The sequence below is a fragment of the Exiguobacterium artemiae genome (assembly GCF_033342815.1).
Taxonomy (GTDB): Bacteria; Bacillota; Bacilli; order Exiguobacteriales; family Exiguobacteriaceae; genus Exiguobacterium_A; species Exiguobacterium_A artemiae_A.
In genome coordinates this window covers 1-57,671 of record NZ_JAWPEN010000014.1, presented here as the reverse complement: position 1 = coordinate 57,671, position 57,671 = coordinate 1, and the positions used below count along the sequence as shown (strand labels likewise).

Genomic DNA, 57,671 nt, shown 5'->3' with positions numbered 1-57,671 from the left:
TACTATGATTACAATCTCCATGTTCTTGATTCAGTTCCATTGGATATTTGTTTTAATTATCTTTCTCTCTTTTATCCCAATTCTAATAATGCAATCTAGATTTGGAGCTGACAGATATTTTTTGATGAAATTTCAAACTCCTTTAGCTAGAGAACAACACTATTTGTTTGATATTTTTACTGATCGTCATCATAACAAAGAAATTCGTCTCACAAATTCACAATCTTATCTTATTGATAAATGGAAAAGTATATTCAGTAAAAATCGTATGGAAATATTGAATCAAGAAGCCAGTCAGCAAAAAAAATCTGTAGCACTGGACTCACTTAGTGGTTTGTCTTATCTATTGTCAGCTTTTTATCTGATATGGATGATTGTACATAAAACGGTTCGAGTAGGTGATTTTGTTTCGATTGTTGAGTCTATACAAAGATTGCAAAATTCTTTTTTACAATGTGCGAATATTTATTCGTCACTAAAGGAAAAGTCTTTTTATCTGAATGATTTAAATACATTGATGACGATAGAAGAAGAGGATCCTTCAACAAGAACGTATACTTTTCCGAGCGCAGTGGCAAAAAGTGGAACTTGCTCGATCTATGATAAAAAAATCACAGGTCATTATTTTTGATGAACCTACATCAGCGTTAGACCCTGAATCTGAGATTAAAATATTCAAGAAGTTCAAAGAACTATCTGAAGACAAAGTTTCAATCTTTGTGTCTCATCGTATGTATTCCTGCCATCTTGCCGATAAGATTGCTGTAATGAAGGAAGGGAAGATTGTCGAGTACGGTGATTTCACAGAATTATTAAATCTAAAAGGAGAATTTTATTCGATGTATCAAAATCAAGCAGAGATGTATATTTCAACGGAAGAAGTAGGTGTTTAATTTGAATACAATCATTATAGTTACCCTTGTCTTTTTTGGATTTATGTTCATATCATCATCACTGAGTAAGATGATGAACTTTTCGCATCATGTAAAAACCATACATGCATATCAAGTCCTTCCCGATAATCTTGTCGGTAAGTTCGCGAAAATAGATGTAGCGTTGGAAATAATTATAGGCGTCGGATTGCTGACATTACATTTTAGTTCATTATTTCTGATTATGTCAGCTTGCCTATTAACAGTGTATACGATTGCTATCGGTATCAATTTGTTTAGAGGTAGAATTGACATCGACTGTGGGTGCGGAGGAATAGTGGGTGAAAATAAAATCTCCTACAAGCTGATTGCGAGAAATATTATACTAGTTATTTTAATGGCTTTGAGTTTGATATACGTTCAAAATTCTAGTGTTTCTTTTAGCGAGGTATATGTCATTAGTCTTCTGATGGTTATTCAAATTTTCTACGTCATGAAATCAATCTCAAAAATAAAGTCGTTTAAACAACATTATGAATCACTTGGAGGTAATTATGAGTAATCTATTTATCATCATCGCTTTTTTAATTTTATGGACTATCGTAATCGTACAAGGCTTTATCCTGTATACTTTCACAAAAGAAGTTGATGAATTTTCAAAAAAATCATTAGTATAAACCCTAATGAAAGTGAGGAATAAATGTCTATGATTTTATTACTGCTAATATTAATTTCGCTCAGTATTTTGGTTAATGGTTTTAATTTGTTCAAATTATTCAAAAAATTGAATTTTTTTATAAGCATTATTCAACAAAATTCATTAGCATCTTATGATCTTGAAATTCAATTGGGAGCAACAGCTCCTGATTTTAACTTGAAGGATCAATTCGGTAAAGTCATATCTATTAAAGAAAACAACAAAATCAATTTCATTTTCATTTCTCCTACTTGTCCCACATGTAAAAAATTGATTAAACAGTTACATAAGCTCAAGGACGACGTTTTAAAAGAAATCGTATTCGTATCGCAAGGAGAAATTGATGAGGAATATATAAATGAGCTGACACTAAAAAAATATCTTATGTGAATTCCATGAAGGTCGTAGATGACTTCAATATAAGAGGTGTGCCAAAACTTGTTAGGATTGGTGAGAAAAATGTGATTCATACAGTAGAAACACTCACATCAATTAATGATTTAACTAAAAATTTTAAGGCTGCCTAATGAATCGAATTAGTGTTTGTCAAAAGGATGTGGATGAGAATCATGAAAAAGAAAATGATTACATCAATTCTTCTAACTTTTTCACTATTCTACTTACTTAGTATTGGTTCACAAAGTTTATATAGTAACTGGATAAATAACAAAAAAGGAAATGATACCAATAACTTTTTCCTAAGAATCATTAGGCCCATTGATGAAAGAGAAATATCTCTGAACATACCTAAGAATAAAGACTCTAAGGAAGAAGTAACATCTAAAAAAATTGAAATTAGTTATTTGCTTGATGGATATGGACATGGTAAGAGTGATGCGACATTGATGGGGGTTATAAATTCTCTTATTTATGTAGTACAAAACTCTTTGATTTGGATAGCTGCTGTTGTCACGATATTTATCTTCATTCGCTGGACTAAGAAAAAAGAAAAAAATAAGAAGATGATTGCTTCCTATAAAAAGAACGACGATATAAGATTAAATCCAATCAAAAATGGTAAATTCGATTCCTCACAGCAGATGACGAACGAATTAAATGTTTCGAGTAATATTCGAAATTTGATTATAGATTTTAATGATCAACTTCCGAAAAGACTTCGTAGAAAATCTACTGAAACACTCAATCAATGGAGTGACAGATTGAACTTGCATATCGATTTCGATATATACAGGGAAGTAAGATACGGTGAAAAAGAGGAGGTGGCCATTGAGTCGGAAGAGATAGAACGACTTGAGGCTGGATTGTACGTATATTTACAAGAAAATAAGGGGGCACAAGAATGAAAATTACTAAATTGAAACAGCAGCTTAATTCTATCTATCTCGGTAAGCCTGATGTCATAGATTTATGTTTGACGGCATTGATTGCAGAAGGGCATATCCTGCTTGAAGATGTTCCTGGTACTGGGAAGACGATGCTTGCAAAAGCCCTCGCGCATAGCTTCGATAGTACATTCTCTCGTATTCAGTTCACAGCAGATCTCCTTCCGTCTGATGTCATTGGTTCTGACTTCTTTAACTTAAAAACACAGGATTTCGAGAATAAACGTGGTCCATTGTTCGCGAACGTGGTCTTAATCGATGAAATCAATCGAGCAGTGCCACGTACTCAATCAGCATTGCTTGAAGCGATGGAGGAGCGTCAGGTCTCAATCGGTGGTACTACTTATCAGATGCCGACACCATTCTTTGTTATCGCCACACAAAACCCAATCGAATCTGCCGGCACGTTCCCTCTGCCGGATGCCCAACTCGATCGATTCATGGTCTCTATTGAAGTGGGATATCCAGATTTCGAAAACGAGCGCCAGCTACTTTCAGAAATTTTAGCCAATGTTCGCCGGACGGCAGTCGGTATCGTAACAGGTAGCGATTTGATTTCCTGGCAAGAAGGTGCGCGCCTTGTTCACGCGTCACAAGACGTGCTCGATTATCTTCTTCACATCGTCCATGCGACTCGGAATCATGAACTTATTGAGGTTGGCGTTAGCCCACGTGGCGCAATTGCCCTGCTGCGCGCTTCCCAAAGCTATGCTTTCTTGAATCAAAGGGATTTCATTATTCCCGAAGATATTAAATATCTGGCGAAGCACGTCCTGTCTCATCGTCTGACACTAACACTCGAAGGTGGAATCAAGACGACGAAATTCGCTATATTGAATCATATTTTGGACGATGTGCCGGTTCCGGTCGAAATGGGGTAATCGACTATGCAGATTGAACGTTCCGTTCCATTTTGGCTTGAGCGCCGTCTGTTTCCTCTTTATGTCACTTTGACGTTCATTTTTTTGTTCATTCCCCGTTTGTCGTTACTCGGCTTCTTCTTCGCTTCACTTGCGACAATTCATTTCGTCGTCGGCAGGACTGAAAAGCAGCTTCGTAAAGATGTTGCTATCAAATGGAGACATTATGAAATCCTGATGTTCAATAAGGAACAGACATCTCTTCAACTAGAGGTTTTTGGTATCGATTCCTTGACACGGCTTGGACTAGAGGCAACACTTCGATTACATACGGATGGTAGTGTCATCTTTCCAGAAATGGATCCACTTCATCCAGCAACGTTCCACGCAACAATTGATTCGGATGAAGCACTAGAAATTCCTATACAGACCATCCGACGTGGCCCGGCAAAGTTCGATGAAATAATCATAACAGTCCGCTTACCGTGGCGAATGGGAGTTTATTTATTCACTTTTGATACGTATCCTGCATTCACCGTACTACCATCATTAACTGCACAAGCAATGCCTCTCTTACTGCAGCGTCTAAGACTTGGAGAACGTCCGGATCGATATTCTCCATTAAAAAATAAGCTCGTACAACTTGGGGCCAAGCCGTATACGGCTGAGCCTTCGAAGGAGATTGATTGGTATGCGACGGCAAAGACCGGACGTTTACAGACAAAAGTGTTCGATACGAGTAATCAGGATACCTTCACAATTGCTTTAAATTTATCTGGGCCGAGCGGGTATGGTCTGCATCAACAATATGAGATTTTCATCGAACAGACGGCATTCTTGATTAGTGAACTGCTCAAGGAAGGTTGCAAAATCGAACTATTTTTGAACAGGCTTGATACACTGAATAAGATGACTCAACTTGCGATGAAAGAAGGTCAGCCGCAATTGAAGCATGTACTGATGCTACTCTCTACTCTCTCTACACGAGATGTCTATGTCGCTACACAACAATTTGATCGCTATGTCACTCGTCAAAAGTACGTGAACAGTCAATTGATAAAAATCGAATGCAATAAAATCGCTTTATTATCATGAATAATTGTTCCTTTGCAGAAAAGTAGAAATCCTCCATCAAAATAGACCGTTTTGCTGTTTCAACTGTCTATTTTGAAGGGGGATTTTCTATATCTACTTTCAGGTTCTTAATTAATAAAAAAATACATAGTAATCAAAAACACGGATAAAGAATAAACGCAAACACATTGAGGGGGATATAAATAAAATAATAAGTACAATGTCAGTAAAATGTCAGTAAAATGTATCAGCAGTATGAGATATCTCTTAGATTTATTTTGAAAACAGTCGTTTGCAAAACCAGTAATTATGACGGAATTACGTGTATTTTCTTAAATGGATTTATCGGAAATAGAGATGCTATCTTTAAAGAAAAGAGAAAAAATAAAAAAAACGGTGGAAATTAGAAGAGGAATTCAAAATTAAAGTAGTTCTAAATTACTATATAAAAAATAGATAGGTGTATTCTTTCAAGGTGATTTTATAGCTCGTTATCTTTTCAAATGACAAGGATAATCTCACTTCATTTCGCCGTTATTCGTTCAACTATCTACTCTCTTTCTTTTCTCATTTTTTCTGGCTTATGCATTTAATATTCTTATTTTCCTTAATGTAATAATTTCGACATATGAAAGAATCGATTTAGCATCGTAGTCGTGATACATCAATTCTCCATTAATTCGCCCGTTAGATCAAGGTTGCTTTCAAACAATAGAATAATCAAGTACATTGATAAAAACATAGTTTTATGAACAAAAGCTTAAGAAAAGAAAGTAGTAAATTAATAAGATTTATCATTATACTAATTCGTTTCGGACAATCAAATATTCTTCGATTCACTAAATCTGAGAATAATATTTTTGGTTTAACATAGTAATATTTATGAAACATATGTACTATTTATGGGGAAATAAATTGTAAATGGATTGTATTTACATTAAAATATTTACATATAGTTTTTAAAATATTCCAAAAATTCAATGTATTTTACTTATATATTAATTAGTTAAAATATGTTTAATTTTGGTGATTCGGAGGTCAGTTATTTATGAATATTAATGTAAGCAGATTGAATCATAGTTTTTTCACGGGTAAGGTCGAAACCCCAATCCTTTTTGATGTTTCCTGTAAGTTTGATGAACGAGAAGTGACGGCAATCGTTGGACCATCAGGTTCTGGAAAGTCAACCTTGTTAAGTCTCATAGGCTCACTTGATAGTCCGACAAAAGGGAAGATTTTTTTTGACTCCGATGATATCACGATAATGGATAATAAAAACCTTTCGCTATTTCGGTTCAATACGATTGGTTTTGTGTTTCAACAATTCCACTTACTTCATTCCTTGACAGTTCGTGAGAACATTCTTGTCGCTCTTCTGAACAAAAAGATTACCTTCAATAAAAGTGAACGAGTAGATGAAATCATGAACTTAATAGGTTTATACGACAAGAAAAATTCTTTACCATCACAACTATCAGGAGGACAACAACAGCGAGTTGCAATCGCGCGCGCTCTAATTAATCATCCGAGATGGATTTTGGCCGATGAACCAACTGGAAACCTGGACTCGGAGAACGGGGAGCTTATCTTTAATCTTTTACTGAACTTACACGAACAAGAAGGGTGTGGCGTTATATTCGTAACGCACGACATTGCCTTAGCAGAACGAGCAGATCGAATAATCTTCATGCAGGATGGGAAGATAATAGAAGATCGGAGGAACGAAGCGATATGTTGAAATTCATATTTAAAAATTGGAAGCGGAAAAAAGGAAAATTCATCTTAACCATCATTGGTGCTCTCGTTATTAGCGCGGGACTTAGTCTGATGTTCAATTTGACTGATTCGAGTCAAGGAACAATCGAACAGACGCTTCAAAAAAAATGGACGTCAGCCTATGATATTGTAGTACGTCCTAAAGGAAGCGTCATGTCGACCGAGGATAATAATTTACTAGAACCTAACTATTTAAATGGTATAAACGGTGGAATTTCATTTGAACAGTACGAAAAGATAAAAAAAATTGAGGGAGTCAACACAGCTGCACCTATAGCTATAATGGGTTACGCTAACATCGGTATTTCAATACCGGACCAAATCAAAATCCCGAAAGCACCTGGAGTTTATCGTCTAAGTAATTCACATTATGGAAATAGCGGGTTCTCCAAAGAAATCATCTCTTCATCAAGTATCTATCTATCAAATATGGATGACGTTCCTCTTCCAGAAAACGTTAGGATTGCAGATGCACGAAATTCAGATTGGTCAAATATCCAACCATTTACATATAGTCTCATCGTAGGAATAGATCCCGAGGCTGAAGCAAAGCTAGTAGGACTTGATAACAGCATTTTACCTCAAAAAAATTTAAGATTCTTTAATTCACAGGACATCGCTAAAAAGAACAGTGAATCTTCGAATGAATTCAATATTCCTGTCATGATTAACCCTAAGTCTTTCAATCAAGGATACAGTGAATTCAAACTGGAGAGAGTCGAACTTCCACTCTCCTCAGACAAAGAAAAGGAACTTACATATCAACGACTGTCTAAATCGACTAAAAAGCAACCGTTGGACGAAGAAAAGCGGAAGACAGTCCAAGACATCAAAGTCTCTTCTTCTCAAGTCGAAAGTGCGTTCTTTGATTCACTTACCGGAAAAAAATCAAAACAGTTAAAAGGAGCAATTGCGAATTCATATGCACAACTTGTGGCTCAGACAGGAACATTATCTTATAGCTCACAAAAAAGTCCATTTCCTTCGAGATGGAATGATGCCTATGAAGTTCAATCTGCACCAGTCGTCTTCAAAAATTCAGTTCTGCCATCATCTATCGTACCAAAGTCCGGTTTCCGAGAAATTACCTCTTATGAAATCAAAGCGAACGCTAAGGATGAATCTTCCTTCAAAGCAATGAATCCCATTTTGAAGTTTAACGTCGTCGGCTTATATAATCCAAATGAAATTAACGTCTCAAAGGACCCATTGAGCGAACTGCCGATGGAAACATACCGTCCATCTTCTGCTAACCTCGTTTTAGATGCTGAAGGAAAACCAATCAATCCAGTACGTCCTATCGTTACGACGGGTAATCCGGTCGGATTTTTGACTAACTCACCTAACGTCCTGACGACGTTAGAGAGTGTACGTACGGTGCTAGGGAATCAATCAATTTCTTCTATTCGTTTGAAAGTAGAAGGGGTCTCTTCTGTCAGTGAAGATTCCGAAAAACGATTACAACAAATTAAAACTGAAATAGAAACCGATACTGGCTTAGTTGCGACTGTCACTAAGGGTTCGTCACCTCAGCCCGTCGTAACGAAGGTCGTCGATAACGCTAAGACTCTTGGTTGGATTGAACAGCCTTGGATACATATTGGTGCTGCGATGACGATTTTCCGCGAGACGAGTGTAGGTTTCTCCGGGGTCATCTTCGCGATGCTTGCTGTCGCCATCGTATATGTCCTCGCGACGAGCTACGTCTCGATGCTAGCGAGACGTAAGGAATTCGCCGTTCTACTTGCCCTCGGTTGGCGAACTAAGGATTTATATAAGATTGTTATAATTGAAGCGGCAACTCTTGCTGGGTTCGTATCTGTTGTTGCATTGATTGTCGAAGGTATCTTTTCTTCCGTACGAAATGAGGCGATGAATGGTTGGAGCTTGATCTGGATTACTTTATTTAGTCTATCCATCTATTTTGCAGGGGCTTTATGGTCAGCATGGACTATACGCCGAATTTCCCCATACGAAGCAATTAAGACAGGCGAATATGCGAAGGGGGCCAAGTTAAACCTGAAACTAAGATCTACTCTGACACTTGCATTAAAGGAACTGTTCGGTAAATGGAAACGTAACAGCTTGTCTGTCCTGTCAATTGCTCTTCCGACCGCCTTGCTAACGTTCTTCTTATTCGTGACATTCCAACTGCAAGGAGTATTATACACGTCTTGGCTTGGTAAGTTCGTTGCCCTGCAGGTCGGACCGATGCATTATGTGACAATGGGGATTGCAATCACTATCGCTATCTTGACTACAGGTGAGATTATGTGGCAGAACGTCACGGATCGAAGGGCGTCGCTTGCCGTATTGAAAGCTGTCGGATGGTCGAATAATTCTATACAGAGGCTTATCGTTTTAGAGGGAGTTTTTGTCGGTCTGATTGCTGGTCTTGTAAGCTTGTCTATCTCATATACGTTGATTTATTTCTTATATGATTTAGTTCCATGGAATCGACCTTCACTGGTTATTATTTCGATACTCATGCCCATATTCTTCGGTTCGTTATCCGCTTTCATGCCAGCACGACTTGCAGCACGAGTGAATCCATATAAAGAGCTCAAGGAAGCATCATAAGTGAAATTTAAAACTATAACGAAGATAGCTCTTCTCACTGTTTGAACTGAACCCTAGAGTTTGAACAGTTAAATAAAAGCACCCTTAACTAAGGTTTTAAGCTGCTATGAGATGGCTTCGGTATTGAACCGGAGTCATCTTTTGTAGTTTCCATTGTCTTCGTTCGCTATTGTAATAATCAATATAAGCATCGACCATCGCACAGACCTCATCGAGGTCAGATGCTAATTTATAATCGACATAATCTTTCAAGTGCCCAAAGAACGATTCCATCGGGGCATTATCCAGGCAGTTTCCTCTACGAGACATGGATTGAAGCATTCCCATCTCACGGATGCGTGTTTGATAAGCAGGATGCGTATAATGGAATCCTTGATCGGAATGTATCATGGCTTCCGGGTGTATATTCCCTTGAAGTCGTTCTGCGAGTTTATTTGTTGTATGAAGGACAAGTTCCATATGGAGGCTTGTAGATAGATGATGTGCCATAATTTCACGTGTAGCGACATCTTTCACACAAGAGAGATACACAGTTTGACCAGATCCAATACACAGATAAGTGATGTCTGTGACGAATACCTTACCAGGCTCTTCTTGATCGAACCGACGGTTCAAGTGGTTCGGTACAGTCCTATGTTCATATGTCGCTTTAGCGATTTTACGATAAGCGTTCTGCCTACGGATTTTCGTCACGATTCCAAATTTCCTCATGAGACGCAAAATACGTTTATGATTCATCGGTCCCCCCATAAGATCAAGCATCTCCATGTAAAGACCACGATAGCCGATTTTTCCCTTATGACGATCATGAACACGTTTCAGAAGTAGGTAGTCCGAATAGTCGCGTTCTTCCCGAAGGGAAACACTATCCGTACGTGCGAGCCAGGCGTAATAACCACTGCGGCTCACTTCAGCGAGCGTACATAGATCCGTCACGAACCGCCTAGATGATTGTTTCCGTAAGACAATATTGATTGCCTGATAGCGCTCAGATGCGGTTAGTTTCGGTACTTCGCCTCTCTTTCGAGAGCATCGAGCTTTTTTAGTAATTCGTTCTCCGCTGTGAGGTACTTTATTCGTGCTTCAGCTTTCGCAAGGCGTCGTTCGACGGAATCGTCTTTTTTCGGTCGACCTCCAAGATTTGATTTTCCACGTCTCTCATTCAAGAGTCCTTCTTCTCCATAAATGCGATAGGTCTTCCTCCACCGTTTCAATGCTTCGTTCGTTGTTCGCTTACCAATCATGTCCAGGTCAAAGCCGCTTTCCTCAAAGATTTGAATCGGTCGCTTACCAGCTAAATTCTCACGTACAGCGTGAATCTTAAATTCTCCTTTGTATTGAATCGTACGATCTGATACCAAGGCTACGTGAAGATTCGCTTCAAGTTGTCTGATTTGATCTGGATTGAAGGTGCGTCTGTTCATGAATAGTTCTCCCGTCTAAATTGAATAGGCACAGTATATCGATTTCTTTAAACACAAAAAACCCCGAATGGGGTCTTTTATCAAGTGTCCACCATTCAGGGTTCAGTTCAATATATGAGCAATAGATGCCTTATTTATAGATGTCACGACGATGACCGATCTCAAGAATCAAGATGACAACTTTTTCGTCCTGGATGTCAGCAATCAGACGATAGTCGCCAATGCGATAGCGCCATTCACCCGAGCGATTCGAGACCAGTCCTTTTCCATGACGACGCGGATCATCCGTCCCGACCAGATTCTTTTTGATCCAGGACATGATGATCCGCGCTTGTTGGGGATCCATCTTCTTGAGAGATTTTTGAGCTCCGCGCTCAAACTCTACTATATATACCGTCATTCTAGATTAAGTTCCTTCATCATATCATCGAAAGAGATTGCTTCTGATTTTTTACGGTGTGCTGCCATCGAATCATGATAGAGTTGTAAATCGATTTCGTCTTCGATGCGGTCGAGGACGGCATCTCGAACAAGTGTAGAAATCGTGATATTCTTCGCTTTCGCATATTCCTTAATGAGGCGTGTATCCTCATCATCTAAACGTACAGAAATCGTACTCATGATTATCATCCCCTTTGTAATACATTGTATTACAAAGTAGGTTTTTAGTATAGATACGAGCTCTATACATTTAGATTCAGAGTAAAGTACTTTACAATAGTAAGAAATGGATAAAGATAAAGAAAGTAGGGGATTATAATGTACAAGGCTCTATTGATAGCAGTCAATGAACAACGAAGTCGTGAAATCAACGCTCTTCCCAATACTTTAAATGACGTGACAGAAATCAAGCGATTATTAACGGAAGAGCCAGCTGTTTTTCAACAGTCCGATGTCCTAACCTTAAGCGGTAACCTAGCTACTAAATCCATGATAGATCATGCACTGAAGGGCTTTTTTAGTGATGCTTCATCAGAGGATGTCTTATTTTTGTATTGGGCAGGGCATGGAGGATTCGATCAAAGTAATGCTTATTTTATTCCATATGATGCCGACGAGGCTACCATTAGTAATACAAGTATCAATATGTCTGACGTAAAAAAATATATTGACGAAACCCCTGCTCAAACTGTCTTGAGTTTCTTTGATACATGTCACAGCGGTGCATTATTGAGAGGCACTTCAAACACTTCAATCGATGCTTTGATGAATCGAGGACTAGATATTAAAGGTTCCGGAAAATTTGTCGTTGCAGCATGTACCGAAGACCAATCTGCCTGGGATAGAGGCGGACATGGAGCGTTTACGGATTACTTGATTCGTGGTCTTGAAGGGGAAGCTATAAATCCCAAAGGAGAAGTGGACATTTACACGCTCTATTCCTATGTCAGCCAAGCAGTCTCTAGCGAGTTCTCAAATCAGCATCCTGTTTTAAAAGGTACGCTCTCTGGGGCACCAATTATTATTAAATACACGAAGGCACGAGAACATGAGCAACAGCAACAGCTCGTATCGCAGTCAAGCGAAGCACAGCGTAAAGTGGACGAATCGGGTGACTGGTTTTTAATAGGGGATTTACACGCGCGACACCATTCTTATCGTTACAATAGCGCTACTAAGACATACTCTTTAATACTAAAGGCTACTTCTAACGCAAGAAACATTGAAATGACACTAAAACAAATGTTGAGAACAGTACGACCATTCGCTATTGAGGATAGTGCTGAATATGTTCAAGTAGAAGATGTGGATGTAGAAGTGATTGATGGAGAGAAAACAATCAATCTTACGTTAGTATCTAGTCAGAATCGAAGTAACCATATGTTCAATGAGATGACGATCAACGGCATTACTCCCGATGAAATAGCAAAACTAAGAATTGAACGTTTTATTTTCAATCAAGACATTCCAAGTCATGTTAATACGACCTACTCGGGAGGAATGATTTATGGAGCGTCATCTGACTATTCAGTATCAGATTGCTTGATTCCAGAATTACTTGAACAACAAGTCGAACCAGAATGCATCAGACTTTACGTCATTGCTGTTCTCGTATTTAAATCCATCTTGTCTGAAGTGAACGAAGTCAGTTTAATTATCCAAGATAACACCATCGTCCGCATCACGATTAATGGGAATCGTCCACGCATATATTCTAACGAAGCTCCATCAAACATCATGGTAGATCACCCAGTTACTTTTCCTATGTCGATGATGGACAACTATCGTTCTACTTGATTAAGAATGAAAAGTTTTCACCACAACAAAATGAACACAAAAGATAGACCATGAATAATTTTCTATACGACCTCAACTGCCTGATTCGGCACTCTACCTGGCTCAGGTATTTGAAGACGTACTTTATGTTTTATATAGGTGTGTTGGTTTCTATGTCTTTACATCGCACCCTTTGAAATAAAAGATGCTCCATAAAAAAATGAAAACAAAAGACGATGCAAAAATAAATTGTTGGATGGATTAAGAAGACGAGAAAGGAGTTCCCAAATTGTTGATGGCATATCAAATGACACTTGAGGACTTCATGGCGCTACAAAAGGACTCGATTCAGCATTCAAAATATCATATTAAAAGACAGAGACGCTCTATTGTGGTGATGGATATGATGGTATTTTGTTACGGGTTTGTATTCACTAGTTATTGGTTGCCGCAAATCATGTCTGTCGTTTTATTTTTGTTTATCGCAGTCGTTGGAGGTTCATTGCACGCTCTATTGTTGTTCCCGTTCATAAAGAAAGTGTATCTTACGATCACACTGTGGCAATTGCGCTACTTTTTGAAAAACGACGAGCGATTTCCAAGAAACGTGATTCTAAATATTGATGAAAAAGGTATCAAAATCAACTCCATTCAGGATCAAGTAACTAATCAACTTCAAATAGAGTGGAAGTCGATTGATAAAATAAGTGAAGATGATGATCATTACTTTCTATATTTTGAAGAAAATGAAGCGATTATCATTCCAAAACAAATCCATGATTTGAATAAAACAGAGCAAATTAAATTACGTCATCTCCTACAAACATATTTAAAAAACATAATATAATTTTAAAAGGAGTATGTTGATGAACATCACAAATCTATAATCTAACTCGACAAGTATTGTGTTAGATATACTAGACTACCTAAATTAAGGATTCATCTAACATGATTAAATAGTAGAAAGGAGCAATGTAATTGATTATAAAGTATCAATTAACGTTCGAGGATTTAATGTCCTTACAGAAAGATCTGATTGAAAACACAAAGTATCATAAAAAAAGACGCAAATTTTTGTTGATCTACACGGAGATTTTAGCATTCTTCTACGGGTTTACATCGATCTTGTATTTTTTACCTAGAACGATTCCCTTTGCAATTTTCTGCTCCATTGCTGTAGCAGTAGGGATTTTGTTCGCTATTCTACTGAGGCCTCTTTTGAAAAAAATGTATCTGCCAATCGCTATGAGACAAGGCAGGTACTTCTTGAAAAAAAATAGTAGTTGGCCGAGAAATGTGACGTTGAATCTTCATGAAGCGGGTATTCATTGGAATTCTGACGATGGGAAATTGAATCGAACACTTAAACTTGCTTGGGAATCGATTGAAAAAGTAAATGAAGATGAAAATCATATCTATCTGTATTATCAAAAATCTGAAGCATTAATTATCCCAAAGAACATATCTGTATTAAGTTTGACAGAGCAAAATGAGTTCAAACAGCTGATACAAAACCACTTGAATATTTCATTTTAAATTATGATTTAAGCAAAAAAGAATGTGGGACAGAAGAAGTAGCACAAGATTCACCTAAGAAGACGGCAAATCTGACCGAAAAAGTCGAGATAATGGAAACGAAAAAGAAGATGTTTATTTCAAGGATGATACTTTGAAAATTGATATGGCGACAGTCAAGATCCTTTCGACAGAAGTGCTTGAGCCAAGTAAAGAATACTTCCGCGAGAAGCCACAACTCGTCTTCACATACGAGACGACAAATGATAGTAAGGAACCATTGAATGGAATGACCACTTGGATTGCCTGTTTCGAAGCGACACAAGAAGGAACCGATACGATCAATAAGTTAGAGGTAGGCATGACACCACAAGAAGAGAAGTATGCCTCTTATTTAGAACATCAGCTTGATGACATCAAACCAGGTGGTACCGCGAAGGGAGTCATGGCTTACGATATCGATGATCCAAAAGCGGTCGTCACATTGAAAGCAACTCAAGGAATAGCGGGAAAAGAGCTTGGTGAAAAAAAGATTGAATTGAAATAAGCAGATGAATAAAGGGAATCCCATTGAATGAAGGAAGGTTGATGAATATGGAACAAACACTCACAGAGGCGCAAGCACTTATTCTAGAAATGGAAGACAATTTTAAACCGTATATGATCGTAGGTGTTAAACAACGATTGGATATGGAAGAGATAGTATCCACATTTGAATGTATCTTCAAACACGGAAGTTGGATCGCTCTGAGCATCGGATTATTTCCAAGTTCAGCTTTGAACAGTTTATTTTACAGCAGAAATATTTCAAGTAAGCAAAAACAGCAACATCGCTTCTTTTTTTAAAGCGATATTGCTGTTTTATTTTTTATCCCTTTAAGAGAGTAGCTGCTTTCTTTTCAGCTGTTTCTTCATCCGACCAGTCCATCTCAGATAGCATGCTGGCTTGAACTTTTTCGATCTGCTCGATTGTATAGCCAAGTTGCTCCATGGCAATTACGGCGTAAGCAACTGCTTGGTTGTTATTCATAATTATTCCTCCATTCGTTGGTGTTTTGTGATGTTTTTAATATATCGCGTTGTCTTGTGTCTCTTATTAGTGATAGCTTATTTCTTCCTAATAAATGTCTCGCCTAAGTAAAGTAACGAACTGAAAACGTAAGGATCTACTCATTTTTTACAAAATAACTTAGCACAAAAATTATGCTGAGTAGTGAAATGAGGGTTAGGGTGACTGCGATTATTTTATTCTTGAATTCTAAATGTTTTTGAATCCTTTTTGGAAGAAGCGCATTTATTATCAAAAGTGGAGAATATACCAAAAAAACAATGTTTACGTTCCGAGAAGTAAAACTATCAAATATAAGTAACAGAAGGATTGCTAAAGGGAAAAGTGGAAATACAATCATCTGAAGCCTCCTTTCAATATATTAAAGGATATTTGAACTTAAAGTTTGAAATATTGCTTAGAAAATGGTCATTAGTCTAGAAACTACTAGGAAAATATTTAATCATACAGGGTATACCTGCTGTGATAAAAAAAGAAAAAAATTCCGAGAAGATGCTAATTGTCTCATTTTATAATAAGTCTTAAAAAATTTTAATAAATCTAAAAAAATACATTGAAATTTATTCATTAAAAAATTACCGGATACGAAAATCTTTTTCCGTTACATTGAGATTTCGACCAACAAGTTGCTTTACCTTCTCTAAATCTCGATCTTCTGTTGCTATTACTTCATTGTACCACGCTTTCTCAAGGACTTGCTCTGTCTCTTTGCTGACAATCTCTGTCTTCAGGATATGATGTAACGGGCTACTGGCTTCCTCAAGCCCTCGGAAGTGTCGACTGAGTGGTTCTTCTCCAGGAATGACTAACGCATAGGCATTCGTCTTATGTTCGTCGAAGTCGCGGTCGTTGGTTTTCGCAAACGGTTCGAAGAAGTCTGTCGCGCCATGGACGAGCATCATTGGCTCATCGAACGTCAAGAAATCTTGTTGCGTGTCCTGCTTGGCGATATTCGTCAGGTAAGCTCCGACATCCTCCGGTCTGTGCTGCACGATCCGCTCAAGGCGTTCGGCTAATAGCATTCTCTGATCCGTAATGTGTGCCACGTTCTCGATATGTTCGATCATCTTGAGAGGCGATGCTTCCCGTTCCAGGACTTGCTCCTGCTCGAGCGAAGTATAGATTTATCTAATGAGGTAGTCTCATGTAACAGATTTTCTCTATCACTTAAGTATCTCTTTATATCTAGCAGAAGAGATACGCTAACGAAAATTTGTAAGTCGAAAAAACAAAAGTGAGTCGTAACAGCCTAGAGGACCATTTAAGTTTTAAATTCCTTTTCTTATTTAACTATGTCGATTCTGCCTTATGACATTTATTTAATTTTAATTAATACATAAAAATATTGAAAAAGATTTCGGTGTCGAAATGTATACAAACTTCTTGTTTATAGTATTTGCGTAAACCAATTCATTTAAAGCACATTGATAAAAAGATGAGTTTATAGACTTTAGAAATTATAGCTAAACAAGTGAAAAAGTCATTTGTGAAAGGTTAATTAATAATGTATACATAACGGTCGTTTAAAAGATATTGATATTTAGTGAAAAAAATACTTAGGCAAAAATCGTATAATTTATAGTCTAAGTGTTTTTGAATCTTATATTTTTAAAGCTAGTTGCTCTGACATTAGTTCCGCTTGTTCAAGGATGGTATCAATTGCTTGTTTACTGATTTCTGGTGGATAGCCATACTTCTTCAACAGGCGTTTAACAATAACCCTCATCTTAGCACGCGCGGAGTCACGCAAATTCCAATCAATACTCATATTCTCTTTAATGGATTTTGTGAGTTCGTGGGCAATGATTTTTAGCGTATCATCACCAAGAACTTGTTCCGCCGTTTCGTGCGAAGCCAAGGCATCATAAAAAGCAATTTCTTCTTTAATCATCCCTTGTTGCTCGCCTCTTTTGAAAGCCTCATCCATTTCTTTCGCTAATTCAATCAATTCCTCAATGACCTTGGAAGTTTCAATAGTACGCTTATTATATTTATTCAGGGCATTTGATAACATATCTGAGAATTTTCGCGCTTTGATCAAGTTACTGCGCTGAACACTTTTCACCTTACCATTTAGTAAACGATTCAATAACTCAACTGCCAAGTTCTTTTCTGGCAATGCGCGAACATCTTCTAAAAACTGATCTGATAGAATCGAAATATCTGGATTCTCTAGACCGAGTGCTTTATAGATATCAACGACTTCTTCGGAAATAACCGATTTTGAAATTAACTGATTAATTTGTGCGTCCATTTGTGTAGCTGTTTTTTTCTTGCTGCCATCACCAATGGTTTTTACTATACTTGCTTTGACGGCCTTGAAGAAGCCGATTTCATCATTCAACTCTTCAGCCTCTTGCATTGTTGCACATAAAGCATAGGCTTTTGATAGCTCTGTCACTGTATCTAAAAATCTCTTCTTTTCTTCTTCACCTAAACCGATTACATAATCCATCGTAGTCACAATCGCTTTAATACGTTGCGATGACTTTTCGGACATAAAGCTTGAATAATCATGTCCATACAAGATTTCCAAAATGAGTTGATGTTTCTCTAACATGACATCAACTGCAAGTGATGTATCGACACCGGCCGTTTCACGGTCGCTGTCTGTATACTGTTTCAAGGCCTCTTTTAGGTTATCGGCCACACCAATGTAGTCGACGACTAAGCCCCCCGGTTTGTCTTTAAACACACGGTTTACTCGAGCGATCGCTTGCATTAAATTATGACCTTTCATTGGTTTATCAATATACATTGTATTCATGGAGGGAACATCAAAGCCTGTTAACCACATATCACGTACTATAACAATTTTCAGAGGGTCCATATTGTCTTTCATGCGACGAGCTAAAAATTCACGACGTTTTTTTGTGCCAATGAATGATTGCCATTCGGCAGGATCACTTGAAGAACCGGTCATAACAATTTTAATGGCACCTTTTTCATCTTCATCTGAATGCCATTCTGGTCGAATTTTAATAATCTCTTTGTATAAATCGATTGCGATACGACGGGACATGACAACAACCATAGATTTACCAAACATCGCTTTTTCCCGTTCTTCATAATGGTGTACTACATCTTGTGCCATTTTCTCAACACGTGAACCAGATCCAGCGATTGCTTCTAAACGTGACCACTTTGATTTTAACTTTTCTTTTACTGAGTATTCTTGTTCTTCAGTAATTTCCTCGTAGTCATCATCAATTGCCAATCCCTCTGGTAACTCTAAAGGAATAACTCTCGATTCATAGAAAATTTTAACTGTGGCTCCATCCTCGACTGCTTGTGACATATCATAAACATCGATGTACTCACCAAATACAGCCGGTGTGTTTCTATCTGTCGATTCCACAGGTGTTCCTGTGAAGCCAATGAATGAAGCATTCGGTAAAGCGTCACGAACATACTTGGCATAACCATATTTCACTTCACCTTCACGGTCTTTCTGTTGTGAAAGTGCTGCACCAAAACCGTACTGAGATCGGTGGGCTTCGTCAGCCATAACTATCACATTTTTACGGTCTGTCAAGCATGGCATTTCTCCTGTTGCTTCGTCAGGAGAAAATTTCTGTAACGTTGTAAAGATGATGCCGCCAGATTCAACATTTAATAACTCACGCAATGAATTACTCGACTGAGCTTGACTAGGGGACTGGCGTAGAATTTCCTTAGATAAAGAAAATGTTTTATATAACTGATCATCCAAGTCATTTCGGTCTGTCAAGATCACTATTGTAGGATTATTCATCGTTTTAATAAGCTTTCCAGCATAAAAGACCATCGATAAACTTTTTCCGGATCCTTGTGTATGCCAGACGACGCCAATTTTACGATCACCGGTATCTTGAGTTGCGTCATGGGCTTTTTCAACAGCTTTGTTTACAGCATGATATTGATGATATGCTGCTAAGATTTTATAAGTGTTCTCTCCATCAGATTGGAAGAGTATAAAGTTTCGAATGATGTCTAAGAGTCGATGGGGTGCTAACATCCCATTTAACATGACTTCGAGTTGCGGTTCTGCGGAACTTGCTAACGAAGTTCCATCGACAGTGCGCCATTTCATAAAGCGCTCTTCCTGCGACGTGATAGAACCTACGCGAGCATTGATACCGTCGCTTGCAATTAAAAACGCATTATAGCGGAACAGGGTAGGTATTGCTTGTTTGTAAGTCTGTATTTGATTATAGGCATCTGAAATATCAACATCTTCGTTAGTTGCATTTTTTAATTCGATAACAACTATAGGTAGACCATTCACAAATATAATTACATCAGGACGTTTATTCGCTTGTCCTTCAAACACGGTAAATTGATTGACAGCCACAAAATCATTATTTTGTGGCTGTTGAAAATCGAATACCTGAACAGAAACCGTAGGATTGTAACCATTTTCACCTTGCACTTGAATCTCGATGCCATTCGTTGCGAGATGATGGAACTGTTTATTATTCAGTATTAAGTCTTGGGAGACATTGGCTATAATTTTTTGAACAGCTGCATCAATCACTTCTACATTAAGTGTTGGATTAATTTTTTCGAGTGCTCCATATAAGCGATCGAGTAACAAAACATCTTGAAAGCTATTGCGTTCAGAGAAATCTCCATCTGGTGCGAGATCGGGACCTTCCATAATCTTATAACCGAGTTCTTCAAGCCATTCAAGAGTCGCAACTTCTAATTCTGATTCATTGTATTTGAACAACGGTTAGACCTCCAACTCATCTGAAATTTTAATTTCACCTGATAATAATTTCGGTAGGAAAGAGTCACGAATTTGTTGTAATTTAATATTTTCTTTTTCTAATAAACTCATTTGGTCGTAGAAATTTGAAACTGTATTTTCAAATTTGGATATTAAGCTTTCATTCGAGTAAGCATAATTCAGGTTTTTGAGATCATTTAAATTAATTGCACTAAATACTGCTCCATTAGCTCCTAAAATAATCTTTTTAACTAGATTTTCTACAACGTGGTACAAATAAAACTGCTTGTTTTCTTTATGTTTTAATGCAAAACATGATTGATTCATTGCCATCGCTTTATTAGCTAATGCTAATTTGCCTACTGTACCCCGAGCTGTAATAAATAAAGTGTTTTTAGGGTAAAGTTTACTATTGCATTTTTCCAATCCTAATTCAGTAATCGTCTTTTCGGTGACTGTTGTATAAAGGTTACTCTTTGCATCTTTTGGTGTGAAAAATGGAATTGATCCGTTCCAATATTCTTGTATTGTTGTTTTAGGAGTACCACCACTTAGAAAATCTACATACTCGTGTAAAAATTCCACTTTCCACCCTTTAGGAATCTTACCTAATTCACTTTCAACCATTTCACCACCGCTTGTTTTATAAGGTTGTCCCTCTTCGTTAGGAAATTCGAAATCAATAAACCACCGTTTGAAAAGAGTTTGAGCAATGCGTTCGAGTTTAGAAATAATTTTCTTATTTAAAAGTATCTTGTCGTCAATATCAATCAAAATTTTTGTTATATTTTTTTGTTGAGACAATGGCGGAACAAGTATTTTTATTTTTTTTAGCAAAGGAATTCGTATATTACTAACAACAGATCCGGTTCCTTCATTCATCATAATTTGATGGCGTAATTCTTTTGTTTGCAAAGAATAGTATAGAAATTCTGGTGAAATGATATCCGGAAAAGCTTTTAATTGTAATATTCTTTGTCCTAGAAAAAATTTATATTTCTCATTTTCTCTTAAAAGTGCTACTTCTCCCATCGGGGCTTCTCTAGTTAAAATCACATCCCCAGATTCTAAATAACCTCGAACACTCCACTGATCATAAATTTCTTTAGAAACAGATTTAGTACTATCAATATTTCTTAGCTGACCATTACGAATATTAACTGTACGCAACATTCTGTATTCACTAGGATAATCTAGAGTTGGAGCGGTTTTATGTTGACAGTCTGTAATTGAACAAACTTCATCAATTGTAAATAAAATCGAATTATATTTCATGACCAAGGGCTCCTAATGATTTACGAATTTGTTCTTCTAAGTCTTTCGATTTCGCAAAGTACTCTGCCAGTTCACTTGTTAAGTTTTCCATTTTCTCTTCGAATAATTCACCGTCATCTTCTTGTTCTGTCATCCCTACATAACGTCCAGGCGTTAAAATATAGTAGTGATCGCGGATTTCTTCAATAGTGGCTTCTTTACAAAAACCTAATTCATCTTTATATTCCTGATTATTTGTTCCGCGCCATGCATGGAATGTTTCAGCAATTTTATTTATATCTTCTATACTGAATTCTTTATGTGTACGATCTGCCATAAATCCGAGGTGACGTGCATCAACAAAGAGAATTTTATTCTCTCGTTCACGCTTACCTGTTTTTATTTTATTTTTCGAAATAAACCAAAGACATACAGGGATTTGCGTTGAGTAAAATAGCTGACCTGGTAGTGTAACAACACATTCAACTAAATCATTCTCGATTAAGTTTTTTCGAATTTCTCCTTCACCACGTGCATTAGATGACATGGATCCATTCGCCAAAACAAAGCCTGCTGTTCCTGCGGGAGCTAATTTCGAAATCATATGTTGTACCCAAGCAAAGTTGGCATTGTTTTGTGGCGGGATGCCATATTTCCAACGCATATCGTCCTGTAATTTATCTCCACCCCAGTCTTTAATATTGAATGGTGGATTTGCAAGAATAAAATCAGCTTTGAGCCCTTTGTGTACATCGTTCAAGAATGTATCAGCGTGATGAGGACCGATATTTCCATCAATTCCTCGAATCGCTAAGTTCATCTTGCACAGTTTCCAGGTCGTAGGATTGGATTCTTGGCCGTAGACAGATAAGTTATCAATCCGTCCTTGATGTTCTTTGACGAACTTTGACGATTGCACGAACATCCCACCAGAACCGCATGCTGGATCATAGACACGTCCTTGATAAGGTTCTAACATCTCAACTAATAATGCGACAATTGATGATGGCGTGTAGAACTCACCACCGTTCTTTCCTTCAGCACTAGCAAAGTTACTCAAAAAATATTCATAGACACGTCCGATAACATCTTTTTCGCGACTATCTTCGTCACCGACTTTGAAAGAGAATAAATCAATTGTCTCACCTAGACGTGTTTTATCCAGTTCTGGTCGAGCAAACGATTTTGGTAATACACCAACTAAAGACGGATTTTCTTTTTCGATTGCTAACATCGCCGCATCGATAAGTTGTCCGATTTCAGGTTTTTTAGCATTATCTTTGATAAATGACCAGCGTGCCTCTTGCGGTACAAAGAAGATATTATCTGCTACATATTCGTCACGGTCTTCCTCGTCTGCCCATTCATCCTCTTTTAATTCTGCATGCTTCTCTTCGAAAGCATCGGACACATACTTTAAAAATAGTAATCCGAGGACGACATTTTTATACTCACCTGAATCCATAGATCCGCGTAGTTTATCTGCCATTTTCCACAGTTTTTCTTCAAATCCTAAGTTTGCTGTTGCCATTTCTGTTCCTCCTAAAAACTTTACTTATAAATGTCCCGACGATGTCCGATCTCAAGAATCAAGATCACGACTTTTTCGTCCTGGATGTCAGCAATCAGACGATAATCACCGATGCGATACCGCCATTCACCCGATCTGTTCGAGACGAGTCCCTTACCATGACGACGCGGATCATCCGTCCCGATCAGATTCTTCTTGATCCAGGACATGATGATCCGCGCTTGTTGGGGATCCATCTTCTTGAGAGACTTTTGAGCTCCGCGCTCAAATTCCACCGTATATGCTGTCATTCTAAATCAAGTTCCTTCATCATATCGTCGAAAGATATCGCTTCTGATTTTTTACGGTGTGCTGCCATCGAATCATGATAGAGTTGTAAATCGATTTCGTCTTCGATGCGGTCGAGGACGGCATCGCGAACGAGTGTAGAAATCGTGATGTTCTTTGCCTTCGCATATTCCTTGATGAGTCGTGTATCTTGATCATCTAGACGTACGGAAATGGTACTCATGATTATCAGCTCCTTTGTAATACATTGTAATACATATTGAGCTTTTAGTACATAGAATTGAGGATAATTCAGAATGAACATTCTCTGCGAGATAGAGCTGGGCTGCTGAAAATCACGGATGAGTATGATTAGATGTCAAAAGTGAATTAGATCATGTTCAAATTGGAATGAACATAGTCATTCGTCCTTATTTTGACCATGTTTAAGTACTCAATGACCATAATTTTTTCTTCACTCCGTTAGAGTGACACTTAATATTTGCTTGAACAGAACGATTTCGATATCGAGATTTCGTTTGACGAGGTGGACTTCCTCCTGCACATAGTCGAGCTTCTCAACGAAGGCATCGAAACGATGCGTCAACGGACCATTCATTGCTGTCACCGTGACGATGTCTCCGCTGAAGATGGCGTCGTTCAACGCGTTCTCGATCGTCCCATCGATCGGTCCCTCCGTATCCTCGAACTTGAGATGATGTACCTCCTGGTAATAGCGTTTCAGCAATCCTTTATGTTCGGGCATCAGGAACGGGATCCACTTCTTATTGCCTCGGTCTTCATAACTCATTAAAATCACTCCTTCTTATAACGGGAACTCTTGTTCTTATTATGTTCCTCGTTTCTCTTGTTTTCAATCCGATTTTTCGACGTCTCATCAATGCCTCCGTTTCTTGGGGACGAAAAAAAGGCACGACGAGTATCTCGTCACTGCCCTAATATGTTTTGCCTATTCGATTGGATGGAGGATTCATTCTCCGACCATGCCGTCATGGTCGTTGTCTCGCATATATTGGTACAACCAGTGCTTCTCCATGATTGGCATCGCAAAGCCTGCGTCCTTCGCCTCCTGGATCGTCACTTGACCATTGCCGTCGGTATCGATGCGCGAGACATCCTCGGTCGCTGTCGTATCAGTAGAGGACGTCGCTGACGATTCTGTTTTCTTCTCCTTTTTCTTCGTCAGACCGAGTGCCGCATTCGTCTCGTCCGGATTACCGTTCTTGAACCGGTCGACGACAGTGTTTCCACGGACCGTATAGGTATACTGATACGCGGATGGAATCATCGTCGATGTATCCGGATAGGTGATCTGCGCCTCGAAGTTCGTCGCGCCACCCGCCTTGCGGATGACGTCCTCCATGTACGCCTGATCCCCATAACGATTCAGTGTACTGTCCTGCGGAGTGATGTTGTAGGCGTTCGAGACGCCACCGAGCGAATCGGCGATGATATGTCCTTCATCGAGATTCGCGCGTTCGACGCCAGGCACCTTCGCCTCGTCCGAGTAGTAGCGTCCGTCACGCGAGACGTCTTCCGTCGCATCATTCTGAAGCACGATCTTCTTCGCGATGACGCGGATCAGCTGTCCATGCTCATTCGTGAACGCCCAGTATCTCCGGTCACCGAAGCCGATGTCGACGACGACGTTCGCCTGCCGACTACCGGACAGGTCTCCGCCATCGACCGTAATCTTTTTATATCCTGTGAAAGAATCCTGCAGAGTCGTCGTTTTTGATTCCGTTGATGCATTCGTCTCCTTTAGTTGCTTGGTTGTACGAGTATCAGCCTCTTTTTCTGGATGTTGATCGGAGTTCTTCTTCGCTTCGGTCTTTTGTGTAGTCGTGTCGTCTTGTTGCGCTACTTGTTCTGTTTGATCTGATGGAGGTGAGGTCGTCTCCATATCTGTACATCCTGCCATCAATAAGACGGCAAGGGGAATCGCTATGTAAGAAATCTTCATGAGTGTACTCCTTTTTCATTCAGTCTATCGTTGCGTCCTTCATTATAACGCTACTTACCAGTTCTTGCTGTCTTAATTGAAATCGGTGGTGCGGTAAATGATCTTTTCAAAGGCATGGAACAGAGCGGTACCGCTCTGTCTGATGGAAAGGGACTGCAAGCCGTCCTGTTTCCGTACTCTAGCTCGCTCCTCGTCGGCGCAAGGGCCATCAAAAAAAGCCGCTGCCGTTCCCGTCAACAGGACGGCACCGTGTCGGACTGCATCCCACTCGCGAAAGGAGCTTTTCCATGAAACTGACTACACTCGTTGAAATCACTCGTATCCGCCAAGAGGTCCGAGAACCGGACGTCGCGCTCGAGACGACGCACATCACGTCCCCCGAGGACGCGTTCTGTATCGCCAAGCGCTTCATCCAGGACGATGACCGTGAGGTGTTCCTCGTCATCCTACTCAATACGAAGAACCGCGTCATTGCCGTCCATCGGGCACACGTCGGTAGCATCAACTCGAGCGTTGTCCATCCCCGAGAAATCTTCAAGTCCGCCATCCTCAACAATGCGACGTCACTCATCGTCAGTCATCAGCACCCGAGCGGTGACCCGCATCCGTCACGTGAAGATATCGAGGTGACCGAACGGCTCGTCGAGGTCGGACGCATCGTCGGTATCCAGCTTCTTGACCACATCATCGTCGGTGCCGGAGAAGAATACGTCAGCTTGAAGGCACAAGGTGTTCTTTAAAGGGGATAATAGAGCGTAGACGGACGGGACACCTCCGTCCTGTCTGCGTGTAAGGGCATGGATGAAAAACGACGACGTTTTTCTTTTGAGAGAGCGCAAGCGAGTAAGGGATGGATTCGTCCCGAATCCAAGGGCAATGAGAAACCCGCAGTGGACGGATCCACTGCGGGTGTTGGTTTAAAATAAAGTTTGATCAAAATGAAGCGACAAAGGCTTATCTTACGTTAAATTTAAAGAACCCGTTTTGAAAAAAGTGAACTGAGCCCTAGAGTTTGGACAGTTGATAAAAGACCCCATTCGGGGTTTTTTGTGTTTAAAGAAATCGATATACTGTACCTATTCAATTTAGACGGGAGAACTATTCATGAACAGACGCACCTTCAATCCAGATCAAATCAGACAACTTGAAGCGAATCTTCACGTAGCCTCGGTATCAGATCGTACGATTCAATACAAAGGAGAATTTAAGATTCACGCTGTACGTGAGAATTTAGCTGGTAAGCGACCGATTCAAATCTTTGAGGAAAGCGGCTTTGACCTGGACATGATTGGTAAGCGAACAACGAACGAAGCGTTGAAACGATGGAGGAAGACCTATCGCATTTATGGAGAAGAAGGACTCTTGAATGAGAGACGTGGAAAATCAAATCTTGGAGGTCGACCGAAAAAAGACGATTCCGTCGAACGACGCCTTGCGAAAGCTGAAGCACGAATAAAGTACCTCACAGCGGAGAACGAATTACTAAAAAAGCTCGACGCTCTCGAAAGAGAGGCGAAGCATCGAAACTAACCGCATCTGAGCGCTATCAGGCAATCAATATTGTCTTACGGAAACAATCATCTGGGCGGTTCGTGACGGATCTATGTACGCTCGCTGAAGTGAGCCGCAGTGGTTATTACGCCTGGCTCGCACGTACGGATAGTGTTTCCCTTCGGGAAGAACGCGACTATGCGGACTACCTACTTCTGAAAAGTGTTCATGATCGTCACAAGGGAAAAATCGGCTATCGTGGTCTTTACATGGAGATGCTTGATCTTATTGGGGGACCGATGAATCATAAACGTATTTTGCGTCTCATGAGGAAGTTTGGAATCGTGACGAAAATCCGTAGGCAGAACGCTTATCGTAAAATCGCTAAAGCGACATATGAACATAAGACTGTACCGAACCACTTGAACCGTCGGTTCGATCAAGGAGAGCCTGGTAAGGTATTCGTTACAGACATCACTTATCTGCGTATTGGATCTGGGCAAACTGTGTATCTCTCTTGTGTGAAAGATGTCGCTACACGTGAAATTATGGCACATCATTTATCTACAAGCCTCCATATGGAACTTGTCCTTCATACAACGAATAAACTCGCAGAACGACTTCAAGGGAATATACACCCGGAAGCCATGATACATTCCGATCAAGGATTCCATTATACGCATCCTGCTTATCAAACACGCATCCGTGAGATGGGAATGCTTCAATCCATGTCTCGTAGAGGAAACTGCCTGGATAATGCCCCGATGGAATCGTTCTTTGGGCACTTGAAAGATTATGTCGATTATAAATTAGCATCTGACCTCGATGAGGTCTGTGCGATGGTCGATGCTTATATTGATTATTACAATAGCGAACGAAGACAATGGAAACTACAAAAGATGACTCCGGTTCAATACCGAAGCCATCTCATAGCAGCTTAAAACGTTAAGGGTGCTTTTATTAAACTGTCCAAACTCTAGGGCTCAGTTCAAAGTTTGATCAAAACGGGTTCTTTCTTTATAAAGTATTACACTATTTTTATAAAAAAGTTTGATAATTCTCTACTGTATTCTTCAAAACAGTACCCAATTACGAAAGATCTTATTTTGATAATAACCCCATTATTTCTCCTTCATCATTAATCAACCCCTTAATTTTAACTGTTGATCTTCAATGAAATATATACAATCTGCTACACAATCAATAAACCTGCGATCATGTGATGCGAAGATAATAGTGCCTTTATATGCTGTAATAAATCTTTCTAACGCTTCAATAGCATAGATATCTAAAAAATTGGTTGGTTCATCTAACAATAAAATATTATACTCTCCTAAAAATAATTGACATAATTGTAGACGAATCGCTTCACCACCACTTAATGATTTTACACTTTTTAATATATCTGTGCCGACAAACAACATGGAATGTAGAACGCTTCGTAAAAATCTCTCATCGTATTCAGAACGATTTTTCAGAAATTCCAATACCGTTTCATCCCTTGTATATTGATAGCTCATTTGACGAAAGTATCCAATTTTTGCTTTTGGTGAAATTGTTAAACCGGGCGCATTGATAGCAATATGGTGGAGTAAAGTACTTTTGCCAGCACCATTTTTACCCGAAATTGCAATTTTTTTACCAAGCGGCATTTGAAAACTTACTTCATTTAATAATACTTTGTTATCCACTTGAAGAGTAAATCGGTCTGCCATTATCGGAAATTTATTATGCAGCTCTAAATTTCTCGATTGATGGAAGTTTATTTGCCTATCCTCTTTTACAGCATCGACTTCCTGAAGTTTTTCCATTCGTTGCTCAATGGCCTTTGCTGCACGCTGCATAGCTTTTTGGCTCGTACCTTTGGATTTTGTCATAAAGGACTTATCCGGCTTTGCATTCGCATCTTTTTTTGACAATCGACCTGCTTGTGCAACTTTTTCAGCTTTCTTCATTTTTTCTTGTGCTGCTTTTTCTAGCCTGCTCTTTTCTTTTATGAACTGTTCATGTGCTTGACTCTGCTGTTCACGTTCTAACTTCTTTTGTGCCATGTAGTCGCTGTAATTTCCTGAATAGATTCGTACCTTACCTTCATGAACTTCCCAAATTGTCGTAACTAGTTCATCTAATACAGAACGGTCATGACTAATTAATACAAGCGCTCCGTAGTAATACCTAAGTTCATCGAGCAAAAACGAAATCCCCTCTTGGTCTAAGTGAGTAGTCGGCTCATCAATTAATAAAGCTTCATAATAATGAGTAAACAATTTAGCGAGTTTCATCCTTGTTTGTTCCCCACCGCTTAGCTGATTAGAGTCTTTTGGTACGTCTAATTTTCCAAGTAACACTGGATCAGCATCACGTACTGATGGAGTTTCAAGTTGCTCAAAATAGCCATTCTCAACAAGCCGATTCACCTTTCCCGTTGTTGGCTTAATGATACCCGCCAGTAATTTTAGTAACGTGCTTTTACCTGCACCATTTTTACCGACTATGCCGATACGGTCAAATTGGTGTACAGCTAATCTTTCAATCTTTAAAACCTCTTTATCTAGATATGTCACTTCTACATTTTCTAATTCAAAACAGATTTGTCCCATCTTTCGCTACCCCCGAAATATTTTTATTCCGTATCGATAGCTAGAATCGATACGAGCCTCTTTCTCAAAACCAAGCTCGTATCAAAAGAATAGTAAAAATTGCATGAAATTCCCCTCCTATTTTGCTTTCCTTACGATAACAGCATTTAATACAATTAATATACCTGTAATCAAAAATAATACGGCCACATTTGTTAAGTGGATCAGAACCCCAGCAAATGCGTAACCCAACGGTGTTGCAAGTAATGCCAAACTTCCAACAAAACTAAACACTCTCCCAAGTAAATGAGGTTCAATTTCGGTTTGGATAAGAGCATAAAACGGAGCTGAAAATAATGGACCAGACAATCCCACTAGACCAGCCATTACGATAAATCCATAGAATAAAGTTGATGGAAGTGTGCCAGAAATGAATAAGGCAATCCCCATCAGTATCATTCCGCTAACAATGAGTTTCAATTTTTCAAATCGATCTCCGAAAATCCCCATTAATATACCACCAAAGATGAGGCCAACAGCAAAAACAATTTCGATTATTCCAGCTTCAACTACGCCCTTCTCGAAATGATTTCGTGTCATAAGCGGAAAGTAAGTGCCTAGCGGAATATACAGCACCGAAACAATCGTAATCGTGACTGTTAACCTTAATAAAACAGGATGTTTTACAAGTGCATGATATCCTTCTTTCATATCGCTGATAAAACTAGAAGAATCAACAGTTTCTGAACTCTGTACATTTGGAATGTGAATAAATAGCAAAATACTACTAGCAATTACTGCCCCAAAGACATCTAGTAATAGAACCCACTCAACGGAGCTTATCGCTAGTAATGACATCCCCGCTGCTGGACCAACAATATTTGATATAGAAGCCACTGTCTGTCCCCATCCAGAAACTTTTGTCAAATGCTCTTTTGGGGCTATTAGTGGAATAGACGCTTGCATAGCCGGCATATGGAATGCAGTTGCTAATGAACGAACGATCAATACAATTATCACCAATATAATACTCGGATCATAAAAATACATTGATACAAATAAAGCTAAACTTCCAAGTGCAACCGTCATATCTGCAATTATCATAATCACTTTTCGTGAATAACGATCAGTAATAGTTCCTGCAAAAGGACCTAACAATGCTTGTGGCATAAATCCAGCCAGTCCTGCTAATGTTAAAATCAGTGGAGAACCTCCTGATGTATCTGTTAACCACCAAATGATACTAAATTGAACAGCAGCACTGCTTAATAGTGAAAAGAACTGCCCTGTAAAAATCGCAATAAATTTCCGTTTCCAATTCATATTATCCATTTTCCCTACCTCCAAATAATAAAAAAATCACAAGCATCTGCTTGTGATTTTAGAGTAAAGGGAAAGAGATCCATCCTTATTTTTTGTGACTTGTAGAAAGTCATCACTAAACATACCTAGCTCTAGCATGAGCATGGCTAAGAAAGTGAAAAAGATAAAAATAAAGAAGGGCAGAACAAGTCGCCTTTCTCATCATAACATCTTTCCATCCCAAATAAATCAAACAGTATATTGCCTACATCAAAATAGTTAGACAAACCACAAGTATGGATTGGGTGGATTTTTGAAATGAAGATTATTAAAAAAGGACAGACTACTCCCGTTTACTCTGTAAATACAAACAGAGCCTTTGAACGTATTTAATTACTTGTTCAAAGATAGGGAACGTAGTCTCATAGAATGTGTCATTTTTAATAATCCTCCTAATAGTTTATAAAATACATTAGTAATTATATATTTTTAATAAAAAAAGTCAAGTTAACTAAGACTATTTTTCTTGCACTGTACTGAATACCCTTTGGCATAAATACCAATATTTCAAAACTTAATATATATTTATCATAAATTTCTTCTGTTATGTGGTATTTTGGATAATGGCCCGTTTGCAGAAAAAAGATTACGGGTAGAAACTATAATCTCCCTTTCCATTTACTATTTTATAGATTGTTCTGCCTTGTATCAAGTGTTTGCCGTGCTTGCATAAAAAGTTGCATAAACAATGTTCCACTAAAAAAGAGACAAATGGCCGTTATATCAACGTTTGTCGCTTTTCCCTATGCCCCCAAACTTCCATTTGGGAACGTTATTATATTTATTGATGTATACGTCATAAATCCTTTTTAAACTACAGCACTTTCGTTTGTTTAAGTAGATTACTTCACAAATATAATAAATAAAATCTCATTTAACTATACTATCTACCAAAAAACAGGGTAACAGCGAGCTGGATTTAGGTCAAGGTTTCGGACACACAAAAGTTAAGTTTTTGTTTTGTCGCAACCACCATTTATGGAGTGTTCCATTTAAGTGTATTAAAAGGATTATTTATTAAACGTCTGAGATTTTACTGAATACCAACTTTTTAAAGTTACTCGTGTGCTTTACTTTATAAATCGCTAGGCTCTTTTCCCATTTAACTAAACCTTCTTTTAACCAACTACCTGAGCTGAATATAATGTATTTTAGTAAAGGCTCAATATGCAATTTAATATTTGAACAATCTAAGGATGTAATAATTAAAGTAGAAACACTACGCCCAGCGCGTTCAACTTCTAACAATGCAACTTCTTTTCCATTCCTTAGTTTTACATATGCCACTATATACTTTCTAGGAGTAATGCCATCATCTAAAAACGCAAATGAACGCTCTCCTATGTCAGTTAACTCACCAACATATGCCTCCACACTTTCTACAAAATAAGCTCTTGATAACTCATTTAATACTTCTTTAAAGTCCGCTAATTCACCATTAACATATGTATTTTGTAATGACTTAACTTCTAAGCCTCTTAATAGACTTGTTCCGCCAATATCCCCCATTGAACGGCTGTTATTAACTGCTTTGACAGTCTTTTTAGTGTTGTGATCAATTCCCTCGCGTTGTTTGGATGAAGTTATTCTTTGTTTAGTAATTACTAGAGCATCTACGTATTCATGAGTTAAAGTATCAGTCATTACTTCATCAAATTCATTTGTACGTCCATCAACTGTTACATCCGCTTCATAATCGCCTAAAGTTGAAAGGGGGAGAATTATACGTTTTCTTGGTTCATTCGATTTTTCATGACGAACAAGGCTAGGGTGAGTAATTTCCAAATTAGAAACCTGCAATTCTTTATCTAGCATCGCCTTAATATATAGAACTGTATATCCTGTTGGTGTTTTTTTCACACGTAGCTTTAGTTTGATTGGTGTTTGAAATGGCCATTCAAACTTAAGAGAGTCATTAAAATGAAAATTACTAGCTATACTTTCATATACTTTACGAGCGTTATTGTTCATTAATAGCCACACTAAATGATGTAAATACTCGTTCTTTAAATACTTTGCATTGTATGAAGACGCGAAGTGTAATCGTAATAAATCCGACTCATATTGTTCTGTGAAATATAACGGGAAAGAGTTCATTTCAAATAAACAATTCAACAGGAATGCATTCGGTGCAATGATTCCTCTAAGCACTTCAATTAAAGGTAGGTAGAAACGCTCCCCATTGTATTTGATAACGAAAGTTTGCGATATTTCTGTATATTTTGTCCCGCGTATTGAATAGTTTTGTTCAAAATAGCCAACGTAATTTGGATCTATTGTAATGATAATTTCTTCAGTTTGGTTAGGTGAGATAGGTTGCGTAATAACCCCATCTACGTAATAATGCTGGATTCTTAAAGAAGCTAATACAGTCCAATCAACTATTAACTTTTCAGTTGTATAATATCCATTAACTTTTCCACTAAAATAAACTGGCAGCACAATCTTTTTTTCGTATCTAAAAGGTGCACCGATCCATTCTAATTTCACGCGTGCACCTTGATCAAACGGCCAATTCTTAAGCTTTATATCTTTGCTTTTCATCGATTCCACCTTCCTGTAAATACGCCTCTAATATTGACCGAATCGTTTTAAAATCCTTTGACTTTATCCCTGCCAATCTTTGAACACGCCACAATTTCACATCGCTTGATTCATTTTTCAAATTATCAATGATTCTACAGCATCTGCGAATTTGAAATTGTTCCACACTTTCCGTAATTTGCTCAAGTAAACGCTTTGTAATAGGTAGCTGTTCTAAATGTCTTTCAAGATTGGCTATTATCCCTAAACGTTTACCTAAAAGAGATGTCGTAATTCGAATAGGCTTCTCAGACGCCCATAATTGCTCATATAGCGTTTTTATTGCAATTGTATAGCGGGTAAGAAAGTACATCTATTCTTTTCTATATAGATAGAAGGGTGTTATGGAGGATGCAGTAGTGAGACAGTAGTGGAGTGTACGAAGGTTTGAGGAGAGATAGCTGATTGAAGTGAATCGATCCTCTTGTAGATAGGTAGTGATGCTCTTTCTACTGGATGTACAGCATAAGAAGATTTTTCGGGCTCATGCGTGAGGCTGTAGGCTGCACGCAGCGACACCCTCATCGCACCGCTGCCCTCCTGCCGGACCGATAACGAGAGCTGCACATCGCTTGCGCGAGGCATCTCTACGTTCCTGTTCCTTACGACGGAAGGCACGGAGCGTTCCATAGAATTCTAAAAAGAAAAATAAAAGGTTAGGATTTAGTCGAAGGAATGGCTTACTAAAGGAAAGAGGCTTGTCCACATATGAGATCGTCGTTAGTACTTCGATCGTGAATGATGTATCGTGTGCGAGGATATCTAAAAAGGAGAAACTACATATAAACTTTGATGGATCGACTGATGTATTAGGTGCAGCACTTACAAATGTCAATCTACTTTACCTCGTACCGATTGCATTCGGACTTTTCTTATTGATCGATTTCTTGTTTACAAAAGAAAAGAAAACCTTTTTGAGCAGGACAGGTAAAATGCTTTCGGTTCCGCTTATTCTGATCGTAGGTGTCCTCATTTATCTATATTGATTCGATGTGCGTAGGAAGAATGATTATTTTTATGGCAGAAACGATCTTAAAAAGGTCGTTTCTTTTTTTATGCGTGAAAAATTAATCGTGCATTGTCTCGTAACGACTCGGTTATTTTACATATCACTTCGCTTATCTTATCTAAGGTAATTCGTACAGCTTTTTAAATCATTCTATGCTGTGCTTAACAAATCGGTTAGGGGTGGAGTATATGAGTATAATTGAGATGTTTGAGGTCATGGATTTGTCGAAGGGAAAACAGATACTAGATAAGGTGACATTGATCGATGCCCAGCTTCGATTCGTGCGAGAAGTGGATGGTTCGGTTGAGCACGTGACGTGGTTTATCGATGTCGATCGATTGACACACTTTATGCAGAATCACTTTACTAAGCAGACCCTTTGAGGTCTGTTTTTTGTGCATCGATCTATACACCGGTTAACCTATTAAGAAAAATGATTAGGTAGAAAAAATAACCAACTATCTCCTAGTATTCCCTGTATACTGAAGATAACTTACAAATCAGGAATGGAGCGATGAAAGATGCAACGTAAATGGATGGGTGCTAGTTTAGCGCTCGCAAGTATTGGATTGCTCGTTGGACCACTGCAAGGCGCAGAGGCAGCGACACCGAAAATCAAGGTCCACTATATCGATGTCGGTCAGGGCGACGCAATCTACATCAAGATGCCGAGCGGTGAAGACATCGTCATCGATGGTGGCAACAAAGGGAAAGGCGATGAACTCGTCACTTATTTGAAGAAACAGAAAGTCGGCGACATCGAGGTGTTGATCTCGACGCATCCGGATGCTGATCACATCGGGGGGCTTGATGAAGTCCTCGACTCGTTCAAAGTCAAGAGCGTCTATGCACCGAAGGTCAAGCATACGACGCAAGCCTACAAGGACTTCTTGTTGGCGGTTAAGCGCGAGAAGCTGACAATTAAGACAGCAAAGGCTGGCGTCTCGCTTCCGGTCAAAGGAGGCGTAAAGGCGCAATTCGTCGGACCGGTCAAAGAGTATGCGAAGAGTGATTTGAACAACTGGAGTGCTGTACTACATGTCGCCTATAAGAAGAACACGTTCCTGTTCACGGGAGACGCGGAACTGAAATCAGAACAGGACATGATTGCGAAGAAGAAGAAGCTACGGGCAGATGTCCTTAAGGTTGGGCATCATGGGGCGAAGACATCAACGAGCGCGACGTTCCTCAAGTATGTCAAACCGAAGTATGCCGTTATCAGTGTCGGAAAGAATGCGTATGGTCATCCGACGAAGGAGGTCGTGACGAACCTGAAGCGAGCGAAGGCGACGATGCTGCGGACCGATAAGAGCGGCACGATTGTCTTTGAAGGGAACGGGTCGTCCTACACGATCAAGAAGTCGAAATGACGAAACGAAAAGGAATCATCGACCGGATTGAGGGGAAGTGGGTCGTCGTCGAGTTCGACGATGGGATGCGCGACATCCTGATTTCCCGCTTCCCGATGACGGTAGAATCCGGCGATGTCATCTGGATGGATGAATACGGTCATATCGAGAAGGATGATCGCGAACGGGAACGACTCTCCAGTGAAATCGATGAGTTGATGGAAGAACTATGGGAAGACTAACAGAATAAATAATTTCGGAGCATATACGAATAAAATAGTGATTAATGATCGTCAAAGAAAAATTAATGGGGGTGAACTGCTGTGTATGAACAATATTTAGAAGATTCATATCGAAGATTAAAAAGTATAATTGATGACAGTGGAACTAGACCGATATTATTCGTAGGTACTGGAATTTCAAGAAGATACATTGGGGCTCCATCATGGATTGGTTTGCTAGAACATTTAATCGAAAAAAATCCGAATTGTAAGTACCCAGTTGCATACTATATTCAAAATACAGCTGATAATCCAGAAATTGCAAGTTTACTAGTTGAAGAGTACAAAACATATGCTTGGGACAATTACAAAGAATCAATATTTCCAGATGAACTATTTGAAGCAGACACTTCATCCAGTATGTTTTTAAAACATGAAATCAGTTCTTTTTTCAAAAACCTAAGCCATTCAATTGATTTAGAAAACCATGAATATGCAACAGAAATAGAATTACTTAGAAAATTGCAACCACATGCTATTATAACGACCAATTATGACATGTTAATTGAATCGTTATTTCCTAAGCATTCAGTTATTGTAGGACAACAGGTTATCAAATCTAAAAAAGCTTTAGATATTGGACAAATTTTAAAAATACATGGATGTGTTAATACTCCACAAGAAATAGTAATTTCTTCAGAAGATTATATACATTTCCATGAAAAGCGTAAGTATTTAGTAGCTAAGCTTTTAACTTTCTTTATGGAGCATCCAATAATATTTTTAGGGTATTCTATTTCTGATCCTAACGTAAAAAAAATACTGGCTGATATTTCTGAAGTTGTAGCTGAATCAGATTCAGAAATTGTAGAGAACATTTGGTTTGTTGAATGGAGCGAAGTTCCTATTGGTTATGACCAAAAGCCATTAACAGAAAAAAGTATCGACCTAGGATCAGGAAAAAGTATTAGAGTAAACTACTTAATAGTGCATTCATACGAAGAATTATTTGAGAATCTAAATCAGAAAGACGTATCAGATATATCTGCTTTGAAAATACTTGAAGAAAAAGTTTACAACATCATTAAAAGTAAGTCTATTACTGATCTTGAAGTTGACTTGATCACTATGAGTAGAGTTGAAGATGAAAATTCTTTGGCTAATATGTTAGGCATAAAAAGTCATGACGAAGAAGAAACTCAATCTACAATTGAACAAACAATTCTTGGGTTAGGAACAATAAGTGATCCAGAGCAATTGAAAGCTACTTATCCTTACAGACTAAGTGATCTAGGAACAAAGCTCGGCTTCAGTTCATGGCATAAAGTTAATAAGGCTTTAGTGAAAATTGAAGAAGAGACAGGTTTCTCTATCAAGGATTCAAGCAATCGTTATCATGTTGACTTAGGAGTAGTTTCTCCTCTTCACCGATACTCTAAAGAAGCATTTGTTCTAGTTTCAAAGGTAATAAATGGTGAGGAATATGAAGTGTTTAATGCTAACGACGAAAAAATTGAAGTTACTAGATAAATTAATACAGAATAATTTAAGAAGGAAGCTCACTTTCAAATTAGTAAGCTTTCTTCTATTTAGATACTAAGGATTTCGCTAGCTTTTTTCTCAGCAGTTTTTTCATCTGTCCAGTCCATTTCAGACAGCATACTCGCTTGGACCTTTTCGATCTGTTCACGTGTGTAGCCGAGTTGCTCCATTGCGATAACAGCATAAGCAATTGCTTGATTGTTAGTCATGTTCAATCCTCCGTCTTGTCTGTATTGTCAGTTTTATCCTACTTTTTTATAGTACTTGATTTTAAAAGAGGAGAGGACATGTTTTTAACGGCTACGGAAATCTTGCTCTGGTACATTGGAGTGACGCGTCACGATTTGTCGGACCTTTTCTAGATCACGGTCTTCCGTCGAAATCATCTCGTCGTACCATGCCTTTTCAAGTAATTGTTCGGTCTCCTTGCTGACGACCTCTGTGTTCAGGATGTGATGATACGGTCCCATCGCATCATCGAGGATGCGGAAGTGTTGGCTGATTGGTTCTTCGCCCGGGATGACGAGCGTGTAGGCGACGGTCTCATGTTCGTCAAAGTCACGGTCGTTGGCTTTCGCGAACGGTTCGAAGAAGTCTGTCGCTCCATGGACGAGCATCATCGGTTCGTCAAACGATGACAGGTCTTGCTGCGTGTCTTGCTTGGCGATGCTCGTCAGGTAAGCACCGACGTCCTCCGGTGAATGTTGCATGATTCGTTCTAACCGTTCAGCTAATGGTAATCCGTGTTCAGTGACCTGTGCAGTCTGTTCGATATACTCAATCATTTTAATCGGTGATGCTTCGCGTTCCAAGATTTGCTCCTTCTCGAGCGCAGTATGGATATCACGGATGAAATGACCGGATGTCTGATGGACTTCGTACAACAGGTCTTCTTTATCGCGCAAGTCTCTCCCTTGCGTCCAGTTGGCGAGATACGACAACGAAAACTCGTCCGTCGATAAACCAAAGTGTGCCGCGACTGTGTAGGCGACCATCTCCGCTTGGAATTCTTGCTCGTGCGGATTCAACTCGATTCCGCGTTCTTCATTCCTTTCCAAGTTATGCAGATTGGCATGCGCGAGTTCATGAATCAGGACGGTCACGTTCTCGATGTCCGAATTTCGCGGATTGAGTGCAATTGCATTCAGCTCTGGATAGAAGCATCCTTTTGCCGTACCAAGCTCGCTTAACGGCTGATCGAGTATTTTTACGTCTTGCGTCTCGGCAATCCCGTTCAACGCGCGGCGAAATGACTCTGCTTCACGGATCGATCCATTTCGGTGATAGGAAGCGAAGAGCTCGGAGACTTCTAGTCCCTTCTCCCGAGCATCGGTCTGTGTGTACTCGAAGACATGACCAATCTTGTAGTACATCGCTTTCCATGTCGGTAGAGAACCTTCTTTAGCGCGATTTTGCTCCGTCTTCGTCGCGTCCTTCCAAGCCACCCAATCCGTCTCTCGTTTGATGAATGTAACGGGAGAGGGAACGAAGATCTTGATTCCTTTCTCTCCTTTTTGGACCTGGACACCTTGCTTCTCCCAGTACGCATAGGAACCGACGGCACGGGCGCCTTGGAACTGTTCCTCGATCAACAGCATGTTCCGCGTCGAGTAGCGATGGAACCGGCTCATGAAGTCGAGGTGTTCCTTGATGCTTTCCTGACTGACGAAGTGTGAGGCGAGCTGTGTCTCCATTTTATCGGTCAACGCTTGGACTTCCTTCTGGTAATCCTCACGCGTTTTCTTCTTGTATGCCACACTACTCACGCTCCTTCCGACGAAACGGATGAATCAGCAGCATCTTCAAAATCGTTCAACTCTTCTAATACCATCGGGTCGGTAGCTAGTCGATCGAGTAGTAACTGACAGCGATCACGTGATATCGGGAGTAATACCAAGGGTTCTTCCTGCAAGAGCTGCAGTAGCGTGTGTTCCTCCTGTGAAAGGGGAATGTCGTAGCGCGCTCGATGAACCATGACGGTGACGTGGGTCGGATGCAATTCGAGAAGCGTTGCGAGTGTGAAGGCTTTGAGTCGTCTCATTTGTGAGTCATCCTTTCTTCATCTGAATGTTTATGTTGCTTTCGTTGGTCGATTCGCTTTCTGACAGCCGTCTCTGCTGTCTCGAGGAAAGAGGGACGGTATTCGGTCGTCGGGATGATGTCCTCGATGCTCTCCGTCTGCATCAGGGCTTGTAGCAATTCGATCAATACCTGTGTTTGAAGGTCTGTTTGTTGGACGCTCTTTCGTAACGGAGAGAGACTTTTTGAAATCTGTTCTTCCCAGAACGTCGTCAACTCTTGCTCGATTTGTTTCGAGACGGAACGACTGACATAGTTCAAGTCCCATTGCTTTTTGATCATCTCCTGATAGTCACGGATGATGTGATCGATTGCCGGACCAATCCCAGACAACCGTTCTCTCTCCCGGTATTCCTCTAAAAAATCAGTGGTCACGGCACTCATCTTGATCCGGACTTGTTTTGTTTCCTCCATTGCCCGTCACCTTACCTTTCGTGTTGGACTTCCTGTTCGAGTTGTTCAAACGCACGCTGATTCTTGATATGGTCCCACTCATCGTTCATGTGTCGTCCGATCCGATAGAGTGTCTCTTGCATGATTCGTTCACGTCGAAACGCTGATCGGATTCTTTGTCTAGGTGAGGATGTCTTCGTTTTCTCGAGCTTCTGGGATGACGTAAGCGACTCACGCATCTCGGACAGGATGGCGTTTCCCATCCGCGTGTAGAGATCCTGTTCTTTCGTCTTCCGATAAGTTGATGCTTGAGATGCCGATCCGTAACTTCGCTCGTAGAATGCGACCTCCGTATCGAGTCGTTGCTTGAAAAAGGTATGCTCCTTCTCGAAGTGTGTCGCAAGGTACGTGTCAGTCAATTGATTGAGTGAAGGACGCAGTTCTTGCATGCCGTTCATGTTGTAGTTCCACTGCCGTTTATCGTTCGGTAGTCGTTTCTGAATCGCTTTATACTGGCGTACAAGTTCCGGATATAGCACGCGATTTGAAACGGATAGTGTTGCATGATTTCGTTTGTGCGCGAGAACTTCATCACGGATGAAGGCATTCAACTTCTCCTGTTCCCGTGTCCGATTGGCAAGCGTATGGACGACTTGTGCCTTCATCTGCTCAATCGTTTTTGGTTTCCGTTTGCCACGTTCGCGTGGATGCATCGTCTCGACTGTCGCGACATGGACATGGATGTTGTCCGTGTTGTAGTGGATGGCGGCGGTCCATGTTGCGTGCAACATCTGTTCCCTTTCGATCATCAGCGCGGTCGCATTCCGTGTCGCCTGCATTAACCGTTGTTCATCGATGTAACGATTTTCTTTGACACCGACTTCCTGTAACCACGCTTCATCGAACGAGATGACATCTTGCCAGAGGATGCTGCCGTTCTCTTGTGCCCGTCGGAAGATATCGCGTAACTGCTCTCGTTCATTCGCATTCAATCGGTCTTGCGTCGCTGTGAACAGACCGCTTGATTTCAGTTCATCTTCCATATAGTCGTGATAGTTCTCGAATTGATGCGACCGCGCTTTTGTCTCTGGTCGATCGATGTAGCTGAGGTAGGTCGTATAACGACGCGCACGTCGAGTTGCTTGCGGCAACTTGAACTTCGACTTGATGATGACGCCGGGAATGTTACTCATCCTGCATCACCTCACGGAAGAGTGTAGTCAATAGTTCGAGTTCGGTTGCACTCCGCTTCAGGTGTAAGGTATTCGCTTCGAGCTGTCGTTCGAGGCGTTCGACCTGTGTCGACTGGACGCCGTCTGCACACCAGGTCGTCAACAATCCTTTCAACAATTCTTGTCGAGAACACATCTGTTTCTCCGCCTGTTCGTCGAGTTGTTTGACGAATCGGGGATCGATGTCACGAATCAAGAGATCCATTCGTCTTCCTCCTTTCATCAGGAAAGTCAGTCTTAATGATTTAAAAAATAAAAAGTTTTCCGAACAATTCACTCGCTCTTCCTGTCATTAGAAGTGAGAAAGGTGATCCTACTTAGACGAAGAACGGAGGAAACATATGCAACCCATCATCGAACACAGTTACGCACTTGGAGAAGCCGTGAGCGTCTCCTTGATCGTCGAACTTTTGAAAAATATCTGGTCGAAGATCCAACGTTGTGAGAGCAGGAGGTTCGAAAAAAGTGACGCAACAGAATCAATCTAAGCGTTGATGAAAGTCGATAGAATGACTAAATGTACGTCGATTTTTTTAGAGGAGAAAAATCAAAAATAGTTCAAAAACCGTGAAAAAGAGCATAAGGGGAAACTGCTATCACTCAGCGTGCTAGCCTAGGCGGAGCCTAGTGTTTCCCTGATATCATCAAAATCGCCAAAAGGTCACACCGCGTGCCACTAAAAACGGCATTTTGGCACGGTGTTTGCCACCTTACCATTTCAGTTCACGTGCTTTAATGCGCAGCTGATCTTGTCTTTTTTCTTCTTGCGTGAGTTGTTTTTTCAATTCTATTTGTCGTAACAGTGCGTCTTTTTTGTCCTGCTTCAGATTGAAGATTTCGTCCTCACGTTCGACTTGTTCATCGAGTGTAAGATCGGGTAAGGTGGCTTGTTTTATCTCAATATCCTGTTCAATCTGTTGAATGAGGGAAGCATATTCCGTCTGTTCAAGCTTCATGTTCTTGATCCGTTTTCGACTTTGCAGGTGCTCGTCAGCTAGAAAAAGTTGTGCATAATCGTCCGCTTGTTGAATAGAAAGTGATGTCTTTAGGACACGTCGTTGATCCATATAGAGTGATTCGACGAGCGCGTCTTCTCGCTTCGTCACACTCAGCTTCTCGAGTGACTGTTCAGGCTTCATGACATACAAGCGGAGTGCTAGTTGATCAAAGTCACGCGGTACATCTTCGATTTCAAAGATGTAGTGCTCGTCCTGCTGATAGACGACACGGACGCGTTGCTCATCTGTCGGGCGTTCCTTATATGCGATTCGTGCCACAAGCTTTGACACGTAGTCTTGAGGTTGATCGAACTGGAGACGGATGCGCATTTGTTTCCTCTGCACATCATGGGACCAGTCGAGAAGCGTGACGGTCTGTCCATTCGTTAACCGTTGTTCTTCGCCGATGGGTGTCGCATTGATCGGTTGTTCCTCAGCAAAGAAGAGGGAAGAGAAACCGAAAAACAGAAAGCCAATCAAGAAGAATAGACCTGTTCCGAGGTACAGGCGCGACCAGTCACGGGTCAATGTCTTTCGCTTTCCTAGATGCATTTAGACACCTCCTGACGTTTGAAGACTCTTCATCTGATCAACGATGTATCGTCCATCTTGATACGTAAAGGTCAGTTCAACTAATTCTTCAGACGTCTCTTCATAACCATTGGTATCGATCGTCAATGTCCGTTTGAAGCGGACGAGACAATGCTCTGGATCGTCCCGACTTGGAAAGACTTCGATGTCCGAGACGGAGGCGGTGAACTTGCTATCACTTCCGCTACTCGCAAATAACGTCTGTTTGATGGACTCCGACATATACTGATTGGCTTGTCGTTTGCGTGTGGGATAGGTCCCATCCTCCCATGTGAAGGCGAACGTAATGAACCGTTCCGCGTCCTTCGAAATGATTGAATTTTGTTCTTGCTCTTGTTCGCCACTCGAGATGGGCGGATCTGACACTGTCGTTTTTGGTAACACATGATTCTCGTTTTTCTCTTCGATTCGATGTGGTTCAACTGCTGCCATTGAGCGATATTGATAGACATTGGCACTGATCGACAGCAACAGACAGAACAACACGAGCCACAGGAGATGACGACTCGTCAATGCCATGGTGTATCCCTCCTTATAGTGAAAAGAGTGGTGCTGGATCAATATGACCGGACCAATCACTCGTTTTGAATTCGATGTGCAGATGATTGCCCGTCGAACGTCCGGTCGAACCACACATCCCGATCGCCTGCCCAGCCTCAATCTTCTGACCCGTCTTAACCTGACGTGCGGAAAGGTGGGCGTAAGCGGTAATCCAGTCGCCCTGTTTGATTTGAATCAACTGTCCATACGGTCCGCGTAGACCACTATAGGTGACGGTACCGGAACGGACGGCGTGGACGGTATCGGTATCGTGACAACTGAAATCGATCCCCGTATGAACGTCCGTCTTTCCGAAAACAATCCGTGATCCGAACCCCGACGTCATCTGCAGCGGGATGTCGAGCGGAGCATGAAGTTTTCCTTTGATCGGTCCTGTCTTGCCTCCCGCTAGTACGGTCGGTGTCAGATAACGGAGGACAGCATCAACATACTCGATGTCACCGTAACAGGCTTGATGCTCGATTGCGCTCGGACGATGGCATTGATAGATGCCGCTCTTCTTGACGCGTTGGTACATCATCTGGGAAAAAGAAATCGCGAGTTGTTTCGTATAGCGTCTACCTTTTTCTTGGACGTAATCGATGAATCCACCACCGAAGTTGTAACTCTGGAGTGTCAACTTGACGTCTTGGTTCGCTTGTCGGAAGACTGATGCGAAGTGTTTCACCCCATAACGAATGCTCTCATCGGGAGAGGTGATGCAGCCGATCCGTCCGCACTTCGATTCACTGGCTTGCATCGGATCATTCCCACGTCCACCGCTTTCCTGCATCATCAAGGCGAGGACGACGTTCGTCTGTCCCTCGAGTTGTTGCTTCTTTAATTCGCGTGCGATCGTCTCGCGATATTGTAAGACGTCATCACTGACTTGTAGACTCGCGTCCGAATAAGCAATCGGTGCCTCGGTCGCCTGATCGTTTTCGATTCCAGTCAACGTATCGAGAATGCCTGCGACGATGATAATGAGCAGGAAGAGAAGGAGCGCGATACCGAGGGCAATCAGACGATACTTTAAGGTCAGGAGTCGCCATTTCATCCGGACGGCGACACGTGCCGATTGCCGGACTGTACTCCACATCAGGCACCACCTCCGAACAAGGTCAGCTCCTCGGGTGAGACATCAACATCAAAGATCAGTGTCTTCACACCGGAGATACTAAGGACGATGCGTCCGGTCTCGAGCGACGGGATCAACCGCGTCTCACTCTCGGTCAGTTGTCCGTCGAAGACGGTCTGGATCGTCGGGATGCTCTCGGCATCCTGCTCGCCGATGAACTTATACTGCGTCAGTTGGAACAACGTCTTGACGTTCTCCGCGTTCTCCGACTTCGAGCCAGTCGGGACGAAGTCCGTGATCAAGTGCGAGGCGAAGAAGATACCACCGAAGTATTTCCGCGCTTCTCGCATAAATTGTTGTAGATAAAGGATCGCCGGTTGTGCGATGTCACGCGTGTTGATCAGGTGGTGGGCCTCATCGATGACGATCAGATACTTGAAAGCATCTTCAATCAGTAGCTCACCTTGGTTGTAGCTGCGCAGTTGTCCGGCACCGTTGAGGATCATCCCATCCCAGAGCATGTTCATCAGGTTGAAGACCTGTGCCTGGAAGATCTCGTCCTTCAGGTTCGTCAGGTTGCGTAAGGGGAACGAGACGATCGCTTCCTCATCGAACCGCTCAATCGAAGAATGCCCATCAAAGATGTTGCCGTAGTTATGGACAAGATTCGTGATGGCGAGTTCGATGTTCTCTAGCCGTCTGACACGATTCGTGCTGATGGTCTCGCGGATCGATGTCCGTGTTGCATCGGCATACAATTCGGAGCGGACAAGCGCTAAGAAGTCGGAGAAGATGGGATAGGTGTTCGCTGGATGCGTCGTGATCGGGGCGTCACCGTCCTCGTTCCAGAGCCCTTTTTCAAGGTAGAGCTGACGGAGCAGAATCTCGAACTCGTTCGCTTCTTCCTGTGAGGCTGCCGGATTGATGTAATGATAGAAGACAGCAATCTTCGATAGGTGTTGCATGAACGAGAGAGCTTCATCCGCCGAGCCGTCGGCATGTGTGACCGTCTTATAGACATGGAGCGGATTGATGCGTCCGGCGGAACCGTCGAGTGCAATCTCCTTTCCACCGAGCTGTCGGACGAGATCGGAGAACTCGCCCGTTACGTCCAAGATGCGAACGTGGTTCCCTTTGATCGCTTGATCGAGGACCGTCTTCTTGAGCAACGTTGACTTCCCGGAGCCCATCTTGCCGATCATCAACGCGTTGTAGAACTTCCGTTGCTTGTCCTTATGGAACAAGTCGAAGATAACGCTGCCGTTCGTATCCGTCGTCCCGTAGTAAGTCCCAGTCGAATCCTGTAGCGACGTGAAATGAAACGGATAACCACCTGCGATGGAGAGCGACGGAATCTCTTTCCCCCGGCGTCGGTTCGGTAGTTTTTGTTGTTGCTCGTAGCTGAGGAAGAGACTCTGCCATTCCCATTCCTGTTCGTTCAGGAAGACGGTTGCACGGAAATTTCGTGCTTCGAGTTCTTCCATTGCGTCCTGAACTTGGCGTTCGAGTACGTCGAGTGTCTTCGCTTTGACGTAGAGTCGGAGATGCAGGTACTTCATCGTCTCGCCTTGCGTGATCTGTTCGTAGAGTTCATTCAATTCTTTGTAAGTCTCGCGCGCATCAATCCGGTCGATATTATCTTTCGCATTCTCAAAGCGCGTATTCTGCTCGGCCATCGATTTGTTGATGGTCCGGATCATCTCTCGTTTGTCTGCCGTCCCGATGTCGAGCGTCGTCAGGACGCCGGGGAGGTTGAGGATCGGCTCGAGCCAGAAGTCGTAGACGGTCGATTGATATTTATAGACATGGAGGCAGGCGAGATACCCGTCACCGGTCCGGACATAGTTCGGCTCGAAGCGTAGTCCGCCTTGCGGTTGAATGGTTTGAACGAAAGTCGGATTGTAGCCGTCCTGTTGTTTAATCGTCTCGGGGTCCTGCTTCCGTAGGAAACGTGTGCGCCACATGACGTCATCATTCCTTTCCTTCCTGAGTCGGTTTCGTATTCGGGTTGTGTAGTTGGAACAATACATGGATTTTCTGCTCGAGCGTCAGTTCGACCATCGGGTTGCTGCGTCGAAGCAGTTTCATCAATTGGTGTTTTCGTTCCCGCAACATTGCCTCATCCGGCGCATAAAAAAAGAGGAGATAATCGCGATTGGTGCGATGCTCCTCAAGGTAGATCAGTTCCTGTTTCTTCTTTTGCAGGAACGGACGATAGGCGGCGTTTTGATTTTGCCGTAGCTGTCGTTCGATGCGCTGTTTCTGTTTCTCCAAATTAAGCGGTGTATTGAGCGGAATCACCTTCAACGGATGAATGTACGCCTGCAACAGATAGGCGAGAGAGAAGATGTCATGATCCTTCTCCGTCTCGGACAACCCATAGATATCTTTTGAAGTCAGTTGAATGATGTCGCAGAATGTTCCGTCTTGCATCTCGAATCCATCGAGCGCTGTGGCATCAACAATCGGTAGAAGCACGGCGACGGATGGTGGGATCCGGATGCGTTTTTCCTTCCGTGTTGGAGGTGTCGTCAGTTGCATCTCATCGAGCCAAGTAATGTCTGTCGTCGGAATTATTTTAGATCGTTTCTCTTCCGATAAACTCATGCCATCACGCTCCTTTCGATCCGTCCTTACCGTCTGTCAATGCGATATACGTGTCTTTCTTCTTCATCAGCGCGTAATAGAGCACGTGAATCATCCGTTTCTCTGGATTCGTCGTTGGGCGGATGACGAGGAAGAGTCCGAATGCGACGAGGAAGAATGTGAACGGAAGATGCAAGACGTCCGGGATGAACGGCAGGGCAATCAACCGGACGATGATCAAGGCGACGAGAAAGAGTAAATCATAGAGATAGAGCATCTTGTTGATCTTCAGCTCGGTCGTGACTTCGTTCGGAATCCGGTACTGGCGCTGTTGCATGGTCTCACTCCTTTTTTGGATCTAGCCGCGGAGCATCGGTCGAGTACATCCGGGACGATTCCTGCGTCACGCGCGTCTGGGCTTGTTCGACATGCTTGAGTTCTTTTTGTGTCGTAGTCTCGAGTGTCTGATAGATGGATTTTCGCTGACGCTGCGTTCCGGATGACGTCTCCTGCGAATCACTGGTTGACGATGAGCTACTGGAAGAGCTAGACGATGTGACGTTCGGAGGCACATTCTCTGTTGTCTCCACAGAATGAACGGACGCACTAGTGTTCGTTTTGTCGAATGGTGTCGAATTCGCTGAAGAAGTAACAGGCTTGCGATTTACTTCGGAAGTCTGTGGAGACTGTGGAGACTGTGTGACCTGATGAGATGTCGTAGGCATTTCAGGCGCTTCGAGCTCATCAGGTAAAGTAACCTGTTGTTCATTCGACGACAGATTGGACATCTTCGGTTGTGTAGCAGGTATTGTCGATTGCGAAGTCGATGGCACAGGTTTTGCTTGTGCAACAGAGTCTGGACGATGTGGAACGGATTCGGGTGATGCTGCTGCAGTCCCGCTCTTAAGCTCCGTATCGTACATTGCCTCGTCAGTCGACTCGACTCGCTGGTTTTCTTGCTCCACTGGGTGAGATGTCCGTTCTTGTGCTTGTGATGGAGTCGGAACACTTTCAGGCGAATGATCTGGACGACTCGCGGGTGTACCGCCATTCGGTGGCGGATTCGGTGGTAATTTCGTACTTGCTACTTCCGAGACCGAAGGAGCTGCAGGGCGTGACGCCATCTTCATCGTCTGACCGGCGACACGAGCGCCCACTTTCGCGGTTCCTTTCCCGACAGCATATGCACCGAGTGCGACACCCCAACCACGCTTCAGACCGGCATCAATCCCGAAGAGACGTTCGACCATGTTTGGTCCATCAATCAAAGCGGCAGAAAAGGCTATCAACGCAATCAAATAGGTGAGTCCGTCCAGTGTATCGGCCAGGTATGCCGTTCCAATCGTATAGAGTTTGATCGAAACGAAAATCAGAATGATGACGAGAAAGGTGTTCAAGATGCTTTGAATGACCTTCTTCGTCTTTTGTCCGCTGTGTAGATCAGCGGGTGCCACTAAAATCGCCAAGACATAATTAAAAGCCAACTCGAACGAGAGGCGAGCCAGCTTGTAGGCAATTGAGAAGAGGGTGAAACCCATCACCCCGAGCGTGACGAGGATTGTCAGCCAGTTCGGGTGATAACGGTAGTAGTATTGGTTATTCCAATCAAGTCCGCTTTGATCGAGTTCGCCTAGTACTTCTTCACTACCGTCCCAAAGGATAAATGATTTTGAAAGTTTTGATCCAGTAGTGGATACGTCTAGTTTATTGCTATCGAACACCTCATTAATCTGTAATCCTTTGATCAATTTGGTTGGAACATTATTTTTCACTTCATTTTCTGTATAGTTGTCAAAGTCATTTTTATCGTATGATACTAAATCGTTTAAATTTTCTTTGAGTATTGTTTCAGATATAGTTTCCTGTTGAGAACCGTATATACTACCACTCTTGGCTTGATTGACTGCTTGGTCGGTGAAGTCATTTAGTTGTTTCATCGTAGGTGAGAGTAATCCTAAAATCATCAATGAAATGAAAATATTGATAAGAAGCCCTTCTCGATCAAATTTCTTCTGAAAAATGATGAGATAGCCTGTAAAAACAAAGCTAGCGGCTAAAAGTACATACAAAAAAGGTTGAATCGTCTGAACGAATTCAACCACTTGAGGATTATTAAAGAATGTTTTGATCATCAAAATATCATCTGTAAGACTTTCGAGTGAATCTATCAACAAAGAAAGACCTCTGACAAAAATCCATCCCACAGTCCGCAGAGCATCGTTGACTAAATTACTTAAATTAAAAAGTCGTTCGAATTCGGTAAGTTTCTGGATAACCTGAGCATCAGACATATCTATCCAGACCTCCGTTTCATCCTATTTATTATTAGCTACAAACTCATTGACTGTATCAGTAAAGGTTTCATCGGTCAGGCGATTGACGTTTAGCGTATCTTTAATCTTACCTTTAGACACATAGTACAAACTCTCGCCCTTTAGAGTCGAGGTATACTCAAAGTTCGCCCGATTCACTATTTTTTTAGCATCGGGCTGAAAAGTATTATAGATGTGAATAGGTACTTCATTTTTTTTTGCTACGGAATCAAATTTACTTTGATATGAGCCGATATCTCCGTCTTCTTCTTTTAAAATCAATAGGAATCCTTCTTGTTTTCCATCCATTAGATTTTCTACCTTGGATAACTTTACTTGATTCGCATGACTAGAGTCTTCAGTTTCACTACAGCCGACTAAAAGTAACGCAGAGGAAATCAATAGTCCGGAGAGTACTCGTTTCGCTTGCATGCCTCCACCTCTTTTCCTATGATGACACCTCTTCCGGATCCGTTAGATCGCCATTGCTGACGTGGACCCGAAAATCGAATGTGTCTATAAGCGTAACAGTTTTTCGGTCGCCTGAGTCTGGGTCTTCTTCCTCAAATACGACGAGGAATCCGTCCCGGGTCTGGATGTTCAATACTTCACCGCGACGGAGACGCTTTTTGTTCTCCTTGATGATGGTCGCGATGACGCGGAGTTCACGCTGGACGCGCTCCGTGCGTGTCAGTTCTGTCATATGATGCCCTCCTTAGACGCCATGACGGAGTTTCTCGAGTCGTTTACTGATGATTGTCTTCAAAAAGTGACGCTGGTTGTCCGTCACAGGGATTGTCCTATCCAGGATGCCTTGCTCGAACGCCGTGATGGATAGGGTGTCGTATTCTGTCGTCTCGAAGATGGAGCGGAGGATTTTCGGTTGCAGGACATCACAGACACGCCATTCTGTTGCATCAGATGTCTCCTCATCCGCCTCAACGTGCTTCGATGCAACTGAGGGACCGAGTTGGAACGGGATTCGGAGTGTATTCAGGTCGAGATGCGCATGTGCGCAGGGAATGACGAGATCGTTGATGGAACGGTCCGTGTTGAAGTCATCCGCCAAGTATTCATAGCGGTATTTCATCGCTGTCCGTCCGGTCAGGAAGAGGGGATAGGACTGGATCCGTTTCTGTTGCTTGTCTTGTCGTTTGATGACCCGAATGATCAGCATCTCGCCTTCCTTCAGTCCCATGACTTCTGTTGCTGTCAACAAGCGCCGGCCATCGACACTCTCCGTCTTCGACTTCGAAAGTGAGAAGGTCTGTCCGGAACGAGACTTCGTGACGATCGTCTGCTCCCCGAGTTTCTTCGAAATCAATTCTGCCGTCGACTCATCCGCTGTCAATAGGTAGTGCGTGTTTCCGCAGTTCCCGTCGATGGTCTTCCAATCCTCTCCGTAGAGATTCTCGAGTTGCGCGTAGGACTGGATGACGAGGTTGAAACGAATGTTCCGACCGAGACAGACGGTGATGATGTTCGCCACCCCTTCAATCGCTGGCATATTCCCAAATTCGTCGAGCAAGAAGATGACTTGCCGTTCACAACGTCCACTCGTCGCTTGTGAGGCGACACGGGCTAGCGATGTATAGACTTGTTTGACGTACAGTGAAGCGATGACGTTCAACGTCGGATCATAGTCCGGAACGATCAGGAAAACGGCAACCGGACGCGGGTGCTGGCGAATCTCCCGGATGTCGATCGGGGCATCGGTCGTCCAGTCGAAGATACCATTCGCCTCGTCCTTCCAACCCGGGAGAATTATCGTATAGGTGTGCTGTTCACTCTCCACTGTGATGTCAGAACCTATATCGATTGCTTCTTCGTGATGGAGCACAAAACTCCCGTCGTCGTCCGTCGTCAAGGAAAGCTGCTTTCCGCTTGGGAAGTGGAAGGTCAGCCGTGACAAGGGAAGCGCACGTCCGCGTATCCAACGGTTGAAGCCGATCAGTTTCATGTCGAGCGAGTTCTGTGCCGTCAATCGTGCCGTCGCATCAAGGGTGAAGATCCCAAGCTTGGCATTCGTATTGGCGAGGATACTTGCGCGCGTCTGACCCCCAGAGAAATGAAGCGTCGCGTACTGCATACGTGCCGGATGATTCTCCGGGAACGCCGCGAAGAAGGCGTCGAGTGCCGATTGTTCCTGTCCCATTCCATCGGTGACCGTGCGTGAGCCGAGATCGGACAACATCAAGGCGACGTTATACATCGTGATCTTCTCCGGTTCGTGTTTGGCTTGTTCGCATAAACCGAGGATCAAGGCGGTGCAGAGGTCCGTCGAGGAGTTACTCCAGAACGGATCCTTCGCTTTTGGGTCATGATAGAGCATGTAGGCGACCGAACGCGCATATTGCTGGGCGAGGGAGTAGTTCTCGTCCAGATACGCGTCGATCGTCAGCTGCAACAGGTTATAGGACATCGATTGGGACGGGTTCATCAGATTCAGGACCTCGACCTGATAGCCGCGTGCCTCGAGCGTTTCTTTGGAGGCGGCGAATAGCTCTCCTTTTGGATCATTGATGATTAGACTCGCTTGACGTTCGGCACGACTGTAGAGATCAATCGTCGAGAAGACGAACGTCTCGCCTTTCCCGGACCGGGTTGTCCCGATGACGAGATTGTTGACGGCACTGTCATCGATATACAAGCGATCGCGATAACGGCCGACCGGGACGCCACCAGATCCGGTGTACGTCTCTTTACGGTCTGGAACGTCCCGATACTGCTGTTTCAGCTCTTGGAACGTCGTGAAGCGGGCACTTCCTTTCTGTGCTTCTTTGAGATCACGGAAATTGAGCCAATACTTTAATAAGAGAAATCCTCCTAAGAGGAAGCAGACGCCGAACAAAGCGAACGCGAGGGAGGTCGACCAGGCAAGCGTCGTCCACCAGCTCGGATCGTATTGAAGTGGGGAACCGGTCGTCAACTTCCCGTCCTCGAAGAGATTTTGGATCGTCTGCTGCAGGAACTGAAACACGACATTGAGTACTAAGAACAATACAGCTGGTAAAGCGATCAAAAAGGCAAGGCATCGCCACAGCCAAGCAGATGTAGCGAGAGAGCGAAATGAGAAGTTCATCATTATTTCAGTCACCACACTTTCATTAAAGAAGAGAAGAGGCTTGTCTTTGCTTCGCTTCGAGCGACTCATTGAGCTTCTCCAGCTCTTTTTTGTCCGTCTTCTCGGATAACTGTCGTTTTTGATCTTCGAGTGCTTGAATCTCTTCATCTAACTGGACAAGTGTTGCCACTTGCTGTTTCAATTCTTCGTTTTGGACCAGCTTGACGCTTTCTTGTGCCTTTGTCACATCTTTCAACGCGATGTAGGCACGTGTCTTCGCCTCTTTGCGCGCGGTCGTCATCTCGACACCCGGGATGGAGACCGCACGTTTATAGTCTTTCTTTAGGATGGCGAGATCGAAGGCCCCTTCATCCGTCGGGTGGACCCCTTGGAACGCTTGCAGTGTCTCTTGACGATCTGTTGCGAATGGCTTCGACTGCATGATGATTGTCTCGACGTCGATCGGATCGTTCGTCACAGCAACCGCCTGATCATAGTCTTCTCTTTCGACGTACTGGGTAATGAGGAACTCTTGTTGTTCGTTACTCCATGACTTTTGTTTTTCCAGGCGTTGTATGAGCGGTTCGGTCTCTCCGGTCAACGCTACTTCATAAAGCGGCTGCCAATCTGACGTTGCCGCTTGGACACCACTTGGTGGATCCGGCTGTATAAGTTGGACAACGGATAGCGTACCGAGGAGCAACAGACTGACACCACTGACGCCGTAGACGAGACGGCGCTGTCCGCGACGTAAACGGGAGACGTGTGTCGCGTCCGGATGTTGCTGAATCGCTGACGTCGTCATCGTCTTGTAGGATTCCGGCGTCAAGCGTTCTAGGTTCTCTAGTAATAGGATTTTTTTCGTCGCATCCTCCTTTCGGATTCGGATGCGTGGGATTCGATCCTTCAGCTGCAAATAAAGATTCGGATAGGTCGTGTCGCCGAACTGGAACGTTCCTTTGTAGACGAGCTGGTCGGCATCATCAAAGATTCGGAACTCACTTGCGAACCGTTCATTCGCTTGCTGTGCCCCTTGATGGACTTGTGTGGATAATAAAAGCGCCTCCTCATATGGGAGACGCTCGTAGTTCGGGAAGGCTTCTTTCGCTACATCAGTGAAACGGACAAAGAGCATACATTCTCCTCCTTTGAAGCAAGACATCGTAACGAAGGCAATAAAAAAAGCCATCCAGTTTGGAATGACGGTCTGTTTGATCGCTTGTTCAATTAGAATTTGATGTTATCGTTGACCATCTCCGCGAGCGTGACGGCACCCATGACGATGATCAGACCGACGGCACCGCCGACGAGCCAACCGACGGCTTTAGATCGTCCACGATCTCCCCCGAAGATGAAGTAGAAGCCACCAACTGCGAAGGCGATGGCTGCGGCGATGACGGCGAGTCCTTGAAAGAACTGGAGCAAGCTGAGTCCTGTCTCAGTCAATCCCATCTGTTTTCCTCCTCTCAATCCTGTGACGCGGATGCAGGCGATGTGACGTTCAGTTTTGAGTCAAGTGCTTCTAAGATCAGTTCCTGGTTCTCCTGAATGACGAGCTGATGCTGAACATCGAGCCATTCCTCATAGTCTTTTCCTTGGATCCGGAGTAACTTTTCGGCAAAGGTCTTGTTCTGCTTCTGTTCACGTGTCGGCATAGCGTACACTCCTTCCTTGAGGTTGATGTGCAGCAGCACATCCTTAAGGACAGTCGGAGTCAAGCAAGACGGTGGGTTTAGAGCACGTTTCCCCACGAACTCTGACATCCGATATCGGACGTCTGCTTAGGGTTTTTCGATGACCCTTAACGAATACGTGACCTGTGGGCGAGTTTTAGGCGACTCTCGCCGAACCATTTCTGCGTATATCCCGCTCATTCGGTCACACATGAGGGACACGCCGGTATGTGATTGGAGTGACTGTCCTTAGCGATATGCTGCTACGGTTATCAATTCCTTTTGTCCTTATTTCATAGTATTTCATAAGTAATTACCCATTTATAGATCGTTTACTGATGAACGAGTCTGCGACGTGAGACGTGAATCAGTTCGTCATCCGGATGCTTCCGTTTTGCGATGACTTGATTCTCCCCAACGACGGTCCGAATCCGGTAATAGAGTTGCGAAATTTCTTGAGTTTCCTTGCTCTCTTGCTCGATTGCAATTCGACCATGGAGTTGATACGTCTTACCGTCGAATGTGCGGACAGAATCCGCGAGCGGGAGTTCTGCTAAGTCAAAGCGTTCTTGCTTCAGGTTTGACCAATTTCGTTTTTTCTTTGTTCTTAAGTCGAATTCATCCCAAGGGATGGATCCAAGTGTCTTCTCACAGGCTGTCGCAAGGATTTGGACATCAAGGATAGAAGGAAGCGAATGATTTCGTTCATAGGCGCTGATTGCTGCCTGCGAAATCTCTCCATACGTCTTTTCTGCTAACTCTACCTGACTCCAACCATGCTCTAGACGTTCACGTCGTAACCACTCTCCGAAGCGGTACATAAGAAATGCTCCTTTCCTTCGAGAACTGATGTATGACAATGTTTTCCTGTTGATAGTTAGAATATAGCAGATTATTCTGTTAATTCAACTTATATTTTAATATGTCAACTTTATTACATATGTCGAATAATGACGGTACTAGTTGTATCAAGACTAATTTTATAAAATTATCAAAGATATAGTGAATGTGTATTCAAATTGTAAATTTTTTAATAAAGAGTGGACTAAGATAGTCTATTTATACATATGAAAAGCATCATGAGTCTATTAATTCTCGACTCATGACGCTTCAGGAATGACATACAGGATTGATCGTACTCAATTATTTATTTTTTTATAATCATTCAAGATTTCGTTTCCCATATTAGTAAACATTTCAGAGTTAACAAAATATTCGATAATGAAAAGTAGATTATCTCTAGAAAACACAGGATTGATGAGCAATGCTTTTTGTTCAAAAGCAAATCGATTTTTATCGTAATTCATGATCAGTTCTTTCAACTCACGTAAATCATTTTTAGAAAGATCGAATGAAACGACTGCTTCGTGAATCGTAGTATTCTCTAATTCTTCTTCATGTAAATTTCCAATCAAAGTTAATAAAGAACGATTATGAAACTTTAATTTTTCAATCTCATCGATTAAGTATTGATAATCTGTATCTGATCTATTCAAAGCGACCTCTCCCTAAAAAAATCAAAGTAAAAATGCATCAATTGCCCAAGCGATATTTCGAGCGATTGCCTTTGGTACATTTGCTTTTAGAAGTGATTGATAGATTGCACCGTGAAGCATGTCACTAGCTCCATCAATAGCGTTAGCGATTTTACTTGAATTCTTCTTAATGTATTTAGCAGTTGCCGGCGATACTACATCCTTTACAACACTAGGTGCTTTTCCACCATATCTAAAAGCATTAACAATCGCAAATCTTTTTTGCAGCCATAATAAGCAAATCCTATTTCGATTTTATAGAACGACTGACTTGTAACAACTGAGCACGTATAACCTTTAGATACTTGAACTAGGCCCTTTTATATTATGATGCAACCGAATAATTTAAATCTGAGTTATCTATTGAACTACCTCCACCTACGCTTCGTTTAGAGGTGGAGGATTCCTAAGTTATCCGACCTAACGGTTGAAAATTGATCAGGCTAACCCCGTCGTCCCGACGGTTGAAGAAGCTAAGATACGTTCAGCTTCTCGTTTGAGATTCAGTCCTGCGTTCACATCCCGGTCGTGGTGGATCCCGCAATTCGAACATGTCCATTCACGCAAGCCTAGATGCTTCACGTCCTTGTGTTGATGATCGCAACTCGAGCAGAGTTGACTCGACGCGAAGGTTTTTCCGACCTTCACGACGGTTTTCCCGTACAGTCCGCCTTGTATTCGAGCATGCGGAAGAACGCTGACCAGTTGACGTCAGAGATGGCTTTGCTCAATTTGCGGTTCTTCTGCATGTTCTTCACCTGCAAGTTCTCGATGCCGATGACGTCGTCGGTTTTGACGATCTCGGTCGATACCTTGTGCAGGAAGTCAGTGCGCTTGTTGACAATCTTTTCATGGATGCGAGCGACTTTTCGCTTCTGCTTCTGATAGTTCCTCGCCTCGGAAAGCTTCACTTTCTTGGCCATAGCGATGCATTGACGGTGGTAGAGCTTACGTTGTTCACGCGCCAGTTTCTTCTCAAGCGATCGGAAGTAACGGTCGTTCTGGTACATCGTTCCGTCCGACAGGATGGCAAAGTTCTTGAGTCCGACGTCGACGCCGACGGATGAACCGGTCTTTGGCAGCTCGTTAATCTCCTGCTCGACGAGCAGGGAGACGAAGTATTTTCCTGAAGGGTTTCGTCGAATGGTTGCGTTCAAGATACGGCTTGTGACCTGTTTCGAATGGGCGAAACGTACCCATTTCAGCTTCGGAATTTTTAACTTGTTCCCGATAATAGAGGCTTCGGGAAGTTGAGATTTCCCTTGGATATTGGTCTTATACGATTGGACGGGATTCCGCTTGGACTTGAATCGAGGATGTTCGTTCTGCTTGTTGAAGAAACGGTCAAACGCATCAGCAAGATGCTTGACGCTCGTTTGAACAGAAGTGCTATCGACTTCCTTCAACCAGTCGAACTCCTGCTTTGACGAAGGAATTTCTTTGGAACAAGAGCCGTAGGACAGTCCTTTTCCATTAGTCTTGTACGTTTCCTCCCACTTCGCCAAGAAGTGGTTGAAGACGAATCGCGAACACCCAATCGTTTTCGCGATTAGCATTTCTTGCTCTTTCGTGGGGTAGATTCTGAATTTGTAGGCTTTGTCCTTTGAAGGGAATATACCCGAAAGGCTGGCTGGCGATTCATCTCCCACTTTCACTTCGTTTAGAAGTGAAAGTGGGAGATGAATCGCCTATTTTTGATAAATAAAGTGCCTCGTCCTTCTTGACATAAAGCTTGATCAGTAATTCATCAAAACAAGGTACAACAAAGTAACTAAACGTATCAGTAATGTCAAAGTATAGCAAGCATTTCTATCATATTTATGTTGGAGCGTTCGTGGCTCCAGTTTAATTAATCTCATTTCCTTTAGTTTTTAAGGTTGAGTCTTCATATATTTAAGAAATTTATTTGATTCAAAAATGAGAACTGAATTTTTTTTTGTATATTGTGTCTGTTTTAAAAAAATTACATATTTTGTATAATGAATAAAAATACTTTTATTCATTAATGAGAATAGTCGAGGAAAATTGTTTTTATTTGACGGTTTGTCAAATTAAGTGCAACACTTCTTCCGAGAAGACCTCGTATGCAGTTTTCCAGTTCAGACATTTCCGTGGTCTCCCATTGATCCAGGCGAGCGCTTGGGCGAGTTCAGAACGATTAACCTTTCCGAAATCCGTCCCCTTCGGGAAAAATTCACGGAGAAGACCATTGGCGTTCTCGTTACTTCCACGTTGCCAAGAAGAATACGGATCCGCAAAATACATCGGTACGCCTAACGT

Annotated in this window: 58 protein-coding genes and 2 pseudogenes (1 of these 60 running past the window's edge); 21 read left to right on the top strand and 39 right to left on the bottom strand. The window is 41.9% G+C overall.

Annotation, left to right across the window (positions count from 1 at the left end):
• The 9 genes from R7V76_RS12680 to R7V76_RS12645 all read left to right on the top strand — a co-directional run.
• Window positions 1–631: the 3' portion of a hypothetical protein gene (locus R7V76_RS12680; RefSeq protein WP_318092883.1), read on the top strand. Its footprint begins 35 nt before the window's first position; the window shows 631 of its 666 coding nt (coding positions 36–666); the start codon falls outside the window, past its left edge; its stop codon occupies window positions 629–631.
• Window positions 632–719: 88 nt separating this feature from the next.
• Window positions 720–893: a hypothetical protein gene (locus tag R7V76_RS12675; protein WP_318092881.1), complete on the top strand. Its 174-nt coding sequence runs from the start codon at window positions 720–722 to the stop codon at window positions 891–893.
• A complete protein-coding gene (locus tag R7V76_RS16675; RefSeq protein WP_369076253.1) occupies window positions 886–1,434 on the top strand; it encodes a MauE/DoxX family redox-associated membrane protein in 549 nt (182 codons plus the stop codon). Before R7V76_RS12675 ends, R7V76_RS16675 begins: the two co-directional genes overlap by 8 nt.
• Window positions 1,435–1,578: 144 nt before the next feature.
• Complete coding sequence (locus tag R7V76_RS12670; RefSeq protein WP_318092879.1) at window positions 1,579–1,959, top strand: TlpA family protein disulfide reductase; 381 nt, start codon at window positions 1,579–1,581, stop codon at window positions 1,957–1,959.
• A gap of 179 nt (window positions 1,960–2,138) precedes the next feature.
• Window positions 2,139–2,873, top strand: a complete 735-nt coding sequence (locus tag R7V76_RS12665; protein ID WP_318092877.1) for a hypothetical protein — start codon at window positions 2,139–2,141, stop codon at window positions 2,871–2,873.
• Window positions 2,870–3,793, top strand: a complete 924-nt coding sequence (locus tag R7V76_RS12660) for an AAA family ATPase (protein WP_318092876.1) — start codon at window positions 2,870–2,872, stop codon at window positions 3,791–3,793. The genes R7V76_RS12665 and R7V76_RS12660 overlap by 4 nt, the downstream gene beginning before the upstream one ends.
• 6 nt (window positions 3,794–3,799) lie before the next feature.
• Window positions 3,800–4,867 (top strand): DUF58 domain-containing protein, encoded by a 1,068-nt coding sequence (locus tag R7V76_RS12655; protein ID WP_318092874.1) that lies wholly within the window; start codon window positions 3,800–3,802, stop codon window positions 4,865–4,867.
• Between the two features lie 1,027 nt (window positions 4,868–5,894).
• On the top strand, window positions 5,895–6,584 hold the full coding sequence (locus tag R7V76_RS12650; RefSeq protein WP_318092872.1) for an ABC transporter ATP-binding protein: 690 nt from the start codon (window positions 5,895–5,897) through the stop codon (window positions 6,582–6,584).
• The gene (locus R7V76_RS12645) at window positions 6,578–9,202 is read left to right on the top strand and encodes an ABC transporter permease (protein WP_318092871.1); all 2,625 of its coding nucleotides are present in this window, start codon (window positions 6,578–6,580) and stop codon (window positions 9,200–9,202) included. The genes R7V76_RS12650 and R7V76_RS12645 overlap by 7 nt, the downstream gene beginning before the upstream one ends.
• Window positions 9,203–9,298: 96 nt before the next feature.
• Here R7V76_RS12645 and R7V76_RS12640 read toward each other — a convergent pair.
• From R7V76_RS12640 to relB (R7V76_RS12630), 3 genes are all read right to left on the bottom strand, one after another.
• Window positions 9,299–10,626, bottom strand: a protein-coding gene (locus R7V76_RS12640) for an IS3 family transposase (RefSeq protein ID WP_440137048.1) whose coding sequence is annotated in 2 segments (ribosomal slippage) — window positions 9,299–10,257 and window positions 10,257–10,626 — 1,329 coding nt in all. Because the reading frame shifts where the segments join, the coding sequence is not laid out codon by codon here.
• 130 nt (window positions 10,627–10,756) lie between these two features.
• A complete protein-coding gene (locus tag R7V76_RS12635; RefSeq protein WP_318092870.1) occupies window positions 10,757–11,026 on the bottom strand; it encodes a type II toxin-antitoxin system RelE family toxin in 270 nt (89 codons plus the stop codon).
• A complete protein-coding gene (gene relB, locus R7V76_RS12630) occupies window positions 11,023–11,247 on the bottom strand; it encodes a type II toxin-antitoxin system RelB family antitoxin (protein ID WP_318092869.1) in 225 nt (74 codons plus the stop codon). Before relB (R7V76_RS12630) ends, R7V76_RS12635 begins: the two co-directional genes overlap by 4 nt.
• A gap of 138 nt (window positions 11,248–11,385) precedes the next feature.
• Between relB (R7V76_RS12630) and R7V76_RS12625 the strand changes: the two genes are divergently transcribed.
• The 5 genes and pseudogenes from R7V76_RS12625 to R7V76_RS12605 all read left to right on the top strand — a co-directional run bounded on the left by R7V76_RS12625 (window position 11,386) and on the right by R7V76_RS12605 (window position 15,204).
• Entirely contained in the window at window positions 11,386–12,864 is a 1,479-nt protein-coding gene (locus R7V76_RS12625; protein WP_318092867.1) for a caspase family protein, read from the top strand.
• Between the two features lie 274 nt (window positions 12,865–13,138).
• A complete protein-coding gene (locus R7V76_RS12620) occupies window positions 13,139–13,690 on the top strand; it encodes a YcxB family protein (protein ID WP_318092864.1) in 552 nt (183 codons plus the stop codon).
• Window positions 13,691–14,070: 380 nt separating this feature from the next.
• Window positions 14,071–14,379 (top strand): YcxB family protein, encoded by a 309-nt coding sequence (locus tag R7V76_RS12615; RefSeq protein ID WP_318092927.1) that lies wholly within the window; start codon window positions 14,071–14,073, stop codon window positions 14,377–14,379.
• Window positions 14,380–14,473: 94 nt separating this feature from the next.
• A pseudogene (locus tag R7V76_RS12610) lies at window positions 14,474–14,905 on the top strand (DUF5067 domain-containing protein); the annotation flags it as partial.
• Between the two features lie 47 nt (window positions 14,906–14,952).
• A complete protein-coding gene (locus R7V76_RS12605; protein WP_318092863.1) occupies window positions 14,953–15,204 on the top strand; it encodes a hypothetical protein in 252 nt (83 codons plus the stop codon).
• A gap of 22 nt (window positions 15,205–15,226) precedes the next feature.
• Here the strand turns inward: R7V76_RS12605 and R7V76_RS12600 are convergent, their stop codons facing one another.
• The 9 genes from R7V76_RS12600 to R7V76_RS12560 form a co-directional block, all read right to left on the bottom strand.
• Window positions 15,227–15,388 carry a hypothetical protein gene (locus R7V76_RS12600; RefSeq protein WP_318092861.1) on the bottom strand — a complete coding sequence of 54 codons (162 nt, stop codon included), beginning with the start codon at window positions 15,386–15,388 and terminating at the stop codon, window positions 15,227–15,229.
• Window positions 15,389–16,002: 614 nt separating this feature from the next.
• Window positions 16,003–16,494 (bottom strand): hypothetical protein, encoded by a 492-nt coding sequence (locus R7V76_RS12595; protein ID WP_318092860.1) that lies wholly within the window; start codon window positions 16,492–16,494, stop codon window positions 16,003–16,005.
• 533 nt (window positions 16,495–17,027) lie between these two features.
• On the bottom strand, window positions 17,028–20,138 hold the full coding sequence (locus R7V76_RS12590) for a type I restriction endonuclease subunit R (RefSeq protein WP_318092858.1): 3,111 nt from the start codon (window positions 20,136–20,138) through the stop codon (window positions 17,028–17,030).
• Window positions 20,139–20,141: 3 nt separating this feature from the next.
• Window positions 20,142–21,413, bottom strand: a complete 1,272-nt coding sequence (locus R7V76_RS12585; RefSeq protein ID WP_318092857.1) for a restriction endonuclease subunit S — start codon at window positions 21,411–21,413, stop codon at window positions 20,142–20,144.
• Entirely contained in the window at window positions 21,403–22,923 is a 1,521-nt protein-coding gene (locus R7V76_RS12580) for a type I restriction-modification system subunit M (protein WP_318092856.1), read from the bottom strand. Before R7V76_RS12580 ends, R7V76_RS12585 begins: the two co-directional genes overlap by 11 nt.
• Before the next feature lie 20 nt (window positions 22,924–22,943).
• A complete protein-coding gene (locus tag R7V76_RS12575; RefSeq protein ID WP_318092855.1) occupies window positions 22,944–23,213 on the bottom strand; it encodes a type II toxin-antitoxin system RelE family toxin in 270 nt (89 codons plus the stop codon).
• Window positions 23,210–23,434 (bottom strand): type II toxin-antitoxin system RelB family antitoxin, encoded by a 225-nt coding sequence (gene relB / locus R7V76_RS12570; RefSeq protein WP_026829710.1) that lies wholly within the window; start codon window positions 23,432–23,434, stop codon window positions 23,210–23,212. The genes R7V76_RS12575 and relB (R7V76_RS12570) overlap by 4 nt, the downstream gene beginning before the upstream one ends.
• A gap of 231 nt (window positions 23,435–23,665) precedes the next feature.
• Window positions 23,666–24,001: a YolD-like family protein gene (locus tag R7V76_RS12565; RefSeq protein WP_318092847.1), complete on the bottom strand. Its 336-nt coding sequence runs from the start codon at window positions 23,999–24,001 to the stop codon at window positions 23,666–23,668.
• Between the two features lie 180 nt (window positions 24,002–24,181).
• The gene (locus R7V76_RS12560; RefSeq protein WP_318092845.1) at window positions 24,182–25,174 is read right to left on the bottom strand and encodes a DNA/RNA non-specific endonuclease; all 993 of its coding nucleotides are present in this window, start codon (window positions 25,172–25,174) and stop codon (window positions 24,182–24,184) included.
• A 287-nt stretch (window positions 25,175–25,461) separates the two neighbouring features.
• Between R7V76_RS12560 and R7V76_RS12555 the strand changes: the two genes are divergently transcribed.
• Together R7V76_RS12555 and R7V76_RS12550 are read left to right on the top strand one after the other, a co-directional pair.
• Window positions 25,462–25,914 carry a JAB domain-containing protein gene (locus R7V76_RS12555; protein ID WP_316500097.1) on the top strand — a complete coding sequence of 151 codons (453 nt, stop codon included), beginning with the start codon at window positions 25,462–25,464 and terminating at the stop codon, window positions 25,912–25,914.
• A 364-nt stretch (window positions 25,915–26,278) separates the two neighbouring features.
• Window positions 26,279–27,606 (top strand): IS3 family transposase gene (locus tag R7V76_RS12550; protein WP_318092843.1). Its coding sequence is split into 2 segments (ribosomal slippage): window positions 26,279–26,648 and window positions 26,648–27,606, totalling 1,329 coding nucleotides; the frame shifts between segments, so codons are not numbered across the junction.
• 201 nt (window positions 27,607–27,807) lie between these two features.
• On the opposite strand, the gene msr(G) is transcribed toward R7V76_RS12550, so the two are convergent.
• From msr(G) to R7V76_RS12530, 4 genes are all read right to left on the bottom strand, one after another.
• A complete protein-coding gene (gene msr(G) / locus R7V76_RS12545; RefSeq protein ID WP_214813958.1) occupies window positions 27,808–29,265 on the bottom strand; it encodes an ABC-F type ribosomal protection protein Msr(G) in 1,458 nt (485 codons plus the stop codon).
• 117 nt (window positions 29,266–29,382) lie between these two features.
• Window positions 29,383–30,576 (bottom strand): macrolide efflux MFS transporter Mef(F), encoded by a 1,194-nt coding sequence (locus R7V76_RS12540; RefSeq protein WP_101035418.1) that lies wholly within the window; start codon window positions 30,574–30,576, stop codon window positions 29,383–29,385.
• A 1,047-nt stretch (window positions 30,577–31,623) separates the two neighbouring features.
• On the bottom strand, window positions 31,624–33,150 hold the full coding sequence (locus R7V76_RS12535) for a Tn7-like element transposition protein TnsE (RefSeq protein WP_214813959.1): 1,527 nt from the start codon (window positions 33,148–33,150) through the stop codon (window positions 31,624–31,626).
• A complete protein-coding gene (locus R7V76_RS12530; protein WP_214808492.1) occupies window positions 33,125–33,502 on the bottom strand; it encodes a hypothetical protein in 378 nt (125 codons plus the stop codon). The genes R7V76_RS12535 and R7V76_RS12530 overlap by 26 nt, the downstream gene beginning before the upstream one ends.
• An 884-nt stretch (window positions 33,503–34,386) precedes the next feature.
• Here R7V76_RS12530 and R7V76_RS12525 point away from each other — a divergent pair.
• From R7V76_RS12525 to R7V76_RS12510, 4 genes are all read left to right on the top strand, one after another.
• Window positions 34,387–34,581, top strand: coding sequence for a hypothetical protein (locus R7V76_RS12525; RefSeq protein WP_214813961.1), 195 nt, complete (start codon window positions 34,387–34,389; stop codon window positions 34,579–34,581).
• Between the two features lie 138 nt (window positions 34,582–34,719).
• On the top strand, window positions 34,720–35,568 hold the full coding sequence (locus tag R7V76_RS12520; RefSeq protein ID WP_318092833.1) for a ComEC/Rec2 family competence protein: 849 nt from the start codon (window positions 34,720–34,722) through the stop codon (window positions 35,566–35,568).
• The gene (locus R7V76_RS12515) at window positions 35,565–35,789 is read left to right on the top strand and encodes a DUF3006 domain-containing protein (RefSeq protein ID WP_029343425.1); all 225 of its coding nucleotides are present in this window, start codon (window positions 35,565–35,567) and stop codon (window positions 35,787–35,789) included. The genes R7V76_RS12520 and R7V76_RS12515 overlap by 4 nt, the downstream gene beginning before the upstream one ends.
• A gap of 81 nt (window positions 35,790–35,870) precedes the next feature.
• Complete coding sequence (locus tag R7V76_RS12510; RefSeq protein WP_051656374.1) at window positions 35,871–37,298, top strand: SIR2 family protein; 1,428 nt, start codon at window positions 35,871–35,873, stop codon at window positions 37,296–37,298.
• A 59-nt stretch (window positions 37,299–37,357) separates the two neighbouring features.
• Here R7V76_RS12510 and R7V76_RS12505 read toward each other — a convergent pair whose 3' ends face one another.
• From R7V76_RS12505 to R7V76_RS12480, 6 genes are all read right to left on the bottom strand, one after another.
• The gene (locus tag R7V76_RS12505; RefSeq protein WP_318092826.1) at window positions 37,358–37,519 is read right to left on the bottom strand and encodes a hypothetical protein; all 162 of its coding nucleotides are present in this window, start codon (window positions 37,517–37,519) and stop codon (window positions 37,358–37,360) included.
• Window positions 37,520–37,603: 84 nt separating this feature from the next.
• Window positions 37,604–39,067: an ArdC-like ssDNA-binding domain-containing protein gene (locus tag R7V76_RS12500; protein ID WP_318092824.1), complete on the bottom strand. Its 1,464-nt coding sequence runs from the start codon at window positions 39,065–39,067 to the stop codon at window positions 37,604–37,606.
• Between the two features lie 5 nt (window positions 39,068–39,072).
• Entirely contained in the window at window positions 39,073–39,351 is a 279-nt protein-coding gene (locus R7V76_RS12495) for a hypothetical protein (RefSeq protein ID WP_318092822.1), read from the bottom strand.
• Window positions 39,348–39,803: a hypothetical protein gene (locus R7V76_RS12490; RefSeq protein WP_318092820.1), complete on the bottom strand. Its 456-nt coding sequence runs from the start codon at window positions 39,801–39,803 to the stop codon at window positions 39,348–39,350. The genes R7V76_RS12495 and R7V76_RS12490 overlap by 4 nt, the downstream gene beginning before the upstream one ends.
• Before the next feature lie 11 nt (window positions 39,804–39,814).
• Window positions 39,815–40,975: a MobP2 family relaxase gene (gene mobP2 / locus R7V76_RS12485; protein ID WP_318092818.1), complete on the bottom strand. Its 1,161-nt coding sequence runs from the start codon at window positions 40,973–40,975 to the stop codon at window positions 39,815–39,817.
• Window positions 40,968–41,219, bottom strand: coding sequence for a hypothetical protein (locus R7V76_RS12480; RefSeq protein WP_318092816.1), 252 nt, complete (start codon window positions 41,217–41,219; stop codon window positions 40,968–40,970). The genes mobP2 and R7V76_RS12480 overlap by 8 nt, the downstream gene beginning before the upstream one ends.
• 136 nt (window positions 41,220–41,355) lie before the next feature.
• Here R7V76_RS12480 and R7V76_RS12475 point away from each other — a divergent pair, with 136 nt between their 5' ends.
• Entirely contained in the window at window positions 41,356–41,502 is a 147-nt protein-coding gene (locus tag R7V76_RS12475) for a hypothetical protein (protein ID WP_318092814.1), read from the top strand.
• Between the two features lie 222 nt (window positions 41,503–41,724).
• Here the strand turns inward: R7V76_RS12475 and R7V76_RS12470 are convergent, their stop codons facing one another.
• From R7V76_RS12470 to R7V76_RS12390, 17 genes and pseudogenes are all read right to left on the bottom strand, one after another.
• Window positions 41,725–42,564: a hypothetical protein gene (locus tag R7V76_RS12470; RefSeq protein WP_318092812.1), complete on the bottom strand. Its 840-nt coding sequence runs from the start codon at window positions 42,562–42,564 to the stop codon at window positions 41,725–41,727.
• Window positions 42,565–43,122: a hypothetical protein gene (locus R7V76_RS12465; RefSeq protein WP_318092810.1), complete on the bottom strand. Its 558-nt coding sequence runs from the start codon at window positions 43,120–43,122 to the stop codon at window positions 42,565–42,567.
• Between the two features lie 13 nt (window positions 43,123–43,135).
• A complete protein-coding gene (locus tag R7V76_RS12460; RefSeq protein WP_318092808.1) occupies window positions 43,136–44,242 on the bottom strand; it encodes a lysozyme family protein in 1,107 nt (368 codons plus the stop codon).
• Window positions 44,242–46,185, bottom strand: a complete 1,944-nt coding sequence (locus tag R7V76_RS12455; protein ID WP_318092806.1) for a VirB4 family type IV secretion system protein — start codon at window positions 46,183–46,185, stop codon at window positions 44,242–44,244. Before R7V76_RS12455 ends, R7V76_RS12460 begins: the two co-directional genes overlap by 1 nt.
• A 7-nt stretch (window positions 46,186–46,192) precedes the next feature.
• Window positions 46,193–46,828 (bottom strand): hypothetical protein, encoded by a 636-nt coding sequence (locus R7V76_RS12450; protein ID WP_318092804.1) that lies wholly within the window; start codon window positions 46,826–46,828, stop codon window positions 46,193–46,195.
• Window positions 46,829–46,832: 4 nt separating this feature from the next.
• A complete protein-coding gene (locus R7V76_RS12445; RefSeq protein WP_214892436.1) occupies window positions 46,833–47,144 on the bottom strand; it encodes a DUF5592 family protein in 312 nt (103 codons plus the stop codon).
• Between the two features lie 4 nt (window positions 47,145–47,148).
• The gene (locus R7V76_RS12440) at window positions 47,149–49,098 is read right to left on the bottom strand and encodes a pLS20_p028 family conjugation system transmembrane protein (RefSeq protein ID WP_369076252.1); all 1,950 of its coding nucleotides are present in this window, start codon (window positions 49,096–49,098) and stop codon (window positions 47,149–47,151) included.
• Between the two features lie 24 nt (window positions 49,099–49,122).
• Complete coding sequence (locus tag R7V76_RS12435; protein WP_318092798.1) at window positions 49,123–49,551, bottom strand: hypothetical protein; 429 nt, start codon at window positions 49,549–49,551, stop codon at window positions 49,123–49,125.
• A 16-nt stretch (window positions 49,552–49,567) separates the two neighbouring features.
• The gene (locus R7V76_RS12430) at window positions 49,568–49,822 is read right to left on the bottom strand and encodes a hypothetical protein (RefSeq protein WP_318092796.1); all 255 of its coding nucleotides are present in this window, start codon (window positions 49,820–49,822) and stop codon (window positions 49,568–49,570) included.
• A 12-nt stretch (window positions 49,823–49,834) separates the two neighbouring features.
• Window positions 49,835–52,201 (bottom strand): VirD4-like conjugal transfer protein, CD1115 family, encoded by a 2,367-nt coding sequence (locus R7V76_RS12425; RefSeq protein ID WP_318092794.1) that lies wholly within the window; start codon window positions 52,199–52,201, stop codon window positions 49,835–49,837.
• A 25-nt stretch (window positions 52,202–52,226) separates the two neighbouring features.
• Window positions 52,227–53,318, bottom strand: a complete 1,092-nt coding sequence (locus R7V76_RS12420; RefSeq protein ID WP_318092792.1) for a hypothetical protein — start codon at window positions 53,316–53,318, stop codon at window positions 52,227–52,229.
• A 92-nt stretch (window positions 53,319–53,410) separates the two neighbouring features.
• Window positions 53,411–53,635 (bottom strand): hypothetical protein, encoded by a 225-nt coding sequence (locus R7V76_RS12415; protein WP_318092791.1) that lies wholly within the window; start codon window positions 53,633–53,635, stop codon window positions 53,411–53,413.
• A 14-nt stretch (window positions 53,636–53,649) separates the two neighbouring features.
• Window positions 53,650–53,838 (bottom strand): hypothetical protein, encoded by a 189-nt coding sequence (locus tag R7V76_RS12410; protein WP_214767752.1) that lies wholly within the window; start codon window positions 53,836–53,838, stop codon window positions 53,650–53,652.
• Between the two features lie 350 nt (window positions 53,839–54,188).
• Window positions 54,189–54,677 carry a helix-turn-helix transcriptional regulator gene (locus R7V76_RS12405; RefSeq protein ID WP_318092789.1) on the bottom strand — a complete coding sequence of 163 codons (489 nt, stop codon included), beginning with the start codon at window positions 54,675–54,677 and terminating at the stop codon, window positions 54,189–54,191.
• Window positions 54,678–54,995: 318 nt separating this feature from the next.
• Window positions 54,996–55,352, bottom strand: coding sequence for a hypothetical protein (locus tag R7V76_RS12400; RefSeq protein WP_318092788.1), 357 nt, complete (start codon window positions 55,350–55,352; stop codon window positions 54,996–54,998).
• A gap of 477 nt (window positions 55,353–55,829) precedes the next feature.
• Window positions 55,830–56,947, bottom strand: a pseudogene (gene tnpB, locus R7V76_RS12395) (IS200/IS605 family element RNA-guided endonuclease TnpB).
• A 490-nt stretch (window positions 56,948–57,437) separates the two neighbouring features.
• Window positions 57,438–57,671, bottom strand: a 234-nt coding sequence (locus tag R7V76_RS12390) for an IS30 family transposase (protein ID WP_318092787.1), incomplete at its 5' end; no start/stop codon positions are given.

Excerpts from the sequence above, each read along its gene's own strand:
- R7V76_RS12430 (WP_318092796.1), bottom strand. The coding sequence starts at position 49,822 with ATGACAGAACTGACACGCACGGAGCGCGTCCAGCGTGAACTCCGCGTC.
- R7V76_RS12505 (WP_318092826.1), bottom strand. The coding sequence starts at position 37,519 with ATGACTAACAATCAAGCAATTGCTTATGCTGTTATCGCAATGGAGCAA.
- R7V76_RS12670 (WP_318092879.1), top strand. The coding sequence starts at position 1,579 with ATGATTTTATTACTGCTAATATTAATTTCGCTCAGTATTTTGGTTAAT.
- R7V76_RS12410 (WP_214767752.1), bottom strand. The coding sequence starts at position 53,838 with ATGCCGACACGTGAACAGAAGCAGAACAAGACCTTTGCCGAAAAGTTA.
- relB (WP_026829710.1), bottom strand. The coding sequence starts at position 23,434 with ATGAGTACCATTTCCGTACGTCTAGATGATCAAGATACACGACTCATC.
- R7V76_RS12455 (WP_318092806.1), bottom strand. The coding sequence starts at position 46,185 with ATGTGGCGCACACGTTTCCTACGGAAGCAGGACCCCGAGACGATTAAA.
- R7V76_RS12635 (WP_318092870.1), bottom strand. The coding sequence starts at position 11,026 with ATGACGGTATATATAGTAGAGTTTGAGCGCGGAGCTCAAAAATCTCTC.
- R7V76_RS12435 (WP_318092798.1), bottom strand. The coding sequence starts at position 49,551 with ATGCAAGCGAAACGAGTACTCTCCGGACTATTGATTTCCTCTGCGTTA.
- R7V76_RS12555 (WP_316500097.1), top strand. The coding sequence starts at position 25,462 with ATGAAACTGACTACACTCGTTGAAATCACTCGTATCCGCCAAGAGGTC.
- R7V76_RS12470 (WP_318092812.1), bottom strand. The coding sequence starts at position 42,564 with ATGCATCTAGGAAAGCGAAAGACATTGACCCGTGACTGGTCGCGCCTG.
- R7V76_RS12560 (WP_318092845.1), bottom strand. The coding sequence starts at position 25,174 with ATGAAGATTTCTTACATAGCGATTCCCCTTGCCGTCTTATTGATGGCA.
- R7V76_RS12665 (WP_318092877.1), top strand. The coding sequence starts at position 2,139 with ATGAAAAAGAAAATGATTACATCAATTCTTCTAACTTTTTCACTATTC.
- mobP2 (WP_318092818.1), bottom strand. The coding sequence starts at position 40,975 with ATGAGTAACATTCCCGGCGTCATCATCAAGTCGAAGTTCAAGTTGCCG.
- R7V76_RS12600 (WP_318092861.1), bottom strand. The coding sequence starts at position 15,388 with ATGAATAACAACCAAGCAGTTGCTTACGCCGTAATTGCCATGGAGCAA.
- R7V76_RS12655 (WP_318092874.1), top strand. The coding sequence starts at position 3,800 with ATGCAGATTGAACGTTCCGTTCCATTTTGGCTTGAGCGCCGTCTGTTT.
- R7V76_RS12625 (WP_318092867.1), top strand. The coding sequence starts at position 11,386 with ATGTACAAGGCTCTATTGATAGCAGTCAATGAACAACGAAGTCGTGAA.
- R7V76_RS12420 (WP_318092792.1), bottom strand. The coding sequence starts at position 53,318 with ATGCTCTTTGTCCGTTTCACTGATGTAGCGAAAGAAGCCTTCCCGAAC.
- R7V76_RS12450 (WP_318092804.1), bottom strand. The coding sequence starts at position 46,828 with ATGAGTTTATCGGAAGAGAAACGATCTAAAATAATTCCGACGACAGAC.
- R7V76_RS12620 (WP_318092864.1), top strand. The coding sequence starts at position 13,139 with ATGGCATATCAAATGACACTTGAGGACTTCATGGCGCTACAAAAGGAC.
- R7V76_RS12530 (WP_214808492.1), bottom strand. The coding sequence starts at position 33,502 with ATGTACTTTCTTACCCGCTATACAATTGCAATAAAAACGCTATATGAG.
- R7V76_RS12535 (WP_214813959.1), bottom strand. The coding sequence starts at position 33,150 with ATGAAAAGCAAAGATATAAAGCTTAAGAATTGGCCGTTTGATCAAGGT.
- R7V76_RS12490 (WP_318092820.1), bottom strand. The coding sequence starts at position 39,803 with ATGGAGGAAACAAAACAAGTCCGGATCAAGATGAGTGCCGTGACCACT.
- R7V76_RS12650 (WP_318092872.1), top strand. The coding sequence starts at position 5,895 with ATGAATATTAATGTAAGCAGATTGAATCATAGTTTTTTCACGGGTAAG.
- R7V76_RS12585 (WP_318092857.1), bottom strand. The coding sequence starts at position 21,413 with ATGAAATATAATTCGATTTTATTTACAATTGATGAAGTTTGTTCAATT.
- R7V76_RS12460 (WP_318092808.1), bottom strand. The coding sequence starts at position 44,242 with ATGTGGAGTACAGTCCGGCAATCGGCACGTGTCGCCGTCCGGATGAAA.
- R7V76_RS12645 (WP_318092871.1), top strand. The coding sequence starts at position 6,578 with ATGTTGAAATTCATATTTAAAAATTGGAAGCGGAAAAAAGGAAAATTC.
- R7V76_RS12475 (WP_318092814.1), top strand. The coding sequence starts at position 41,356 with ATGCAACCCATCATCGAACACAGTTACGCACTTGGAGAAGCCGTGAGC.
- R7V76_RS12615 (WP_318092927.1), top strand. The coding sequence starts at position 14,071 with ATGTATCTGCCAATCGCTATGAGACAAGGCAGGTACTTCTTGAAAAAA.
- R7V76_RS12595 (WP_318092860.1), bottom strand. The coding sequence starts at position 16,494 with ATGATCGAACATATCGAGAACGTGGCACACATTACGGATCAGAGAATG.
- R7V76_RS12580 (WP_318092856.1), bottom strand. The coding sequence starts at position 22,923 with ATGGCAACAGCAAACTTAGGATTTGAAGAAAAACTGTGGAAAATGGCA.
- R7V76_RS12480 (WP_318092816.1), bottom strand. The coding sequence starts at position 41,219 with ATGGATCTCTTGATTCGTGACATCGATCCCCGATTCGTCAAACAACTC.
- R7V76_RS12440 (WP_369076252.1), bottom strand. The coding sequence starts at position 49,098 with ATGTCTGATGCTCAGGTTATCCAGAAACTTACCGAATTCGAACGACTT.
- R7V76_RS12525 (WP_214813961.1), top strand. The coding sequence starts at position 34,387 with ATGAGTATAATTGAGATGTTTGAGGTCATGGATTTGTCGAAGGGAAAA.
- R7V76_RS12405 (WP_318092789.1), bottom strand. The coding sequence starts at position 54,677 with ATGTACCGCTTCGGAGAGTGGTTACGACGTGAACGTCTAGAGCATGGT.
- R7V76_RS12425 (WP_318092794.1), bottom strand. The coding sequence starts at position 52,201 with ATGAACTTCTCATTTCGCTCTCTCGCTACATCTGCTTGGCTGTGGCGA.
- R7V76_RS12465 (WP_318092810.1), bottom strand. The coding sequence starts at position 43,122 with ATGGCATTGACGAGTCGTCATCTCCTGTGGCTCGTGTTGTTCTGTCTG.
- R7V76_RS12415 (WP_318092791.1), bottom strand. The coding sequence starts at position 53,635 with ATGGGATTGACTGAGACAGGACTCAGCTTGCTCCAGTTCTTTCAAGGA.
- R7V76_RS12540 (WP_101035418.1), bottom strand. The coding sequence starts at position 30,576 with ATGGATAATATGAATTGGAAACGGAAATTTATTGCGATTTTTACAGGG.
- R7V76_RS12575 (WP_318092855.1), bottom strand. The coding sequence starts at position 23,213 with ATGACAGCATATACGGTGGAATTTGAGCGCGGAGCTCAAAAGTCTCTC.
- R7V76_RS12445 (WP_214892436.1), bottom strand. The coding sequence starts at position 47,144 with ATGCAACAGCGCCAGTACCGGATTCCGAACGAAGTCACGACCGAGCTG.
- R7V76_RS12495 (WP_318092822.1), bottom strand. The coding sequence starts at position 39,351 with ATGAGACGACTCAAAGCCTTCACACTCGCAACGCTTCTCGAATTGCAT.
- R7V76_RS12515 (WP_029343425.1), top strand. The coding sequence starts at position 35,565 with ATGACGAAACGAAAAGGAATCATCGACCGGATTGAGGGGAAGTGGGTC.
- R7V76_RS12605 (WP_318092863.1), top strand. The coding sequence starts at position 14,953 with ATGGAACAAACACTCACAGAGGCGCAAGCACTTATTCTAGAAATGGAA.
- R7V76_RS12565 (WP_318092847.1), bottom strand. The coding sequence starts at position 24,001 with ATGAGTTATGAAGACCGAGGCAATAAGAAGTGGATCCCGTTCCTGATG.
- R7V76_RS12660 (WP_318092876.1), top strand. The coding sequence starts at position 2,870 with ATGAAAATTACTAAATTGAAACAGCAGCTTAATTCTATCTATCTCGGT.
- relB (WP_318092869.1), bottom strand. The coding sequence starts at position 11,247 with ATGAGTACGATTTCTGTACGTTTAGATGATGAGGATACACGCCTCATT.
- R7V76_RS12520 (WP_318092833.1), top strand. The coding sequence starts at position 34,720 with ATGCAACGTAAATGGATGGGTGCTAGTTTAGCGCTCGCAAGTATTGGA.